Below are 57,671 nucleotides of genomic sequence, written 5' to 3'. Positions count from 1 at the left end.
GGCGGCGTGCCTAACACATGCAAGTCGAGCGATGAAACCTTTCGGGGTGGATTAGCGGCGGACGGGTGAGTAACACGTGGGTAACCTGCCTCAAAGAGGGGAATAGCCTCCCGAAAGGGAGATTAATACCGCATAATATGTTTTGGTCGCATGATCGAAACATCAAAGGATTTTTCTTCGGAAAATTCCACTTTGAGATGGACCCGCGGCGCATTAGCTAGTTGGTGAGGTAACGGCTCACCAAGGCGACGATGCGTAGCCGACCTGAGAGGGTGATCGGCCACATTGGAACTGAGACACGGTCCAGACTCCTACGGGAGGCAGCAGTGGGGAATATTGCGCAATGGGGGAAACCCTGACGCAGCAACGCCGCGTGAATGATGAAGGCCTTCGGGTTGTAAAGTTCTGTCTTCTGGGACGATAATGACGGTACCAGAGGAGGAAGCCACGGCTAACTACGTGCCAGCAGCCGCGGTAATACGTAGGTGGCAAGCGTTGTCCGGATTTACTGGGCGTAAAGGATGCGTAGGCGGACATTTAAGTCAGATGTGAAATACCCGAGCTTAACTTGGGTGCTGCATTTGAAACTGGGTGTCTAGAGTGCAGGAGAGGTAAGTGGAATTCCTAGTGTAGCGGTGAAATGCGTAGAGATTAGGAAGAACACCAGTGGCGAAGGCGACTTACTGGACTGTAACTGACGCTGAGGCATGAAAGCGTGGGGAGCAAACAGGATTAGATACCCTGGTAGTCCACGCCGTAAACGATGAATACTAGGTGTCGGGGGTCGAACCTCGGTGCCGCCGTTAACACATTAAGTATTCCGCCTGGGGAGTACGATCGCAAGATTAAAACTCAAAGGAATTGACGGGGGCCCGCACAAGCAGCGGAGCATGTGGTTTAATTCGAAGCAACGCGAAGAACCTTACCTAGACTTGACATCCCCTGCATAACCCAGAGATGGGCGAAGTCCTTCGGGACAGGGTGACAGGTGGTGCATGGTTGTCGTCAGCTCGTGTCGTGAGATGTTGGGTTAAGTCCCGCAACGAGCGCAACCCTTATCATTAGTTGCTACCATTAAGTTGAGCACTCTAGTGAGACTGCCCGGGTTAACCGGGAGGAAGGTGGGGATGACGTCAAATCATCATGCCCCTTATGTCTAGGGCTACACACGTGCTACAATGGTGAGTACAAAGAGATGCAAGACCGCAAGGTGGAGCCAAACTCAAAAACTCATCCCAGTTCGGATTGTAGGCTGCAACTCGCCTACATGAAGCCGGAGTTGCTAGTAATCGCGAATCAGCATGTCGCGGTGAATACGTTCCCGGGCCTTGTACACACCGCCCGTCACACCATGAGAGTTGGTAACACCCGAAGTCCGTGAGGTAACCGTAAGGAGCCAGCGGCCGAAGGTGGGATTGATGATTGGGGTGAAGTCGTAACAAGGTAGCCGTAGGAGAACCTGCGGCTGGATCACCTCCTTTCTAGGGAGTAGATGTATTGACTTCGGTCGATGCAATAGAAGAATATTAATTTGTTCTTCAAAAATATCTATTGTAATTAATCGTACCTAGTTCTCTGTTTAATTTTGAGAGACTAATTTTATCTAACTCTTAGGAGTTAGATAATGAATAGTTTTTCTTAAAATGTTCTTTGAAAATTGCACAGTGAAAAAAGTTGTTTTAAAAAAATTAAAACTACGCAAGTAGTTTATAAATTAATTTAATACAATTTCGCAAAATTAATATAACCGTCTATGTAAATAGACAGAATCAAGGTCAAGCTACAAAGGGCGCATGGCGAATGCCTTGGCACTAGGAGCCGAAGAAGGACGCGTTAAGCTGCGATAAGCTTTGGGTAGGCGCAAATAGCCTGTGATCCAAAGATTTCCGAATGGGGGAACCCACATAGTAACAACTATGTACTGCATACTGAATAAATAGGTATGCAGAGGTAGACCCGGGGAACTGAAACATCTAAGTACCCGGAGGAAGAGAAAGAAACATCGATTTCCTAAGTAGCGGCGAGCGAAAGGGAAAGAGCCCAAACCCAGGTCTTTGATCTGGGGGTTGAGGATAGATCATAAATACTGCAATTCCTTAATTGAAGATAGCTGGAAAGCTGCTCCGCAGAAGGTAATAGGCCTGTAAATGAAAAGGAAAAACAGTCAGATCTAATCCAGAGTACCACGAGACACGTGAAACCTTGTGGGAAGCTGGGAGGACCACCTCCCAAGGCTAAATACTACCTAGTGACCGATAGTGAAGAAGTACCGTGAGGGAAAGGTGAAAAGAACCCCGGAAGGGGAGTGAAATAGAACCTGAAACCGTGTGCCTACAACCGGTCGAAGCACTTTATATGTGTGACGGCGTGCTTTTTGTAGAACGAGCCAACGAGTTACGATATGTAGCAAGGTTAAGTACTTAAGGTACGGAGCCGAAGGGAAACCAAGTCTGAATAGGGCGCATAGTTGCATGTCGTAGACCCGAAACCGGGTGACCTATCCATGGCCAGGATGAAGCGGAAGTAAAATTCCGTGGAGGTCCGAACCACGTTGGTGTTGAAAAACCATGGGATGAGCTGTGGATAGCGGAGAAATTCCAATCGAACTCGGAGATAGCTGGTTCTCCTCGAAATAGCTTTAGGGCTAGCGTCGATTAATTGAGTAATGGAGGTAGAGCACTGAATGGGCTAGGGGCTGACAACAGTTACTGAACCCTATCAAACTCCGAATGCCATATACTTTTATTTCGGCAGTCAGACTGCGAATGATAAGATCCGTAGTCAAAAGGGAAACAGCCCAGACCATCAGCTAAGGTCCCAAAGTGTAAGTTAAGTGGAAAAGGATGTGGGATTTCTAAGACAACTAGGATGTTGGCTCAGAAGCAGCCACTCATTTAAAGAGTGCGTAATAGCTCACTAGTCAAGAGATCCTGCGCCGAAGATGTCCGGGGCTAAAACTTACCACCGAAGCTATGGGTGTACACAATTGTGTACGCGGTAGAGGAGCTTTCTGTACTGGCTGAAGTCATACCGTAAGGAGTGGTGGACGGTACAGAAGTGAGAATGTTGGCATGAGTAGCGAGAGTTAAGTGAGAATCTTAACGGTCGAAAACCTAAGGTTTCCTGAGGAAGGCTCGTCCTCTCAGGGTTAGTCGGGACCTAAGCCGAGGCCGAAAGGCGTAGGTGATGGACAATCGGTTGATATTCCGATACCACCAATGGACGTTATTAGAAATGGGATGACGCAGGAGGATAAGATGTGCACACTATTGGATGTGTGTCTAAGCATTTAGGCGGAGCAGACAGGCAAATCCGTTTGCTCTTAACGCTGAGATGTGATGGGGAAGGGAATTTATTCCTGAAGTATCTGATTCCACGCTGCCAAGAAAAGTCTCTATCGAGGATATTGGTGCCCGTACCGCAAACCGACACAGGTAGGTGAGGAGAGAATCCTAAGACCATCGGAAGAATTGTTGTTAAGGAACTCGGCAAATTGACCCCGTAACTTCGGGAGAAGGGGTGCCTACGTAAGTAGGTCGCAGAGAATAGGCCCAAGCAACTGTTTAGCAAAAACACAGGTCTCTGCTAAAGCGAAAGCTGATGTATAGGGGCTGACGCCTGCCCGGTGCTGGAAGGTTAAGGGGATTACTTAGCGCAAGCGAAGGTATGAACTTAAGCCCCAGTAAACGGCGGCCGTAACTATAACGGTCCTAAGGTAGCGAAATTCCTTGTCGGGTAAGTTCCGACCCGCACGAATGGCGTAATGATTTGGGCACTGTCTCAACAACACATCCGGCGAAATTGTAGTGCAAGTGAAGATGCTTGCTACCCGCGATTGGACGGAAAGACCCCGTAGAGCTTTACTGTAGCTTAGCATTGAATTTCGGTATTGTCTGTACAGGATAGGTGGGAGACTGAGAAACATGGGCGTCAGCCTGTGTGGAGTCATCCTTGGGATACCACCCTGACAGTACTGAGGTTCTAACTGGAGGCCATGAATCTGGTCACAGGACATTGTTAGGTGGGCAGTTTGACTGGGGCGGTCGCCTCCAAAAAAGTAACGGAGGCGCCCAAAGGTTCCCTCAGCGCGGTTGGAAATCGCGCGAAGAGTGCAAAGGCAGAAGGGAGCCTGACTGCGACACTTACAAGTGGAGCAGGGACGAAAGTCGGGCTTAGTGATCCGGTGGTACCTCGTGGGAGGGCCATCGCTCAACGGATAAAAGCTACCTCGGGGATAACAGGCTGATCTCCCCCAAGAGTCCACATCGACGGGGAGGTTTGGCACCTCGATGTCGGCTCGTCGCATCCTGGGGCTGAAGTAGGTCCCAAGGGTTGGGCTGTTCGCCCATTAAAGCGGCACGCGAGCTGGGTTCAGAACGTCGTGAGACAGTTCGGTCCCTATCCGTCGCGGGCGTAGGAAATTTGAAGGGAGCTGTCCTTAGTACGAGAGGACCGGGATGGACAAACCTCTGGTGCACCAGTTGTCACGCCAGTGGCATCGCTGGGTAGCTATGTTTGGAAGGGATAAACGCTGAAAGCATCTAAGCGTGAAGCCCACCCTGAGATGAGATTTCCCATAACTCGCACGTAAGTGCGGTGTTAGTAAGACTCCTGGAAGACCACCAGGTTGATAGGTTAGAGGTGTAAGCATGGTAACATGTTCAGCTGACTAATACTAATAAGTCGAGGGCTTGACCTAAATATATAATTAAAAGTAATGCGATATACTTCTTTCGTAAGAAAGAAGCGAGGCTTTGAGCGTGAGCGAAAAGACTAATTCACTGTGCAATTTTCAGAGAATATTTATATTCTCAATCTGGTGATTATGGCATGAAGGTAACACCCGTTCCCATACCGAACACGAAGGTTAAGCTTCAATGCGCCGATGGTACTGCAGGGGTGACCTTGTGGAAGAGTAGGTTGTCGCCAGGTAATGTGGCTGGATAGCTCAGTCGGTAGAGCAGAGGACTGAAAATCCTCGTGTCCCTGGTTCGATTCCTGGTCTAGCCACCAAGTTATGGCGCTATAGCCAAGCGGTAAGGTCAAGGTCTGCAAAACCTTTATTCCCCGGTTCAAATCCGGGTGGCGCCTCCAAAACACTTTGTAAATATTACAAAGTGTTTTTTTTGTGGTGTGCCCAGCAGGCTTGTGGAGCCAATAGGCTGAGAAGGGTCTATCTAACCTAACTAACGGAGGGTTGTACAATAAATATTTGAACCTAATTACACGATGTCTACCTACTTCATTATTTGTTATAGTAAATGGTAAAGTTTTGCTTATTTTAGATATGCTCAGTTAATTTTTTAGTGGATATAAATAAATAAAATATCTATAACTTTTATTTAAATTAAGAAATATAGCGAAAAAGCTAGAAATACCTATATTGATACATATGGATTAGTATAAATAACATATATGGGCATATATTATGGTATACGCACTATAGGGAGCTTAGTACAAGTAGATTAATATATGAAATGCTAGTATAATCACATATGTTGGTCACAAAACTATTTATATCTAGTATTTTTAATTGATTTAGGGGGTCTGGCTTTTATGTATAAAGAGATGGTTCAAAGAAAAAAGTTTCCAGCTATAGTATTGTTATTTATTACATTAATTGTATTTATATGCTTATCAGACGTATTCACTAAAGTAAGTATAGGCAGAATAAATATTAAGACGTTTGTAACTATGTTCTTTAATACACTAATGATTGCTCTTTGCTATATGGAGTTTTCAAAATGTAAGGTTAAGTATAAGTATTCAATCGTAGCAGATCAATTCATTATCCATAAGATAAAAGGTGAAGAGGTTAAAATACTAGAAGATATTAAATTAAAGGATATAGATTATATTGGTAAATATAAAAACTACAGTGCAGGTGTTCATATTAGTAGCAGTAAAAAGTATATTTGTTCTACGTTTATTGGGAGTAAGTTTTGTTGTATATATAAAGTAGGAGATAACTTTAAAAAATTTTATTTTGAGCCTAGTGATGGGTTTATGAATAAAATTAAATTACTAAAAGAAAAAGCATATTTTAAAAATAAATAATAGATATATATAAGAAGTATAATTGAGTTATGATTATACTTCTTTTTTATATGTGCCAGGCAGGGAATTAACTAGGTTGTGAAAGTCCACTGTGTGGGTCTGTAGTTGCCGATCACTAGCTGAAGGAGGCCCTAGGTAGGGTTCCAACCTAAGGAATACGAATATTTAATGGATAATACTGTATTATTTGTAGAAAAAGAAACTATTTATTAAAGTAAAGGGTGAGAAAACAAAGGTAGACCGAGTATGGAAATTAAGTTTCTTGAGCTTTCATTTTATAGGTCCAAAGATTAAGTTAGGGTGTAGAATACATCCAAAATCTATTGCCAAGATGAGAAAGGGCTATTGGAGAATCTCCAACAGCCCAATTATGAGTCGCTCATTAACAAATGATACTTTAAAGAAACGTTTTAATTGCATATTATTTTAATTCAAGTCCAATTTCTTTTAATAACTCTTCTTTCTCAATAATATCGAGGCCTGTTAAGGCAAGAGCTTCTGCAGCTTTTATCATATTATTTTTACAAAAATCTGTTTGAGTTTCTAGAGCAAATGCAGGTGAGGGGCAACTCAACGAGGAATCTTCTGTAATAGATATGGATGGATATATGCATGGAGTAATATGACTTATAGAACCTATTCCCAGACCATATAGAGTATTTTTACAACAAGCAATATCGATGATGCCGCATTCTTTTAAGTTGTGTGTAAATATTCTTGATAAAGATTTATTTGTCAAAAGCTCTTGTGAAGGCAATTCAAATATGCTTATTTCTCCGGTTATATTCATTATTTGAGATAGTGATTGAATAAAGGTTACAATAGTTTTTTCTAGAGATTTAGCTTCTTTTAGGCTAGGAGCTTTTAAATAAAATTTGGCCTCTGATTCAGAAAATTCATTAATGCGCGAAGAGGCATTTTCTATAGAAATGCTATCAATAAAATACCTGTTGTGCAATCCTTTTAATAATTGACTTAATGTATTAAGTATAAATAAATAGGAATCCAAAGATGAAAGGTTACTAAGAGCTTCATTGTTATTATTAATAGTTTGGGTACATTTAAGTTTAAGTGGAATTGTAGCCATGGAGGTGCCGCTTTCCGCATTGCTTGTATCACAGTGAGGAGCAATAATAACATCCATATCATCAAAACATTTTTCCTTTGCTAAAGCTAATTCTGCGCCGTTTGTGTACTCGCCTGGGCATCCTAATAGAAGTACACTTCCACCGCTTTTAGATATTACTTTTGATAATCCTAATGCTGCCGCAATAGAAATGCTAGCATTCACGTTATTACCAAAAATGTGACCTACATTTTCAGTAGACGTGTATTTGCATATATAGCATATCTTAGGGTGGCCATTTCCATATTGAGCATAAAAAGAAGTAGGAATATTACAATAATTTTCTTGTATTTCAAAACCATGAGCTTTTAACATATTTATTATGTAAGAATAACCTTTATACTCTTTATAACTCGTTTCTGGATTAGTATAAAGATAATTAGATAAATTGTGGATATCTTCTTTTATACTGCTTATATAACTTATAATTTCTTGTTTCATAGCCTTCGCTCCTTTCAAAATGTTCATACCTATTAACACATTTAGTATAACCAAAGGTACATAAATATATTGATAATAATAAATAATATTTTATAAGTTTAAATAATAATTTTATATAGCTATTTATGGCATAAAATGTAGATAAATATATTTTAAATTATTAAGTGGACAAAATAAGAAACCGTACTTAGTTGAATAAAATATAGTATAAGAGGCTATACTGTAGGTAATTTTTAATTAGCAAGTTTAAGGGGGAAATTATGAAAAAAGAAAAATGTATTATATGTAGAAAGCCTCTAAATGATGGTATAATAATAAATGGAAGAGGGATTTGCAATAATTGCGAAGGAAGAATTATAGAATCAAAGGCTAATACTGATTTTTATGAATATTACAAGAACTGTATAAGAAAGACTTTGGTGCAGTTTATACCAAGAGGAGTGACTAAGGATTGTCAAGATTACCACTTGTAGATGGAGTGTTAAAATATATAAAAGAAAAAAATGTTTCCTTTTGTATGCCAGGGCATAAGGGAGGGCTTGGTTTTTTTAAAACGATAAGAGGCAAGGAGCTTTACGAAAATTTTATAAAGGGAGATATTACTGAGGTCGATGGACTAGATAATCTCCACCATGCAGAAGGAATAATTAAAGAGTCTCAACAGTTATTGAGTGAATACTATGGAAGTATTAAATCTTATTTTCTAGTGAATGGTAGTACTAGTGGGAACTTAGCTATGATTTTTTCATCCTTCAATGAGGGTGACAAAATCATTGTAGAGAGAAATTGTCATCGCTCGATATTTAATGCCATTATTATGAGAAAACTAAAGCCAGTATATATTAAAAATGAAATTCATCCAAAATATGATGTTCCTTTTCCTTTAGATAAGGAGCATTTTTCCACTTTAATTAATGAAAATAAAGATGCTAAAGGGATTATTGTTACCTACCCTAATTATTATGGTATATGCTTTGATTTATCATACATTACTCAAATTGCTAGAAAATATAATATTAAGGTATTAGTAGATGCCGCTCATGGTGCGCATTTTGGTGCCAATAAGTTATTACCCGAAAACCCTTTGAAAATGGGAGTTAATATGGTAGTTATGAGTGCGCATAAAACTCTACCTAGCCTAACGCAAACAGCTTTTTTACATGTAGGAAAAGGCACGGATATCAGTAAGGTAGATTTCTATGCAAGTGCCTTTTTAAGTACAAGTCCATCTTATATGCTTTTATGTTCTATGGATTATGCAAGATTTTATCTTCAAGAGTGTGGTGAAAATGATTATGAAGAGTTAATTAAAATATGTAAATTTAATAGAGAGAGAATCAATAGATTAGGCAAATTTCACATTATAGGTGAGGAAGATTTATTAGTTGTATCAGAGAATTCCACTAAATATGATAATAAGTATACTATGGATTTAACTAGATATATATTAAATGTACCTAAGGGGTATAGTGGACATAAGTTATTAGAATATTTAAGAATAAACAATATTCAAGCTGAAATGAGTGATAGTAGAAATGTAGTTTTAATATTTTCACCCTTTAATAATCAGCAGGATTTTGAAGTGTTATACATAGCCCTGAAAAACTGTGATATGAACAATTTAAAGGGGAAATATGTAGAATTAATAGATTATGGTATGCCAATGCCAATTATGTACCCATATGAAGTAATGGATAGAGAAAAAACTATGGTAGAGTTAAAAAATTCACAGGGGAAAATAAGTGCAGTAGCAATAGTTCCATATCCACCAGGAATACCTATTGTAATGCCTGGAGAAAGACTAGATGAGGATACTATAGCTGTTATAGAATATTACTTGCAATGCAATGTAACAGTACTTGGAATTAATGATGGGAAAGTAGCAACAGTAGAAAAATAGACTATTAATATTGGTGGAGGGGATTGAATGGAAAGAGGGCGTCTAATAGCACTAGAAGGCCCAGATGGTTCAGGGAAAACTACTCAAATACAATTACTAGAAAAGCATCTAAAAGAATTGGGATTTGAAGTAGTAAGAACTAGGGAACCGGGTGGCACAGAAATTAGTGAGAAAATCAGAGAAATAATATTGGATAATGATAATTGTAATATGAGTTATATGTGCGAGGCATTACTCTATGCTGCGTCTAGGGCTCAACTAGTTAGCGAGGTTATAAAGCCAGCCTTAGACATGGGTAAGATAGTTATATGCGACCGTTTTGTATATTCTTCAATGGTGTATCAAGGCATTGGCCGCGGACTCGGATTGGAAAGAATAAAGAGCATGAATGAAGCCGCTTTAGATGGATTAGAAGCAGATTTAATATTTATGATTACTATCCCATATGAAGAAGGATTAAATCGAAAAAAAATGCAAAAGACTTTAGATCGTTTAGAAAATGGCGGGAATGAATTTCATAAAAAAGTTTTTGAAGGTTACTTAGAAATTTGTAGGAAATATGGTAAAATAGAAGTAATAGATGGTAATAGGAATGTAGATGAAATACATAAAGATATAATAAACAGAATAAAAAAAATAAAATTATAAAAAGGGTGGGGTTAAATGAAATTAGTTATTGCAATAGTACAAGATGATGATGCAAATGATTTAATTAAGGAAATAACAGACAAGGGTTTTAGGGTTACAAAATTAGCTACAACCGGAGGGTTTTTGAAATCAGGCAATACAACATTACTAATGGGTGTTGATAAAGAAAAGGTAGATGAAGTTTTAGCCATTATCGAGGAAGTATGTAAGGAAAGAAAGCAAATAATATCATCACCTTCACCTGTAGCTGGTTCTACTGGAGTATATATGCCATTTCCTATTGAAGTGGAGGTAGGTGGAGCAAATGTATTTGTAGTTGACGTAGACAAGTACATAAAGGTATAACTAATTAGAAGCAAGTATATATAAATCTATACTTGCTTCTATGTATGGAGGATCAAAATGAATTTTGAGAGCATAATAGGTCATAATAGTATAAAAAATCAAATAAGTAAATCTATAGAATCGGATAGGTTATCACATGCTCACCTTTTAGTTGGAGAGGATGGAATAGGCAAAAGTATAGTAGCTAAGAATATAGGGTTAAAGGTTTTAGGAAAAAATCAAGATAGACAATATGTTGATTTGGTAGAATGGAGAATAGAAAAAAACAAAAGTACCATAGGGGTTAACTCTATAAGAGCTTTAATTGAAGAAATTAACAAAAAACCTTATGAAGGTGATAGGAAAGTTATTATTATTTACAATGCCCATAAAATGACGGTGCAAGCTCAAAATGCTTTTTTAAAAACAATCGAAGAGCCACCTAAAAACGTGATTATACTTTTATTATGTGAAAATCTTGAAGTTATATTGGACACAATAAAATCAAGATGCCAAATACATAAACTAAAGAATTTAAACGTAGATGAGATGAAAGAGTTTTTAAAAATAAATTATTATGATTTATCTTTAGAGGAGATAAGGGTTGTTATAGCTTTTAGTGATGGAATACCAGGAAAAGCTGAAAAGTTTATTCAAGATAATAATTTCAAGGATATTAGAAATATTACCTTGGAAATATTGCTTAATCTTAATAAAGTTGGAACTGAAGAGCTAATTAAATATGAAAAAAAATTATCTAATCAAAAGGAAAATTTTGAAGAAATATTAACTGCATTTCTTTCGTATATTAGGGATACCATAATATATAAAGAAATTGAAGAAGAAGATTTAATTCTTAACATAGATAAGTTATTAAGTATAAAAGAATTGGCTAATATATTTTCATTTATTAAATTAAATGGTATTATAAGCATAATAAATGATACTAGGGAGAATTTAGTTAGGAACGTTAACCCGGGGTTGACGTTTGAAGTAATGCTATTTAAAATGCAGGAGGTTTAACGACATTTCAGAAGGTAAGGTTCCCACTTATATAAGTGGGAGTTACCTACCTTAGCAAAAATAAAACTTCAGTGGTAGTTAAATCCCCTTCTGAAGTCGTTAATATGCAGCTGCGAAGGAGATGATTTAACATGGTTACAGTAATAGGAGTACGATTTAAAAAAGCTGGTAAAATATATTATTTTAGTCCAAATGGTATAGATATTCAAAAGGAAAATAAGGTTATTGTTGAAACCGTAAGAGGGATAGAATTCGGAGAATGTGTTATTGGCATAAAGGAAATACGAGAAGATGATATAGTATCTCCCCTTAAATGCGTTATCAGAAAGGCTACAGATGGAGATGCAGAAAAAGACTTAGAAAATAAAAGAAAAGAAAAGGAAGCCTATGAAGTATGCTTAGATAAGATACATAAACATGAACTAGATATGAAACTCATAGATGTAGAGTATACTTTTGATAATAATAAAGTTATATTTTACTTTACAGCAGATGGAAGAGTGGATTTTCGTGAATTAGTAAAGGACTTAGCGGCGGTATTTAGAACCAGAATAGAACTTAGACAAATAGGAGTTAGGGATGAAGCAAAAATGATAGGTGGGCTTGGACCGTGTGGTAGACCTATGTGTTGTTCAACTTTTTTGGGCGAATTTGCACCAGTGTCTATAAAAATGGCTAAAGAGCAAAATTTATCATTAAATCCTACAAAAATTTCAGGTATTTGTGGTAGACTTATGTGCTGTTTAAACTATGAGCAGGACACATATGAAAGAATAAGAAAAACTTTACCTACTTTAGGATCCATAGTAGACACACCTTATGGTAGAGCAGAAGTTATTGGGAATAGTGTTGTAAAAGAAACTGTGAAAATTAAGATAAAACTTAATGGGAGCGATGAAGAAATAGTAGAGGTTAAAATCGAAGACTTAACATTAATTTCTGGAAGATATGAAGATTCTGTTATCGTGGAGAATATTAAATTGGAGTTAGATGGAAATGAGGAAGATTCATATGTTGTAAAAGAACTATTTAAAGATAACTAGGGGGGGGGAAGATGAAGTCGGTTATAAAAGTATACAATATGAATACTTCGGAGGATATTAGTAACATTAATGTAGCAATATCTAATAATCAAGGGGTAGTTGCTTGCCAAATAAATAGTGTAAGCAAAGAAATAGAAATAATATATGATGATTATTTTGTTTCATTGGATAATTTAATTGAGGCAATTGAGGTAGTCGGGTATACAGTTATATAAAGAAATCAGAGAAACTTTCTCTGGTTTCTTTTCTTTGTTTTTTGCTATGTTAAAAAGTAAAGTATAAATGGATTCATATGAATACGCATTTTAGAATTGGAGATAATAATTTTGAAGGGAGGCTTAAAATATGAAAAAATTAGCAGTGCAAAAGGGATTAAACCCAATTAAGGATTACTTGAGTGACGAGGGATATACAGTCAAAGAGTTTGATAATAGAAAAAAAAATGCAGGTAATTTTTTTAATAAATATGATGCTGTTATTGTCACGGGCGAGAATCAAGATATTATGGGTATAGAGAATACTATATCAAAAACTTCAATTATTAATGCAACTGGAATGACGGGTGAAGAAGTTAAGATGCAAATAGAAAAAAAATAGTATTTAACAAAAAGTAATATATTGGGATATAGAGGCTGTTAACTTACATTCAAAGGTTAACAGCCTATTTTTCTGTTGAAATACATTTAAAATATACTGATAATTTTTGCAAAAATATAAATTAGTTTTAAACAACAATAAAATAATTTGGAGGTATGAGAATTTTAAATTAAGTCAATAATTTAAATGTAAATCATTGACTAATAAATATGAAAGGGGTTTTAAATATGAGTATGAAAAAAGGAATAATTAGTATATCTACGATTGCTGTAGTAATGTTAGGAGTGTTTTTTTCTATGAAGTTCATTGGAGGAAGAGAAAATGTTGCTAATGTAAAATTACAAGATGATAGTATAGTGCAAAGCAATAAAATAATACCTACAGATAATAATGAGACGGTAACAAATAAAAATACTCAAGGGGAAAGCACTAATGAAATGGATGCTGCTTATATAAATGACAAAACTAACGTTGGAATGTATACTGTTAAAGAAAATGACACAGTGTTTAGTATAGTAAAAACGTATACACCTAGTCAGGACAAAAGCAAAATGGTTGAATTTATTAAAAGTAGGAATGGTATAAATGAATCTTACAAAATTGCAGCGGGTCAGAAAATAGTAATTCCTTATGAAAAAGCAATTAAAGATTCAACTGCTGTAGTTGAAAAAGCTAAAACAGATAAAACAGCTAAAACAGCTAAAACAGCTGTAGTTAAAAAATCTAAAACTGGTGACTACACTGTTAAAAGCAAAGATACATTAACTTCAATCGCCAAAAATAATATGACTTCATATAATGTGAAAAAAGCGATAGAAATGTTAAAAGAAACAAATAAAATTACAAATGAGGATGCTATAAAAGAAGGCACAATTATTAATATTCCAAAATAATAGCTATAAAAAAGAAGTGTAATTTTGAGTCTCTCAAAATACACTTCTTTATTTATAGTGCAAGTAATTGATGCATTAAATCATCTCCTGTGGAGTTACACAGCTTCGAAAAAAATGAATTAACGACTGTAAAGTTGAAACAAATATTAGTTTGTTAAATCCTAAGTATTTGCATTTTACTACTTTCAGCAAAAATAAAGTCACCATCCAAAGTTAGTAAAAAGTCTATATTATTGTACTCCGCAGTAGCTATGTGGAAAGCATCATTTACAGATAATAGGTTTTCACACATGAATTTTTTAACTAGAGATATACACTCTTCAGGAATGTTAAGATATTTTATATTTATAATTTTTTCTAGTTCTGAAATTATTTCTACGGACTTATTGTAATAGATATTCAATAAATCTCTTTTCATAGAATTTTTAGAAATATTATCAAAATACCTTTTATATGGAATATGAATAAGTCTGTCTTTTTTCTTTTCCTTTAATATTTTTGTATCATGACGGCTAAAGCTATTTGCTATAGATCTAATGTTGACGGCTGAGTTATAGGGTCTATTATTGCTTATTTTACATTGGATGTCACTAATGAACAATTTATAAAGTATTTTATTTAAAACTTCTGCAGAGATGATACTGGTAGTGTAAAACTCACAACTTCCTTCAGAAAGTTGCTTTAAGCATGATAAACAATCACTATGCTTAATATCATCATCATATATTAAGCTGAGCAAGAAGGAGGCATCTAATAAAACAGAATTCTTATTGAAAACTATATTTTTAAAAGGATATAATATTAATTGCATTTTTAACCTCATTATAATCGATTATTATATAATTAATGTATATTCAACAATGGTTACTAATAGTAGTTTTATAATAAATTAGATTGGTGATAAATAAAATAAAATATATTTATTATTTTATAATCTGTATTCTCTTGATTTAGCAACAAAAATTGAGGTATACTTCTGTTGTTGTTATGTATAAAGTAAATATAGATTTCATAGAAAGGAGATACATAATGGGGTTTTTAGGAGATGATGAAACTTTAGATGATCTTAATTTAAAGGGAATTCATGTTATTCAAAAAAAACATGCTTTCCGGTTTGGGGTGGATGCAGTATTACTTGCTAATTTTGCTAAAATAAGAAGAAATGCTAAAGTTGTTGATTTATGTACTGGTACAGGAATAATTCCTTTCATATTAGCAGGTAAAACATATGCAAGTAATCTAATTGGTGTGGAAATTCAAAAGGAATTTGTTGATATGGCGAATCGATCTGCACGATATAATAATTTAGAACATAAAATTAAATTTATAAGTGGAGACTTAAAGGATATAGAACTCATTAAAAGCATTCCCAAGGCAGAAATTGTTACAGTTAATCCACCTTATAAACTTCAAAATTCAGGATTAATAAGTTTAGATGATAAGAATGCTATAGCAAGACATGAGATTTGTTGCACATTAGAAGATGTAATTATTGCATGTAGAGCTTTGTTGAAGGATAATGGACGGATGTATATGGTACATAGGCCTGATAGATTAGTTGATATTTTATGCGCTATGAGAAAACATAGAATTGAGCCTAAACGTATAAGAATGGTGCATCCTAGTGTAAATAAGGCGCCTAACATTGTACTCATCGAGGGACAAAGAGATGGAGGAACCTTTTTAAAATGGGAGCCCCCTCTTTATGTTCACACTGAGGATGGTGGGTATACTCAGGAAATTGCTGATATGTATAATTCAAATACAATAGAATATTAAATAATTTAAAGGTAGAGCCAATTAATGCAAATATTAAAGTAAAGGGTGATAAGAATGTCAGGAAAATTATACTTAGTTCCAACCCCTATAGGCAATTTAAAGGATATAACGCTCAGAGCATTAGAAGTGTTACAAAATGTAGATATAATAGCGGCAGAAGATACGAGGCAAAGCTTAAAATTACTAAATCATTTTAATATAAAAAAGCCACTTATAAGCTATCATCAACATAATGAACAAGGAAAAAGTCAAAATATAATTGAGCAGATAAAAGAAGGTAAAAATATAGCTATAATTAGCGACGCGGGATCGCCGGGAATATCAGATCCGGGAAGCGTAATAGTTTTAAAGTGTATAGAACAGAACATAGAATTCGTAGTGCTTCCTGGTGCCACTGCAATTACTACTGCACTTGTATATTCAGGACTTGATACTACAAAATTCATATTTAGAGGATTTTTACCTAGGGAAAATAAAGATAGAAAGCCTATCATTGATGATTTAATAAATAGGAGTGAAACTTTAATTTTCTATGAGGCTCCTCACAGACTCTTAAAAACTTTAGAATTTTTATATGAAAGTATTGGAAACAGAAAAATATCAATGTGCAGGGAACTTACAAAATTATATGAAGAGATAATTAGGTTGAGTTTAGAAGAAGCTGTGGAATATTATAAACAAAACGCCCCAAGAGGAGAATATGTATTAGTAGTTGAAGGTAAGAGTAAGGAAGATATAGACAAAGATGAAAGAGCTAAATGGGATTTACTAACTATAGAAGAACATATACAAAAACATATGGATGAGGGAATAAATAAAAAAGATGCAATGAAAAAAGTTGCAAAAGATAGAAATATGCCTAAATCAGAAGTATACAAGCATTCATTGGAAATTTAACCTATGTTCCCAATGAATACTTGCGCAAAATAGTGTTATAATAAAAATGTCGTTTTAAGAGTGAATAAATTATAAAAGTACATATATATATATATTTTTTGATATGGGGGGATTAAGTTGCGAAAAAAAATAATATCGCTTATAGTAACAATTGGACTGGCTGCTACAATAAATATACAGGTATTGGCAGATCCATTATCGGATAAGCTTAGTAATCAAAAGGGCCGGCTTGAGGAGCAAAAAAACGAGTACAAGAAAATACAAGATAATGTTGCGGATATAGAAATTTCAATTGAAAAATTGGATTCGAGCATAGGAAAAATGGGCATAGAAGTGGATAAAACAAAAGATAAAATAGGTGAGACCCAGAAGCAAATAGAAAAAACAACAAAGGATATACAAGTTGCAGAGGCTAATATTAAAGAAGAAGAGGACTTATTTAATAAGAGAATGCGAAGCATGTATATGAATGGTGCGGATAGCTATTTGGAAGTCTTATTGGATTCAGAGGGAGTAGAAGATCTTATTTCAAGGGTTGACAACATTAAAAAAATTGTGGAATATGATAATAAAATTATTGGACAATTAACAGCTGAAAAGAGTAAAATTGAAAATAAAAAGGTTGTGCTTGAAGCTGAAAAAACTAAGTTATTAGTGTTGAAAACTGATAATGAAAATAAGATAGGCAAGCTTAAAGAAAAGAAGCAAGAACAAGATGCATTAATCAAGGAAGCTGAAAAGAAAAAACAATTATATGCTGGCAAGATTAGTGATGGACAAGCTACCGTAGATGCTACTATGAAGCAAATACAACAAATAAGAGATAATGCAGCTAAGACTGCTCAATCTAATGTTACTCCATCTAGAGGATCAGGATCAGCGTCAGCGTCACTTAGCTCTAATGCGATAGTTGCTTATGCAAGTAATTATTTAGGAACACCATATGTTTGGGGTGCTGCTGGTCCTGAATATTTTGATTGTTCTGGGTTTATGCAACATATATATAACCATTTCGGAGTTTCATTAAGCCGAACTACATATACACAGATAAATGAAGGATCATATGTATCTAGAGAAGCTTTGCAACCAGGAGATTTGATTTTCTTTGGTTCAGCGTCAGATCCACATCATGTGGGAATGTATGTAGGAAATAACTCATATATTCATGCACCTCGTACGGGAGATGTGATTAAAATATCAGAATTGACACGAGGAGATTACCTTACTGCAAGAAGAGTTAAGTAATTTTGAATAAAAAAACAGGCTATTTTAATAGTCTGTTTTTTTATTCACGAGAAAATTGTAAAGTTTGATTTTTATAAAACCGTAAATTGACCACAGAAAATATAACATGGATGATATTTTCTGTGGCTAATTATCGAATACTAATATAAACGAGTTCAAGAAAAATTGCAATATTAATAGCAAAAGAGGGAATAGAAAAGATATGTGGTATTGCTGAGGGGGGGTAATAAGTTTGAGTGTATAAAACATAGCTGACTAAAGCAGGAGTGGATTAGTCAGCTGTTTTTTGGGGAGATTAGATAGTATAGGGAGGGTTAGTTTGCAAGTGATTTCAGATATAGCTAAAATCACTTGCAAACTATAATAATTTATTTAAATAAGATAAAAATCAAATGGCAGAAAAAGATAAAAATTGAAAGTAGAAAAATAATTTAATACTCTTTTCTCCACACAAGGATTAACAGTTTATGAACAGGTGATAATGTATAATGTGGATAAGAAACTTGTCAGAATTACTTTTAATATGTAAATGCTTTTAAACAAGGCTTTCCGTGTAAATTAAATTGTCCACAGCTTCTGTTGATTAAATGTTAAAAACAGTGGATAACTTAATTATAATGGTTAAAATTTAGATGTTTGCAATATTAACTGTGAATTAAATCAAATTGCATAACGAGAATCTTGTAAAAGAGTAGAGTATATTGCGTATTATAAATAATGTTAAAAATTAGTGGGTTTTCAAACTAATAATTTATATTAACCGCTATTTATTATTAAAGTATACAGAGCGAAGAAAAAACAACATTAATATGGTAATATTTTTATATGCGAATCTTAGGTTAGTTATTTTCAAATTTCTACAGAAATAATGCAAATTATAAAAAAAAGAAAATAACTTGTAATAGTATATACATACCCTATAATATAATTATATGATCAAGACTATAAAATATATTTTATTTAGTATATTAATTTTGGAAGGTGACAAATGGTGGATAAGGCTAAATTTACTCTAGATAATATAATTTCATTATCAAAATCGGTATCCGAAAACAGCATAATTCTGTATGAAGAATTACCTCAGTACGATTTGTTTTTATCACAAGTGATTGATTACTTAAATGATAAATTTGATGCTGATAATTACACTAATAATATAGTACAGAATTATATAAAAGGCGGAGTTATATCTAAGCCAGAAGATAGTAAAAAAAGAGGCTATACAAAGTTACACCTTGCCCAATTAGTCTTACTTAGCTACATGAGACCTATACTTACGTCAGAGGAAATTAAAAAAGTCTTTAGACTAGCGTTCAATGAAATTAATGATAGAGATGATGATATTATTTCATGGGAGAAAGCTTATAAAATTTTCTCTGATATGCAAAAGGAAAGCCTTAATCATTTCGTAGAAAATCAGTTTTGTGATAAATCAAAATTACAAAGTATAATTAATGCTTTAGATTTAAAAGAAAGTGACGAGGAAAGAATAACAGTGTTTTTAGTTGTAATGACATTGGTATCACAAGCTAGTGCAATAAAAAAATTAATAAGAAAAATTGTAGATGATTATGAAAATTAAAAAATATAGAAGTGTATATTAACTATTTTAAGCGGGGGGATAACAGAAAATAAAAATTAATATTTATTCAGAAATAGGAATGAAGATCCATTTATAATGGATCCAATGCCAAATCTTAAAAAAATAAATCAAAATTAATAGCATTTTCAGCATAAATAGTAGTACACCATAATATTTATTAACTTATAGTTAATAAATATTAAAGGGGTAGATGAATATGATTGGTAAGGTACCAACATTAATTTATGATCTGTGTGGGGACAAAGTAGAAGTTATGAATTACACGAAAGTTTTTTTTGAAAATCAGAATGAAGAGGGTTATGTGCTTCATGTAGAGCAACATGATAGAGTTACATCTATAAGTGAATTTGATTTAGAGAAAAGAGAAGATAAGTATTATTGCACTAGGAAGTTGTTTAGCTAACTAAATTTTTGAACATAGTTTTAACGACATTTCAGAAGGAAGGTCTCCTACTTCTATAAGTTGGAGTTACATGCCCTAATAAATAGAAAACTTCAGTGGGAGTATAAATCTCCTTCTGAAGTCGTTAATATGCAGCTCCGCAGGAGATGATTTAACGTCATTTATTTAATCACACAAGCTTTATAATTAATAAAGCTTGTGTGATTTTCTGCGTTTATAGTAATATTATATATTTGTAGTATAATCAAATAATGATAAGTATATTTTAGCTTATAAAAAGAAAACACTGTTTATAAATATAAGGGTGAATTAACCGATAAATAGTGTAAATCATATATTATAGTGAAATTAATAGTTTATACACTGTTAACTTAACTCGAAATAGTTTATAATTTATAAAATTAACATATGAAATGCAATAAGTCTGGATAAAGGTATGTTTAGCTATAGTATAATAATAATTGGTGTAGGGGGTAAAATATGCTAAGCCAGAAAGAGAAAACAATGATTTTAGAAAATTTTGCAGAAGAAAATCAACCTATAGAAATAATAAATAAATTAAATGATGGACAATCTGAGGCGGCGGTATATACTGTGGAATTTAGTGAATCGCGTAAATTAGGAGTTCTAAAAATTCAGGAAATGAATGAAAGCGGATTACATAATAAAGCATTCTTACAAGCAATAGAGAATGGAATTGAAGGATATATTCCTGAAATTATTGATGAAGTGGAAATACAATGTGAAAATAATTTAAAGAGATTTGGAGTTTTATATGAATTAGGCGGAGATAATGTACTGGGAATTAAAACATTGAAATATTCAATGGAAAATGAATTAGCATTAGTTAAGCAAACTTCAGAACAAGTAGCTAAATTTTTATATAATTGGAATAAGCCTCATATCTCTGAAATTAAATCTCCTATTGATATAATGAAAACTTCCTTAGGTTATAGATTTATGGATGAGAAATTTATAAAGGGTTTTGAAACATTAATGATCGATGAGGATAAAAAATGGCTAGTCATTGATGGAGTTGATAAATTTTTTCCGAATCCATATAAATTTTTTGCAGATGAAAAGGTATGGTGTGGTCGTAAAATAAAATATTTAGATTCATGCATACATGGTGATTTGCACGGAGGAAATATAATTGTTTCGGTGAAAAAACCGTCTATTATTGATTTTGGAAGTTACCAACTTCATAGTAATATTTTTTATGATACAAGGTATTTAGAAATACATTCTTTAATGGACTATTTAAAATTCGATAACAATAAACAAAGAAAATTTTGGATTAGTTTATGTGACGAATTAACAAAAAATGTTAAATATGTTGATATTCCAGATGGAGAAGGAGCTAGTATATTGAGAGATATAATACCAGAATTAAGACATGGTATAGACTATTTGCTCTCGGATTCTAGAAATAAACTATATGAGCCATCTTTTTATTTAGCTGGAGTTTCTGCAGGATTGAATTTCATTCGTAAAACAAAGGATGAAAATAAAAGGATGGCAGCAATGATATATACAATGTATAACTTAAGAGCAGTTTTAAAGCATGAACTTATAGATTTATATAATCCTAGCTTATTATCGAGCACTAGTGTTCAATGGTTTTTAGATGAAGCTTCAATAAGTGAGTATCTAGATAATGATTCAATATATAAAATTGACGAAAAGGCATATCACATTTCGGGTATAATAAAAAATAAGTCTATAGAGCTTACAGTTGAGCCTATTATAAACTTAAACAGTGGTAGGGTTAAATCATTAGAAATACTAGTTAGGGATTCAAGATTAGAATTTTTCCCGGATGAAATGTTTGAAAAAGCTAGACTTACTGGGGATTTGGAAAACCTTACTATGCTAGCTTGTGACAAATTAAATAACTATCTAAACAAACTTGAACCATTTATTGAAGAAGGATTATTTTTTAAGCTTCAATCGGATACAACTAGGCATACTATAAAAAAAGTTATAAAGAAATTGGAAGGGACAAACTTAGTTTTAGAAATTACACAACGCATACCAAGAAGTGCATTTTGGCGTAATTTTGCTGATGAATTAAAATTCAAATTAGCTATGGATAACTTTGGAGAAGGTAACTCTAATATGGTAGAATTGATAAAAATGAAGCCACATTTTATAAAAATTTCTCAGGAGATAGTAAAAGATGTGCATAAAGATGAAATAAAAGCATTGATGATAGAACATATGGTTAAAATGGGGATAAAAACAGGAATGAAGATTATAGCCGAGGGAATACGAACCTTGGAAGAAAAGGAAAAGCTAATGGAACTAGGTGTTGAATATGGACAAGGTACGTATTTTTCTTCAGCCATGCTTATTGATCATGCAGATTATGGAATTTGGAAACAAGGATTTTAGAATTTTAACGACATGTCAGAAGGAAGTCTCCCACTTCTATAAGTGGGAGTTACAGACCCTAACAAACAGAAAATAAAATTTTATTTTAAAAGACAGATGGCATTAGAAGAGATCCCTTCTAGGCGGCCAGTAAAACCAAGGCCTTCCTCTGTAGTAGCTTTAATGTTAACTTTATCTATAGGTAATTGTAGCGCAGTTGCAATATTTATTACCATAGGGGGTATATGGGGCGCCATTTTAGGGTTTTGTGCAATTATTGTAGCATCAATATTTTCGATTATGTAATTCTTATTTTTTATTAAACTGCCTACATATTTAAGTAGGACAATGCTAGACACGCCTTTATATTTAGCATCAGTATCGGGGAAATGATTTCCAATGTCACCAAGAGCCGCAGCACCTAAAAGAGCATCTATGATAGCGTGAACAAGAACGTCTGCGTCTGAATGCCCTAGTAATCCAGCCTCGTGCGGTATGGTTACTCCACCAAGTATTAAACTTCTACCCTTAACTAATTTATGAACATCATAGCCCATTCCAATTCTCAAGCGAATTACCTCTTTTCAATTTAATTTATAAATATTTTAAATATATAGAAATGTAACAGTAGGAATATATACTTTTCTTTATATAATATAGCATTTCATGAGAAGGTAATCAAGAAAATTTATTCGCGCAACACATTAAAATATGTAGTGAGGCACTCACGGATTTAGTAATAGGAAATATGATGAGAAAATAGCCAATAAGTTATTAACATGTTATCCACAAAACTGTGGATAGTGTGCATAACTTAATAATAAAATTTAGAAATATTTTATTTAAAATGCAAGTATTTACATAAAAAATTCTAAAAACGTCTATAATTAATACTATAAAGTATTCATTAACATCAACCCCACATATTATCCACACAAAAGCTGTGGATAATGTGTATAAGCCTTAAATGTTTTATATAAATTTACAAAAACATACATAATTTTAGTGCATTTGTGGATTAGTAAATCTTAATGTGTACAATCTGTTAGTCTAAATAAAAAATAGTAAAAAATTTCAAATTATTAGTAAATTTATGAAAATAATAGAGTGAAATATAACGTAATATTTATAGAAAAATAAATATTAATTACTTAGAAAGAATTTTAAAAGGTTGAGAAAAAGTTGTCAAGTTTTTTAGTGATAACTATAACAAATTGTTTAGTAGCGTGCCTAAGCACCAGAAATGTAATTAAAATGTAATAGCTATAAAACAGTAAAAAATTAAAAAGATCTCAAATTGTAGGGAGTCCCATAGAAGAAATTACCTTTGAGTCAGTAAAAAAATATTGGATAATATCTCATAGAAAAAGACAAAAGAAATATTTGAATTCAAGGGTAATAAAGAGATAATTACTAATAAATTTAAAGATATATTTACAAAAAAAAGCAGAAGTTAAATAAGATAGTTATTATTAACTAAGACTAACAAGTTATCCACAATTTCTGTGTGAATAATGTTGATAACCTTTATATAAGCCAAAAAGCACACAAATTTGTGTGCTTTTTAACTACATTTAAGCATAGAAGATGATGTTTAAGCATTTTCAGTTTTAATAGAATCAGAAATTAACTTATTAATACCGACTAGTTCTTTTGGCGTTAGATATCTCCATTTCCCAAGGGGTAAGTTGTCTATAGAAACATTCATAATTCTAAGCCTTTCAAGTTTCACAACAGCATACCCTAAATGCTCACACATTCTTCGTATTTGACGGTTAAGTCCTTCTGTTAAAATTATTTTAAAAACATATTTGCCTTCTTTTTTTACAAAACATTTTTTAGTTATAGTATTTAGTATAGGAATACCATTTGCCATACTCTTTATGAAATTAGGGGATATAGGTTTATCTACAGTAACAATATACTCTTTTTCGTGGTTATTACCTGAACGTAAAATTTTATTCACAATGTCTCCATCGTTAGTTAGAAATATAAGACCTTGAGAAGGTTTATCAAGGCGACCAATGGGGAAAATTCTTTTTTTAAAATTTATAAAATCTATGATATTTCCATTAACTTTATGCTCAGTAGTGCAGGTTATTCCAACGGGTTTATTGAAAGCTAAGTAGACAAATTCTACTTTATGTTTTAATGGTTTACCATTTATTTCAATGTGATCAGCTGCAGATACTTGAGTGCCCATTTCAGGGATTTTGCCATTTAAGGTGACATTGCCTTTGTCAATCAGTTTATCTGCTTCACGCCTAGAGCAAAAACCCGTTTCACTTATAAATTTATTTAATCTAATTTTTAAAGCACTATTTTCATAGGGCTGAATAATGTTTTTCTCTTTTTCATTAGGTGTGGTTTTCATTTTGCACCGTCCTTTGGAATTATAAAATAAGATTAAGGTATACAACTCATATTATATGGTTAAATCATCTCCTGCGGAGATTAAATGTCGTTAAATAATCATACAAATAGTTGTAAGGGTATCTTAAGCGGGATACCCTTAGTCAATTACAGCTTGACCATTATTATTTAGTGATACCTTGAAATTATGTGTACCAGCATACCTATTAAACTCAGTTAAGTTAATTGGAGTTTTATTTTTATTTTCAGAAACAAATATATAAATTTTTAAACCGTCGTCCGCATGTGCTTTAGTTAGGTATTTTTGTTTAAGCGATTCATCTAAAATTAAATGAAGTGCTTCATCCAAGGATTTATTTTCTAAATTTACAAGTTGTTTTATTTTATAGCCTCCAGGACTTCTGCCTTCTACTTTTGTAATTTTATTTGAACCGTTTACCTCCATTTTTAGAGAACAATTCATGTCGACTATAACAGAAAAATTATATCTATTATCCAAATATAATTTTCTTATTGAAAATAAAAGTAATAGGATGCAAGAAATAGCCAATAAGTACTTCCAAACGGAAATGCTTCGAAATTCTTTACCTACATATAGTTCGCCTATTTTAGGATGAGCCGTATGCTTTTCAAGGGTTACAAATTCATTATTTTGAGTTATGATATAGACCTTATTTTTTTCAATGTTAATTATTTTACCGGATTTTTGCATAGTGGCACCCCTTTTATATGCTGTAAGTGTATTTAAAAATGATAATGGATTGGAACTTATGCCTGCCACGGTTATGGCGAGGAGATAAACCTAAGTAACTATTTAAAGGAGAATAAATGTAATAAATTGATTTTATAATTATAGAGGCTGATAAGCATTATATTCAGGATTTAAGGAAACTAGAATATACAAAGTATGCACTGAGTTTCAATTATTATTATATCACATGAGAAGCTTATTAATAATTCCATTAGTTCATAAAGATAAGAAATATGGATTAGTAATAATTCTAAATCATAAAATGGGAGCATACGATGAAATTAAGAGGGCTAATGATTTCCCTTTTGTTATTTAGTATATATTTTAGGGTCAAAATAAATTAGGCATATTATAATAAAAAACCTCACAAACATTAAAAAAGTTTGTGAGAGTTTTTATTACAATATAGGCGAAAGTAATCTTGAAATAGATTCCTTAAATTTAACAATAAAACTTCTATTAACATATTTTTCGAGAGTTAATTCATCGCAAAATTTTAAATCGTCCATAAAAAAATGTTCTAAGTCGGAAGTTATTTCTTTATCATATATAAAAGCATTAATTTCGAAGTTTAAAGTAAAGCTTCTAATATCTAAATTAGCGGTGCCTATGGAGCTTATAGACTTATCAATAGAAAGAAATTTACTATGAAGAAAGCCCTTAGTGTAGGTATAACATTTTACGCCTGATTCTAGTAGCTCTCCCATATAAGATGTAGAAGCCCAATACACAAAGGGATGATCTGGTTTACTAGGTATCATTATGCGAACATCGACTCCGGATAAGGATGCTATTTTTAAAGCTTCTAATATACTGTCATCTGGAATGAAATAAGGAGTTTCTATAAAAATATTGGTTTCAGCTTTGCTAATCATTTTTAAATATCCATTTCTAATAGACTTCCAAGTTGAATCAGGACCGCTTGAAACTATTTGTAGACCTGTATTCCCAAGGTGAGCTCTGTGAGGGAAATACTTGTTATCAAAAATTGAATTTTCATTGGCGGCAAATCTCCAATCCATTAGGAAGTGCAATTCCAATGCATCTATTGCATCGCCCTGTATGAATAAATGGGTATCTCTCCAAAACCCAAATTTTTTAGAAAGACCTAAATATTCATCACCAATATTAAAACCACCTATAAAGCCATATTGACCATCGATAGTACAGATCTTACGATGATTTCTAAAATTTACTCTTAGATTTATATAAGGAACAAAGGGTGGGAAGAAACAAACAACTTTTCCGCCAGCCTCAATTAGTGGGGCGAAAAAGCGCTTAGGCACTTTAAGGCATCCCATACCATCATAGAGTAATTCTACCTCCACCCCTTCTTTAGCTTTTTGGGATAAAATTTCAAGAATAGTTCTTCCTAGATTATCATTTTGAAATATATAATACTCCATATGGATATATATTTTTGCATTTTTAAGGTTTTCTTTAAGTTGATCAAATTTTGATTTGCCATCAGTAAATATGGTTACCTTGTTATTATTAGTGTAAAAAGAATTATCACTGCAAAGATTAAGTGTCATAATGTCAGAGTATTTACTTAAAAAAGGATTAGTTTTAATTAAATCTTCATTATTTAAGAACTCCTTTTGTTTATCAATAATTGAGGTAAGATTCTCTTTTTCTTCTTTTTTTAGAGAAAATAATTTTTTTCTTTTCAAATTTTGACCAAGAAATAAGTATAGAATAAATCCTATGGTAGGTAAAAATAGTAATACCATAAGCCAAGTCCAAGTACTTGCAGGATTTTTGCGTTCAAGAAATACAACTGCCAAGGCGAAGAGGATATTGATAATAAATAATAAATTTAAAAAATGTAACAATAGTTCATTTGTAAACATATGTGCCTCCAAAAATTCATTTTATCTTATAATGATAGTATACATATAAAAGCGTATAAAAAAACATTAAAAATACGTATAAATAGAATATCTATTTTTTTATTAAATGTTTTTTGAGTAAAATAGAAATATTTCAGTATTATAATTTATATTATTAAAGGAATAGTAAGTTTTATGGTATAATAAAATTAAATTGCTGAAATCAACTTATGTGAAGAAGTATGTTTTGAATTGAATTTATGAATATATTAATAATATGTATTGTTTTTTTATTTGTGCATGAAGGTTTATACTAGATTGCTACTTTAAAAATGAGAATGGAATCGGGGATAAGGATATGGGGTTAGTTCATAGAATAGTTGATGAGGAAATAAACAAATCCTTAGAGCTTATAAAAGAATTAGAACTTGTGATGAATGAGATTCAAAGTAGCGAAAGTCTATTTAGTTCTAATATTCAAAATATGTCTTTAACTAACAAACAAAGTATATTAGACAAGTGGGTTAGTTATGTAGGATGTTATAATGAATTGAATGAAACACGGGAAAAATATAAAAATAAACTTATATTAAAACATACAGAAGATTCACACACTAAATATAAAAATATATTATTAATTTATGCCTCTACCATAGCGATACGTAAAAATGCTGTATTGTTAGCTAACATTATAGAAAAAAATAAATATTTGGAGTCAATGTTAAATGAGGCTAGGCCCGAATATAATATTAATAAAAAACAATATTATTATATTACACAAGAAATTACAGAAATTTATTATATGATATCTTTGTTTAGGAATAAGCATTACTTTGATTTTATGGTAAATCACTATGAAGTTTATGGATATGAAAGAGATGAAAACGAAGAAGAATTATTAAATTATGCAAGTTATAATTATTTAAATGTTATAAAACTTGTTAAAAATCATAGAAATATTGTTAAAAATAATATGATTAATTTTTTTGGAAAAAATATTTTTGATTTTTGGTTCCCATTTCAAAAATGGATCGCTATAAGTATTACTGGAGTTGATTACTCTAGTAGAAAAGAGAAATATGTTAGTAATGAAGATATTAATATTATAAAAGAAGAATTGCTACCAGGGGATATACTTTTAAAGAGGAACAATTATCAACTAACCAACCTGGGATTACCAGGATTTTGGACTCACACTGGGATTTATATAGGCTGTTTAGAAAAATTGGACAAGTATTTTAACGACATCCCACTGGGGGATTGTTTGTGTGTTTCAGAGTATGTAAAAGTAATTTATCCTAAAGTATATGATAGTTTATGCAATGAAAATAATGGAGAATATATTATAGAAGTTATTGCCCCTGGTGTGGTAATAAATCCTCTAGATGCTATTGCAAAAGTTGACTATTTTTCTGCATTACGTCCTAAATTACCTAAAGAGGATAAATTAAAAGCATTGTTTACAGCGTTTGAATCTTTAGGGAAGGCATATGATTATAATTTTGACATTATGACAGATAATGCTTTGTTTTGTAGTGAATTAATTTATAAATCGTATTTATGTTCAAGGAATAAGAAAGGGCTTACATTTAACTTAGAAGCAAAAGCTGGCAGGCTATTACTTTCACCTAATAATATTATTAAAAAATTTGATTCAGAATTTGATAGTGAAAATGCAGAATTTGATTTTGTAATATTTTATGATGGTAGTGAAAGAGAAAGAAAAGCTATAAGGAAAAACGAAAATGATTTAAAAATAACTTGGAAGCTATCTAAGTGGAGAATGTTAAGGAGAAGGGTTATTTTAAAAACAGAAATAAGGTATCCTATAGTAATATTAAATTCAGCATTGTCAAAATTAAAAATTATTTTATATGGTGTGTTTTATTAATTATGATATATGTATATAATATAAGCATTGTATTAAAAATATGGTTAAGTATTAAAAAATATAGTTAAAATATTAGATTAAATTCTAAAACAGAAAGTAGGATAAATAATAAATATGAGAAATATAAAAATTGTAATAGAATATGATGGTACTAGGTATAAAGGATGGCAAAGACTTGGAGATAGCGATAATACGATTCAGCACAAAGTAGAAGCCGTTTTAAGTAAGATGGCAGAAGAAAATATTGAAATTATTGGGTCTGGAAGAACAGATGCAGGAGTACATGCAACAAACCAAGTAGCAAATTTTAGAACAGAATGCACAATGCCAGATCATAAAATGCGTAGTTATTGCTATGAATATTTACCAGAAGACATTGTAGTGAAGACGGTCGAAGAAGTGGATCTCAATTTCCATGCTAGATATAATGCTAAAGTTAAAAAATATGTATATAATATTTGTAATAACAAAGCACACAATGTTTTTACTAGAAAATATGATTATCATGTGCCACAACCTCTAAATATTGAAAATATGAGAAGAGCAGCAGAAATTTTAATAGGAGAACATGATTTCCAAAGTTTCACAACACTTAAAACAAAGAAAAAGTCTACTATAAGAAATATTTATACAATAAATATCGTAAATGATGATGGAAATATAGAAATTAGTGTTCAAGGAAATGGATTCATGAAGAATATGGTGAGATTAATAGTTGGGACACTTGTTGAAGTGGGCCTGGGTGAAAAATCTGTAAATGAAATTAGTGATATTTTAGATAAAAAAGAAAGAAAATATGCTGGACATATTGCACCAGCAAAAGGCTTATTTTTAGAAGAAGTTAATTATTAAAAACCAATAAAATGGTTAATATTACAGCACCAAAGGTGATGATTTAAAAGAGGCACATAAGTATTAACTTATGTGCCTCTTTTTAGTTTTATGTTTAGTTAAAACATCTCCTGTATAGCTGAGCATCTTATTTGAATATACCTTATGTAGCTATATATGCCAAACTACAGTATTCCTTCATTCTTTAATATATCTTCAATTTCATCAACTTTTCTAGAGAGAATATAAAAACTATCTTTTAATATATTTTTTGGAAGAGGAGTTTCTTTTATAGTTTTTTCTAACACGTCTATAGTGTCGAGTGCATCATCAATGCCCTTTTGTGCTAGTTTTAGATTAGCTTCTTTCATTTTTTAATCTCCTTTAACTTATGTTATTTCATTAAATATACTTAAACCCTAACATTAGTAATTACTAATTTCAAGTTAAGAATGACTTTTATTTTATGTAAAACTGAAAAAATTAACTTTTCTTATTCTTAAGAATTTTATTTTTAACATCTTTCAAAATAGAATCGAAACCTTTGAATTTTACGTCAGGAAAGGCTTTTATAAGTCTTGAATAATCGGGGGATTTTTTGAAAACCAAAGAATCATATTTTACTTTCAATTCTTTTATGATAGTCTCAACGTCAGATTTTTTCTTACTCATCTTAATTTCGGCACTTTCTATTAACTGGTCCAATTTAATTTTTAATTCAGACATATCCTTAGTATTCCCTAAATTTAATTTAAAATCTGGAAGTTTATCGATTAAATCTGAATATACTGTATTTAATTGGGTTAATAGGGACCTTAATTTAAATATTGTATTCACAGTAATTATAAAATCAATGAAGAAATATAGGAATAGAATATAAAAAAGTGTTATGCCTGGGATAGGTGGTATTAAATTTACTATGTAAATAATATAGGGGTGAATTACCTTCAAAATAAATATGGAAACAAAGCCCCATATTATAGAAAAGGATAAGCAAATTCTACCCTTAAGATTGTATGGCTCATCACTGTAATCCCACCAAGTACTATTAAATGCAGTTTCTAGAATATAACCTGTCATATACTCTAGAGCAGAGGTTAAAAATACTGAACCTAAAAAAAGGAAAATATAATTAGTTTCAATATGCTTTAGCAAAACAATTATTGCCAAAGTACCAAAACCATAAATAGGACAAAAGGGACCGTGGAGGAAGCCGCGGTTAATGAATTCTTTTTTCTTAACTGTAGCATATACTGTTTCAAGACACCATCCCATAAAGGAATAGATAATAAAATAATAAAAAAGCGTAAATACGCTAGAATTTAACAAAGTCATATTAATCATAGATTAACTCCCTTTTTTTTAGCCCATTGTACATTGAATAAGAAAATGATAACACAAAAAGCGTTTTTTTTATAGTATATGGGATGAATAAATATTATTATATGCAATTTTATAGAAATAACTACATATATATTAATTAAGCAATGATAATTTAATTTGAATTCTAGGAGGAAAATACATGATAAATATTATTTGGTTTTTAATTTTATCATTTGGGACAATTATTGGTATTGTTACAGGAAAAGGAGAGATTTTATCAAAAGTTATTGTTTCATCAACAACTAGTGCTGTGGAATTAGTAATGGGACTCGTTGGAATGATGTGTCTTTGGTGTGGGATAATGAGAATTGCTGAAAAAAGTGGATTAACTGATAAATTGGCAAGGCTGCTTAGGCCAATATTAAAAATAATATTTAAAGAAGCTGGAAAAAACCAGAAGGCGATGGCTAGTATTACCATGAATTTAACAGCCAATATGATGGGACTTTCTAATGCAGCCACACCCTTGGGCATAAAGGCTATGGAAGAGATGCAGAAAATTAATAATGAAAAAGATATAGCTAGTGATGACATGGCTTTATTTTTAGTTTTAAATGCTGCATGCATTCAGCTTCTGCCTACAACGGTGATATCTATTAGGGCTGCGTATAACTCTCAAAATCCAGCAATTATTATAATACCTGCAATAATTGCAACAGGTACTGCTGCAGTCTTAGGCGTGGTTTATTGTAAAATTCTACAAAGGTATTTTTAAATATATAGAAATATTAATGTTTAAATTTAGATGGGGTAGGTGAAATAGGATGATTATAGCTAATTTAGTATCGTATATTTTAAAGGGAATAATTCCAATTATCATAACGCTTGTGGTAATATATGGAGTTATTAAGAAGGTGAAGGTATATGAGTGTTTTGTTGAAGGCGCAAAGGACGGAATAACTATTTGCCTGAAAATTTTTCCGTATCTTTTGGCTATGATTATAGCTGTTAATGTATTTAGGGCTTCCGGGGCTTTAGACTTTTTTATTTATTTAGTAAAACCAGTTGTTGTGTTTATTGGACTCCCCCCTGAAGTTGTTCCTTTAGTTTTAATAAAACCACTTTCAGGAAGTGGAGCTTTAGGAGTATTCACTGATATTATAAAGCAATATGGAGCAGATAGTTACATAGGACGCGTGGCATCCATAATAATGGGATCAACAGAAACCATTTTTTATACCTTGACAGTATATTTTGGAGCGGTAAATATAAAAAAAATAAGGCATACACTAGTAGCAGCAATATTAGCAGATATTACAGCAATTATAATGGCAGTTAACCTGGCTAAGTTCTTCTTTTAAGGACATTTTAAAAGGGAAGTTCCCCATTTATATAAGTGGAGATACATAATATAAGAAAGAGAAAACTTCAGTGGGGTATAAATCTCCTTCTGAAGTTATTAATGTTGCAGCTTCGAAGAAGATTAAACTTATAACACAAATTGTAAAAGAAAGAAAAAGTATGATATTATAAATATACTGGAGTAAAATAAGGTAGATAACAGATATAATTGTTATTTATATTAGAAGAATGTAAGGGGGATATAATATGATTGAAATTACTGGCGTAAATAAGAGCTATAATGGTAAGAATAAAGCTGTAGACAACATAAGTCTAACTATAAGGGACGGAGAGATATTTGGATTTTTAGGCCCAAATGGAGCAGGTAAAACTACTACCATAAAAATGATTACTGGAATATTAAGTGCTGATAGCGGAAGAATCAATATCAATGGAATTGATATTGAAAAAAATGATTTAGAGGCTAAAAAATTATTTGGCTTTGTACCAGACAATCCGGACATGTTCTTAAGACTTAAGGGTATTGAGTATTTAAACTTTATGGCAGATATTTATGATGTGCCAAGTATTATTAGAAAAGATAGGGTCGAAGCTTTAGCAAATAGATTTGAAATGAGCAATGCGCTAACGGACCAAATTCAAAGTTATTCTCATGGTATGAGACAAAAGATAATTATTATGGGAGCACTTCTTCATGAACCAGAAGTTTGGATTTTAGATGAGCCAATGACGGGCCTTGATCCTAAATCTTCATATGTTTTGAAGGAAATGATGAAAGAGCATGCAAATAACGGGAAAACCGTATTTTTCTCAACTCACGTTCTAGAAGTAGCTGAAAAAATATGCGATAGGGTTGCTGTAATAAATAAGGGGAAAATATTATTCTGTGGAACCCTTGAAGAACTAAGGGAACATTTTAAAGCCAGTGGGTCACTTGAAAAAATCTTCTTGGAGATGACTGAAAATGTATAAATTTATAGCGCTAACTAAGGTATTATTAAAAACAGGAACTGGATCCCCTAGTAGTAAGAAAGATAAAAAAAAGATAAAAGGAATATTGCTTGGATTACTTTTAGTACTAGCATTCACACCTATGGCTATAGGGTTTGGAGAGTTTATATTTACGGCCTATGATGGATTACATCAAATTGGTCAAGAAGCAGTTATATTGGGATTTGGATTATCTATTGTTAGCGTTGTAATTTTCTTTTTTGGTATTTTTTATGCTATGAGTATATTTTATTTTTCTATGGATGTAGAAAATTTATTACCACTACCTTTTAAGCCATGGCACATTATGGGAGCTAAATTTGCTGTAGTATTAATTTATGAATACTTCACAGAAATAATATTTTTTTTGCCTACAATAGTTGCATACGGTATAAAGAGTAATGCAGGGGTGTTGTATTATGGCTATGGAGTTATTATATTTTTACTCTTGCCTATAGTTCCTTTAGTAATTGCATCTGTAATTAATATGATTATAATGAGATTTACTAATATAGCTAAAAACAAGGATAGGTTTAGATTAGTGGGTGGACTTATGGCTATGTGTTTTGGTGTAGGAATAAACATATATATCCAAAGGTTTTCACAAAATCTAAGCCAATCAGAAGTTACTAAAATGTTTGCACAGGGAAATAATTCCTTAGTTGGTTTGGCAACAAAGCTATTTCCTAGTACTAAGATAGCTGTAAATAGTTTAATTAATACTACTAATGTTCAGGGGTTTATCAATTTGATTTTATTTATAGTAATAACATTAGCTGCATTAATGATATTTATAATGTTGGGTGAAGCATTGTATTTTAAAGGTGTTATGGGGATATCTGAAACAACCTCAAAAAGGAAAACTCTTAGTAGCATTGAGCTTATAAAAAATACGGCACAAAATTCCTCACTAAAGGTATATATAATAAAAGAGTTAAAGCTTTTATTTAGGACACCGATTTATTTTATGAATTGTGTACTTATGAATTTTTTATGGCCAGTATTTTTGCTTATACCAATTTTTGCACAAAAAGGTGCTAGTTCTCAACTTAATATGTTAGCTAAGTTTTTACAAAACAACAAAAGTTCAGGCGTAGCATTAGGCGGCTTCTTTGCATTTATGATTTTTGCATCTTGCAGTAATGCAATTGCAACTACAGCAATATCAAGAGAAGGTAAAAATGTATTTATATTAAAATACATACCTATGAAATATAAAGATCAGCTTATGGCAAAGGTATTATCTGCAGTAGTTTTAGGAATAGCTGGTATGCTTATGGTAACTATAATTGGTTTAATATTTCTTAAGATACCGATAGATTTAGTTTTATTAATGATTATAGTTGGTTTTTTTGGAATAGTATTTACATCTTTTATAGGGATATTTATTGATTTGAATTTCCCTAAACTTCAGTGGAGTACAGAGCAAGAGGCAATTAAACGGAATCTTAATGTTATGATTAGTATAATTATTTGCATAGCTTTAGGTGGGCTTACAGTATTTATGGTTATCAAATTTGAACTAACTAAATGGACTACATTTGCTATAATAGCATCTTCATATGCGATTATAGATGTAGTGCTGTATTACCTGTTAGGTACAAAAGGGGTAGAAATATTAAGAAAAATAGAGTCGTAAAATATAAAATAATGTTGACCTAAGTATAATTTATTGATTTTAGGATAAAAATATTGACATAGTGATTTATTTGCAATATGATTATTATTAAACAAATGCAATGATGAGAAGAGTAATAAGCCTAATTGTTAAAAGAGAGCTGAGAAGGGTGAAAATCAGTAGCAAGGTAGCTTATGAAGATGGCCTTTAAGCATATTATCTAAGTGAAAAATTTAAAGTTTATTGTGAAAATATACTTTTAAATTTAATTGTTAGGATAATACGGGAGCAACCGTTATATTGACAGGTGATGATGGTCACCCATTGAGGTCTTTATAGTGATGTAAAGATAAATTAGAGTGGTAAAACGTTAAATACGTCTCTAAACAGAATTTTTTTCTGTTTAGAGACTTTTTTATTTTCCGGGAAATTATAATCTTTAGGGATTATTAAAGCTAGTTAATATATTTATATTCATGGGATTGAGAACTATAAATAATTTCAATACGAGAGGTAGGATAAAACTATGACTAAAAAAACTTTTTACATTACTACACCAATTTATTATCCATCAGCAAAACTACACATCGGTAATACCTATACAACTGTTGCGGCGGATGCAATTGCTAGATTTAAGAGACTTACAGGCTATGATGTAATGTTTTTAACGGGAACAGATGAGCATGGTCAAAAGATTCAAAGAATAGCCGCGGAAAAAGGGGTCACTCCAAAACAGTATGTAGATAAAGTAGTAGCGGGCATACAAGAATTGTGGGAGCTTATGGACATAAGCTATGATAAGTTTATAAGGACTACAGATGAGTATCATAAGAAGTCTGTTCAAAAGTTATTTAAGCAGCTATATGATCAAGGTGACATATATAAAAGTGCATATGAAGGATGGTACTGCACTCCCTGTGAATCTTTCTGGACAGAAACTCAGGCAGTAGATGGGAAATGCCCTGATTGTGGGAGGCCTGTGGAGAAAGCAAAGGAGGAAGCGTATTTTTTCAAAATGTCAAAATATGCTGACAGACTTATAGAATATATAGAGACCCATCCAGGGTTTATTCAACCAGAATCAAGAAAAAATGAAATGTTAAATAACTTCTTAAGACCAGGGCTTCAAGATTTATGTGTTTCAAGAACAACCTTTGACTGGGGAATACCGGTAGAATTTGATCCAGGCCACGTTATATATGTATGGGTAGATGCTTTATCAAACTATATAACAGCCCTTGGATATAATGGCGAAGATACATCTTTTTATGAGAAATTCTGGCCGGCGGATGTACACTTAATAGGTAAAGATATATTAAGGTTCCATACAATTTATTGGCCAATTATGCTAATGGCATTAGACCTACCGCTTCCAAAACAAGTATTTGGCCATGGCTGGCTTCTTGTTGACGGTGGAGTAAGAATGGCTAAATCCAGAGGAAATGTAGTGGATCCGGTAACACTAGTGAATCATTTTGGAGTGGATGCAGTAAGATATTATCTACTTCATGAAATACCATTTGGTTCAGATGGAATATTTACTAGTGAAATATTCATAAGGAAAACAAATTCAGACTTAGCTAATGATTTAGGAAACTTATTATCAAGAACAGTAACAATGGTAGAAAAGTATTTTGACGGCGTTATTCCAGCACCATCAGAAAAAGCTGATGTTGATAATGAACTAATAGAACTAGCGCTTGCAGTTCCAGGTAAGGTAGAGAAAGCGATAGGAGATTTGAAAATTTCTGAAGCATTGGACCATGCTTGGACACTTATTAGACGGACTAATAAATATATAGATGAAACAACCCCATGGATACTTGGAAAAGATGAATCGCAAAAGGGAAGACTGGGTACAGTATTGTACAATTTAGTAGAATCATTAAGAATGACATCAGTATTGATATCGGCGTTTTTACCAACTACAAGTAAGAAAATAAATGCTCAAATAAATGCAGAAATAACTACATGGGACAGCTTGGCATCCTTCGATGGAACAAGTGCAGGAACAAAAGTTAATAAAAGTGATATAATGTTCCCAAGAATAGATGTAGAAGCTAAAATAGAGGAGCTTGATGCACTTGTAGAAGCACAAAGAAAAGCGGCGCAAAAGCCTACTATGGAGAAATTAAAAGAAGAAATTACTATAGAAGATTTCGACAAGATAGATATGAGAGTGGTTAAAGTATTAGAGTGCGAGCCAATGAAAAAAGCTAAAAAGCTTCTTAAGCTAAAAGTAGATTTAGGTGGAGAAGTAAGACAAGTAATTTCAGGAATAGCTCAGCACTATAAGCCAGAAGAACTAATTGGAAAGTACGTAGTATTAGTAGCTAATTTAAAGCCTGTTACTTTAAGGGGAGAATTATCACAGGGGATGATAATTTCAGCAGCTACAGAAGACGATAGCAAGCTATTTGCAATATCGGTGCCGGGTGAATTACCTACTGGAAGTACAGTAAGGTAATTTGAGTTTAGAAAGCATGAAGTGCTAGTAAATTAGACTTCATGCTTTTGCATTTGAATGTGCCTTATTTAGGGTACATCGACCTATTGAACTTTAATAAGGATAGATTTATAATTAGTTGTTATAAATACTACTAAGAATTACAAGGAGGTAAATAATATGAAATTTATTATAGGTTCTTTAATCGGAGCTGTTATCGGGTATATAACCAATTGGTTAGCTATAAAGATGTTGTTTAGACCTCACAATGAGATTAGACTTTTTAAATTTAAAGTTCCATTTACTCCAGGTCTTATACCAAAAGAAAAATCTAGAATTGCTAAAAGTGTGGGTGAGTCTATAGGCCAACATCTTTTGACAAAGGAAACAATTATGGAGTCTTTATGCAGTGAAGATATGAATCAGCAATTGGATTCTTGGGTGAAAAGTAAGGTGTCTGCTATGGGGAATAGCGAGAATGTAGTAGAAGATGAGATAAAATCCCTATTAGGCGATGAATATTGTGCTTTTTTGCAGAATACTAATACTAATCTTTCTAAATTACTTATAGAGTATATAAATGAAGAAGATGTTAAACAAGGTATTGCTAAATATGCATATGCACAAATAATGCTAGAACTAAAGGTTAAACCACAAACCATTTGTGAAAGTGAATTATATAATTCAATAAAAAATAAAGCGTTAAACATGGTTATTGAGTATAAAAATTCGGAAGAATTTTATAAGGAAATTCAAAAAATATTAAAAGATAAGGTAGCTCAGTTAGTGGTTTTAGACAAGAATTTTGAGGAAGTTATACCTAGTAAGATGATAAGCAATTTAAAAGTGTATGTTTATGGGAAAAGATATAATATTGCCATGGAAATAAAAAAAACAATGAAAGAAGAAAAAAACAGTCAGAAATTAAGAAAAATTGTAGGGGAAACAATAAGTACTAAACTAAGCCCCATGATAGCAATGTTTATGAATGTGGATAGTGTTTATGAAAAAGTTGCAATTGGGATAGACGAATTCTTAGATGATACGAAAAATCATAATGATATTGCCTTAATTATTAATGATATAATAGACAAGTTGCTCAAAAATTCAATATCTACTGTGCTTTCTGAATTACCAGGAGAAGGGATAGACGACGGTATAGAGCCTTTGATTAATTTATTTACAACAAAGGTTATAGATGAAAAATTTATTAGTGACACTTTTGATAAGTTAGAGGGTAAATTTAATAAGTACATGTCTATTGAGGAGTTGCTCGAAAAAATAGGCATAGATTATAAAAATGAAATAGAAAAATTTATAAAAAGTCGAATAGAAGCTATGGCAAAAAGCAATTCTGCAAAAATAAAAATTACAGAAATAGTATCTGTAATGATTAATAGATTCTTACATATGGGAACTAAATCAATATTTAATGGAAAGGGGGATAAAATACCCCAATCTGTTTCCAAAGTAGCTCTTGGGCTATACAATAAATTCGTAGAGAATAAGTCTGCTGACGTAATTGAAGTGTTGAATGTAGCTAAGATAGTTGAAGACAAAATCAATGAATTTGATGTAGCTTTTTCAGAGAAAATTATATTAGACATTGCTAGTAAAGAGTTAAGAGCTATAACTTGGCTCGGAGCACTGCTAGGCGCAATTATGGGGTTATTATCACCTGTATTAGGGTCGCTTTAGTACATTACTAATTAATAGGTAAAAGTCACTTTCGTCGTAAAGTGGCTTTTATTTATTTTAACTAAATTGTCGATTATACAATTTTGCAAATAGTTGAATATTAGTGATATAATATCAAACAGACATTTGAATTATATTAAAGAATTTATTATTACATAGAAAGGATGGTGAAAACTGTAATTAAACTTTTGAAATTAACGGGTTTAACGACAGTATAGATTATGATATTTGATTCACATGCACATTATGATGATGAGGCCTTTAATGGAGATAGAGAAGAAGTAATAAAGGGGTTAAACGATAAAGGAGTAATAGGGGTTTTAAACTGCGGTGCATCACTTGACGGTGCAAGAATGTCAGTAGAGTTATCGAATAAATATGATTTTATATACTCGGCGGTAGGAATACATCCTGAATATGCAAATATTGTTAATGAGGAAATTATTGAAGAATTAAGGAATTTAACACATTATCCAAAGGTTAGAGCTATAGGAGAAATAGGATTAGATTATTATTACGACGAAAACCCGGATAGAGAAATTCAAAAAGCGGCTTTTAAACTTCAAATGGAGCTTGCAAAAGAACTTGGATTACCAGTGGTTATTCATGATAGGGACGCCCATAAAGATACGTTAGATATATTAAAGAAATTTCCGGAAGTAGTAGGGGTAGTTCACTGTTTTTCAGGAAGTGTTGAATTTGCTAAGGAGTGTTTAAAATTAGGGTATTATATAGGCTTCACTGGTGTTATAACCTTTAAAAATGCAAAGAAAACGGCAGAGATTGCAAGGATCGTACCAATGGACAGGATACTAGTGGAAACGGATTGTCCATACATGGCGCCTGTACCACATAGAGGGAAAAGAAACCAATCGGATTATATTCAGTACATAATAGAAAAAATATCAGAAGTTAAGGGTAAAACCATAGGAGAAATTGAAAATGCAACAATATATAATATAAAACAATTGCTAAAAATTTACAAATAGTGTAGAATGGTTATTAATACAATTAGTGTGATAATTTTACACAGAATTGTTGGTAATTAAAATTAAATTTCCAACATATGATTTTAATGGTGAATATTAATTTGCCGGGTTACCCTCAAGAATGGGCTAGTTGAGATGGTTTAAGAATATAATTATATGCAAAAAGATGCATTAAAAGTCGAAACTAAGAATAATTGGGTCGAAATTTGACATATTTAATGCTTCAAGGTATAATACCCAAGTATTCTTGACTAAGGGAGGGAATTTATATGATAAAAAACGCGAAAAATAATTTTAAGAACTATTTTTCAAATGGTCCCAAGACATTTTTTGTAGTAATGCTATTATTAACATGCATTTCAGTTACTATGTTTAACATGAAAAAAGCTATATCTGTTATTGTAGATGGAAAGTCTATAGAAGTTATAACTTTAAAAAGTAATGTTACTCAAATACTAAAAAGTAACAATATAGCATTAGGGTCAAAAGACCAAATAACAGTTAGTTTAGACAGTAAAGTAAAAGACGGAGATAAAATATATATAAAAAAAGCTGTAAATGTCAAAGTAACAGTTGATGGGAAAGAGTTAAATATACAAACTGCTGAAAAAACGGTAGAAGATATGCTAAAAGCAGAAAAAATTGTATTAGGTGATGAAGACAAGATTACCCCATTAAAAAGTGATTCGCTAAAATCAGGTCTCGCAGTAAGGGTAACAAGAGTAAACACTGAGAATGTGAAGGAAACTAAAGCAGTTAAATTTGCAACCGAAATTAAAAGCAGCGATGAACTAAATAAAGGTGTAAAGAAAGTTATTCAAAAAGGCATAACTGGTCAGAAGGTTATAACTTCAGCTGTTGTTTATGAAAATGGCAAAGAAGTATCTAGAAAATTAGTTAATGAAGAATTTAAAGCACAGCCCGTTAAGGAAATAATTGCATTAGGTACTACTAGTGTATATACACCATCCCGTGGAGGCGATATTAGTTATACTAGGAAACTGAAGGTTAGGGCAACAGCATATACTGCTGATTATAGTTGCACTGGTAAGAGTGCGGGCGACCCTGACTTTGGTATAACTAGCACAGGGGTGAGGGCGAAAAGAAACTCAGAGGGATATAGTACTATAGCCGTTGATCCTAGCGTTATTCCATTAGGAAGCAAGATTTACGTAGAAGGGTACGGATATGGTATTGCAGAAGATATAGGTGGAGCTATAAAGGGTAATCATATAGATTTGTATTACGACTCCAGTGATGAAATGTGGGGTTGGGGAGCACGAAATGTAAGTATTTATATTGTTAAATAGGAGCGCAAGCTCCTTTTTTTGTTTTATAGTTCACTATTAATAAGTAAAATGGTATTATAGATACAGCAATAAAAAGAAATACTAAGGGATGTTTTTATTTTTTATGATTATATAATAAGGAAAATGCCTTAGTTTATCATAGCAGGTCGATAACCACATAATAAGTGGTGCCCTGCGGTATGAAGAATTAGGAGGACAATATGATTAAAGAAGTGATAGTAGTTGAGGGAAGAGATGATATCACAGCAGTTAAAAGAGCGGTAGACGCTGAACTAATTTCTGTAGGAGGCTTTGGAATCAACGAAAAGGTAATTAGTAAAATAAGGGAAGCGCAAAAGCGAAAAGGGGTAATAGTATTTACAGACCCAGACTTTGCTGGAGAAAAAATAAGAAAGATTATTACCAAAAGAGTAGCAAATGTAAAACATGCGTACATATCTCAAAAGGAAGGTACTAAGGACGGAGATATAGGTGTTGAAAATGCATCACCTGAAACAATATTAAGGGCTCTCGAAACTGCAAAATTTGAAGTCCAAGAGAAAAGAAAAGAGTTTGACGTGCAAGATATGATATTTTTCAAGTTAACAGCAGATATTAGAGCTAAGGAAAGACGCCATGCGCTCGGAAACGAATTAGGTATAGGATACGGTAATTCGGCGCAATTTATAACTAGGTTAAACAATTATGGAATTATAAAAGAAGAATTTATAAATGCTGTACAAAAAATAAACAAGGAGATGAATTATGGCAGATTTGACGATTAGTGAGGTTAGTAAAAAATATGAATTTAGATTCAAAAAAGGTTTAGGCCAAAACTTTTTAATAGATGACTCTGTGCTAGACGATGTTGTAGAGGGGGCAGAAGTTAATGAAGAAGATTTTATAATCGAAATAGGACCAGGATTTGGTACATTAACTAGAGCACTTTTAAGGAGAGCTAAAAGAGTTTGTGCTATAGAGCTAGACGAAAAACTTTTACCGATTTTGCAAGATGAATTAAAAGAGTTCGATAATTTTGAGCTTATACATAATGATGCTTTAAAAGTGGATTTTAATGAACTAATTAAGGATGAAAAATCTGTAAAATTAGTTGCTAATTTACCATATTACTTAACAACACCAATAATTGTTAACTTACTTACTGGGGGTTATAATTTTAAATCTTTAACTATAATGATACAAAAGGAAGTTGCGCAGAGGATAGATTCAGAGCCAAATTGCAAAGCTTACGGAGCCTTTTCAATATTAGTTCAGTACTACTGTGACACGAAAATACTTCGGCTCGTGCCGCCTTCAGCATTTTTGCCGCAGCCTAAAGTAGAATCTATGGTTATAAGATTAGATAGATTAAAAGAGCCTAAAGTTAAGGTGAAGGATGAAGAATTATTCTTCTCTATAGTCAGAAAATCTTTTAATATGAGAAGGAAAATCTTATGGAATTCTGTTAAAGATATAGGAATTCCTAAAGAAGATTTACTAAAATGTTTTGAAAGAGCAAACATTGATCCTAAGAGGAGAGGCGAGACTTTATCACTGCAAGAGTTTGCAACGCTTTCGGATGAAATAGGACTTGTAAAATAAATTTCTATATAGTGTTCATTTTTTATAATATGGTTCATATATTATAATGAATAAGTTTTATATGGAGGTAAATGCAGGTGACACCTAAAAAAAATTATAGTAGGTACTTTATTATATTACAAGAAGATGAAAAAGGCTATTCATTAGAAGCTGACAAGATTCCATCTGGATATGCAAAGCTTGAGATGAAAAACAGTAAATGTAAGGTTTCATACTACGTGCAAAACCTAAGGAAGGAAAAACAACCTTATTACATGATTTTAATATGCGGCAAAAAAGATGTAAACAAAATTATAAAAGTTGGTAAATTGAACATAGACGATCACGGTAGGGTAGACATTTCCCATGAATATGATATGGACAATATAGCGGATACCGGCATTTCTGCTGAAAAAATTATTGGAGCTGCAATTGTAAAATTCTTAGATGTTAATGTGATTTCAATAATGAGTGGATTTTCAACAACAGATAAACCAAATGAGTGGAAAAACTATAAACTAGCGGATTGTAATAAGGATAAGAAGGAAACTAGAGCAGATGATATAAGTAATGAATTTGATGAATATGAACAAAGCATTGAATTAATTAAAGTGAAAAATGCTGACGTAGTCGAACATTTAGAAGCTCAGGAGAAGGTAGATGGAGCAGCGGACACAAAAGTAGACACAAAGAAAAGAGGCAATGCCGAAGATATTGGACCTCTAGACGCTCAAAATAAAGTAGCTGATGAAGTAGTCGAACATTTAGAGACTCATGAGAAGGTGGATGAAGCAGCGGATACAAAAGTAGACACAAAGAAAAGAGGTAATATCGAAGATCTTGGATCTTTAGAAGCTCAAGATAAAGTAGCTGATGAAGTAGTCGAACATTTAGAGACTCATGAGAAGGTGGATGAAGCAGCGGATACAAAAGTAGAAACAATGAAAAGAGGTAATACCGAAGATCTTGGACCTTTAGAAGCTCAAGATAAAGTCGATAAAGTAGACAAGGTAGATACTACGCAAAGAATTAATATTGAAGATGTTGAGATTTCAGACAAACTAAAGGGAAAAAATGAAGTTAAGAAACTTGAAGATGATTTTGATGTAAATAGAGATAAGGATAAAAAGCAACATAAAGAAGATAAAAAAGATGAGTGTAATTATAAGGAGAAAAAGTCTTCAAAAGAGGAATATCCTAAAGGCGCTATGGGAGAATTCTTCAAGGTAGTAGCGCAAGATTTTGATGAAGTACCTGATTTTTCTAATGAAATTAAATGGTGCAAATGGTATAAAGTACCGGTTAGTAATTTAGAGAATATGTATGATTTGAGTGACTATAACAAATATACAATAGCATATTATCCTATGATTTCGTATTATCCGTATATTAGAAACTATAAATCTTTTATGTTAGGATATAAATGTGACTCAAGTGGGAAAATGAAATATATTGTTTATGGAATACCGGGAAGTAGAGCTAAAACTCATCAACCTTATGGAGGGAAAACTGGTTTTGTAAGTTGGATTTCAGATAAGGAGAATAATGAAATGGGATATTGGCTGATGTTTTATGATTTTAAAAATTCTACAATTGTTGTACCTTTAAAAAAATAATATATGTAGAATTAAATGTGTGGCTAAATAATTTAGTCGCACATTTAATTTTTTAATATTCTTTTAATGTATATCATATAGTATATTAACATTAATATGTGGAGGGGTACAGTGAAGGTTATACTTATAAACAGAAAAAAAGTTGGAATTATAGTAATAATCCTCGGACTGATGATCACGCTTTTGGGGATATCAAAACAATTTGATGACAAGCTAAAAGCTACTATTCTTGTGGAGAATGATATTAAATTACTTAATGATTATACAGCTATAGACGGAAAGGTAAGTTACAAATTGCCGGTTGGATGGACGACTAAAGAAAAAAAATTTTCTGGTGGTGAGATTATGTATCATAACGATTTTCAATCAAATGATGCAGTTATTCATGGCTTTGTAGAAGTTTGGAAAAATAAACAGGACTTAAAAGCATTTTTAGATAGTAGCAAGGAGATATCACAGAAGCAAAATGCGATTAGAAATTATAAAATAGATGACACTATTATAAATGGGAAAAAGACATACTTAGTGAAATACTTAATTAATGTAAGCGATAATAATTGGTACAAGGCCTATGAATATTTTATTGATGATGGAAAAGAGTTTTATAGAATTTCTTTTTTTACAAGAAATGTTAATTTTAAAGAGACTTATGGAGCTATTTTTGAAAGTATAGTTGAGACTTTGAAAGTTCGATAGGATGGATTAGACATCTCTCCGAATGTCGTATGAAATTAATTAGAGTTGCTTAAAACTTTTTAAAGTATTATAATTTATTTAATGATATCTAAAAGACCGTCCATTACCATATTGTGAGTCATTAAGTCATCACCTGCGGAGCTGTTGCAGCACTGAAGGTGATGATTTAACAAGTCATGAGCTAAGAGGATCAATTATGATTCTCTTAGTATTTTATTGTGCTAAGCAGCTTAAATAAAGGGAATAAAAAGGAGATGAATTTTAAAATAACAAAAGAAACTTTGTGGAAATAATATTTGAGAGTTAGGATAACAATATATAATTGTTATTTCCTGCAGAGATTAGCTAGGGGGATAACAAATGATTAAAAATAAAAGCAAACTAATTATATTTTGTTTTATAATTATAACTTCATTTATATTTACTGGATGTAAAAGCTTTGATGTAATTAAAGTAAAGCTTGGAGTGAAAAATGTTGATTTTGATTATATTGAGCAGGGGAGAATTAAAAAAATAATAATACAAAGTACTAGAGATAAAAGCTTTAGATTTGTGGTTACGGATGAAATAGCTATAAAAGATTTACATAAAATTTTATCGTCAGCTAAGGAAGTTAATGAAAAATCAACACTAGAGGCTGATTATATTTTTGAAATGTATGAAGGTGTCGATAAAGTCCATAAATTTAGTTATATAGCGGGACTTGATAAAAAAGATGGAGCTAATTTATATAGTGCAGATAAAAGTTATATTGTATCTAAAAGGATTGACAATGATATCATCAAAAACTTTTGGAATATTAGAAAGCCTATAGATTTTGAAACTGTATATTATGATTCTATTTTAAAGGTATTAGATAAGTATATAAAGGATGATGATAAAAGCAAAAAAATATTTGTCGATATAAGTGAAGATAATGAAGTGGCTAAATTTATATTATCAACTGATTTAGAATCATTTAAAAGTAAGCTATTAAATGATTTTAATGCACTATTGGTAAAAGATAAAAATACAGGATATGATGAGTTAGTAAGTGTTAAAACGGAAGGATACAAATCCACTATATACAAATCTTCTGTGACGATTAAGAATAAAGCGAATGAGAAGGAAAAGAAGTATTACGTAGTAGCGAAATATGATAAAGGATGGAATATTGAAATTTTTGAAGATGAAAAACCTAATGGATTTTAATAATTTGCAAAAAATAATAAAAAACTGTATTTAAAAATAAATGCAGTTTTTATTATTAAACTTAATTAGAGAAAATTTATCATTGTATCGTTAAGCATATTAGTAGGAGCATCAATATTTAAATCAATAGTATCTCCTATTTTTGAATTTTTAGGTAAGCGGGAAACACTTACGTTTATACTAGTTCCATTTAAAAAATTTATAAAAGCATCAGTATTGCTCATATCTATTATTTTACCAAACATTATAAAACCATCCTTTCATAATATATAAACTATATTTATTATAGTTTTAGCAAAGAACACTATTATATTCATGAAAGTGATAATGTTTTTATGTATAATATGAACAAATGGACTTGCGTGCGAGAGAGTATGATTTATATTATCCATAAACTAAGAAACACCTATCACAAAGTGATAGGTGTTTTTTCTATAATTAATTTATATTATAGATTAGATTTTGAATTATAATCTAGTAACGTTTGAAGCTTGAGGGCCTCTAGCGCCAGTAGTTATTTCGAATTGAACTTGTTGTCCTTCTTCTAAAGATTTATATCCGTCTCCTTGAATAGCTGAAAAATGTACGAATACATCCTCTTCTCCTTCTACGGATAAGAAACCAAACCCTTTTTCTGAATTAAACCATTTAACTGTACCTGTTTTCATATAACTTTCCTCCTGAATAAAAAAATTTGTAACATTTGTAACATAACTATTATGATACTACACTTTGGTGAATTTTTAAATAGTTTTTTGAAAATAATAATATTATCTATGTATTTATACTATTTTTTTACTAAAATGTATCTAAACACAACTTATATTATAATATCATAGCTATTTATAAAAATATATTCACCTACAACACTTTATTATTTATAATAGGTTTTAATCTAAATTGTATATATAGTTTGGCTTTTAATATGTTTTTTATACTATTTTATTTTTAAAGTTTTTATCAGGATGATATTATCAAAATTGAGCGGGTAGGTTAACTAATTATGTTAATAAGGCGATAACTATAAAAAATCAAAGGATATCGAGGTAACTAAAAATTAATTGGCTGTATTATATGATAGAAGTTAATTTAGAAATTGATATAAATTTTTTACTAGAGTATAATAAGCAAAGTAAAAGATACTGTGTTCGGAGGGGTCAAAATATGCTACATGTTGTCAAAAGAGATGGACGAGAGGTTCAATTCAATTCAATTAAAATTACAAATGCCATAAAGGGAGCGATGGATGAAATCGCTTTTAATTTAAAAGAAAGTGAAGTTATAGAGCTAACTCAAAAGGTCATAGAAAAAATTGAGGATTTGGAGAAACAGCAACTAACTGTTGAAGAAATACAGAATATTGTTGAAGGTACGCTTTTAGAAAATGGTCATAAGGTTATCGGAGTAGCTTTTTCTAATTACAGACGTGAACGTAACAAGATTAGAGAAATAAAATCAGACCTTATGAAAGCTATAGAAAAAATAGGAGTAGAGACAGATAGAGATAATGCTAATGTTGGTAATAACTTTAGTTCTAAGTTACTTAGAATTGCTAGCGAATCAAACAAATGGCATAATTTATCTATGATGCCTAAGCATTTATCAAAAGCACATGAAAATGGTGACGTATATTACCATGATCTAGATAGCTATAATTTAACTGTAAATTGTTTGCATATACCAACAAGAGAAGTATTAGAAAGAGGGTTTAATACAGGATACGGATATATAAGAAAAGCAAAAAGGATAGAGTCTGCAGCAGAACTTTCATGCATTTTACTTCAATCAACGCAGAATGATATGTTTGGAGGTCAATCACATCCCGATTTTGACAATGACATGGCGGCATTCATAGAATATACAAGGCAAGAAATTAGACAAGAAATTAGAGAACTTGGTGTAGATGAGCACAAAATTTGCGAATTTGCGGAACGTAAATTAAGAAGAGCTGTAGAACAATCTATGCAGGGCATAGTATATAACCTAAACACAATGCATAGCAGAGCTGGATCACAAGTGCCTTTTAGTTCGATGAATATTGGAGTGCCGGAATCTAAAGACGCAGCACTCGTATGTGAAATATTTTTAATTGAATACGAAAAAGGACTTGGAAAAGGGGAACAACCTGTATTTCCAAACATAATTTTTAGGGTTAAAAAAGGGGTCAATAGAGAAAAGACTGACCCATATCACTACTTATATAAGCTTGCTTGTCGCGTTGCTAGTAGGAGAATGAATCCTACCTTTATGAACTTGGATGCTGATTTTAATAAATTCTACTATGATCAAGGGATTACTCCGGCTACCATGGGATGCCGTACTTATATTTGCTCTAATGCAAATGGAGAGGCAGGAACAAAAGGGAGAGGAAATATTGCTCCAGTAACTTTAAATCTTCCTAGACTTGGTATATTAGCGAAGGGAGAGGTAGATAAGTTTTACAAATTACTTGACAGTAAATTAGAACTTTCTAGAGAAGCACTTATGCATAGATATGATGTTTTAAAAAAATTAAGAGTTAAGGATCTACCTTTTGTAGCAGGGCAAGGTCTTATGGTAGGTAGTGAAGGGTTATTACCTGAGGATTCCATAGAACCTATTTTAAAAAATGGATCATGGGGTATTGGTTTTATAGGGCTTGCAGAAACGGTAGCGTCGCTAACTGGAAAACATCATGGAGAATGTGCAGACTCCAGAAAATTAGGGGTTGAAATAATATCTTATATAAGGAATTATACTGACAAGCTGATAGATGAAACTAAGCTTAATTGGAGTGCTTATGCTACGCCGGCTGAAGGATTAAGTGGTAGATTTATACTTCAAGACAAGGCTGTATTTGGTGAAATACCAGGGGTTACTGATAAAGAATATTATACAAATAGTTATCATATTCCAGTAGGGTATCCAATATCAATTAAGGAAAAAATAGATATCGAGGCGCCTTATCATAAATTATGTAATGGTGGACATATTAGTTATATAGAACTTGACGATTATCCAACAGAAGAAATTATAATGGACATATTAGATTATGCATATAAGCAAACGAACATTAGTTATATGGGCATAAATTTCCATATAAGATATTGTAAAGACTGTGGAACATATCTCCAAAGTGGAGCACATAAATGTAGCAAATGTGGAAGTAGTAATATACAAGGGATTTCAAGAGTAACAGGTTACTTAAGTTTGGATGAGAGATTTGGTAACGGGAAGACAGCAGAGAGAGCAGATAGAATATCTCATACTGCGGGTCATGTATCTACATATTAAAAATCGACTAAGTACGATGAAAATGATGGGCAATTGTATTAAACAATTGCCCATCATTTTCATATGATTATTTTATAAAAGGTGGTGGATTGAATGAAACTTCAAATAGGCGGATTTCTAGATAATTCATTAGTTAATGGAGATGGACTTAGGTCTGTAATTTTTGTGTCTGGATGCATGCATAACTGTAAAAGTTGCCAAAATGAATTTATGCAAGATTTTAATTATGGGGATTCTATTTCAATAGATGATATTGCACAAAAAATAGAGAATAATATGCCTATAATAAAAGGGGTTACCTTTTCAGGAGGAGAACCTTTTGAGAGTGCGATAGCTTTAACGAAACTATCAGAGAAATTAAAGGGCCAGGGATTAAATATTTGGTGTTATAGTGGATACACTTTCGAAGAACTAATGCATAGCGGAGATAGTGACAAACTAGGGCTATTAAGTTGTATTGATGTACTTATTGATGGCAAATTTGATAAAGAATTAAAGGAAGGCGCTAGTAAGTATACTGGATCATCTAATCAGAGAATCATTGATGTTAAAAAAAGTATTTTAGAAAATCAAATTGTATAATGGAATAAGCGAATATAAAATTCATTATTAATATTTTGATCCAATGTGAAATAAAAAAGGAAAGCCCACCACTTATTTAAAAATGGTAGGCTTTTCTTCTAAATATAGTTTAATATTTTGACAGACATGGATTCTTTTATTTCATCGTTAACCACTAAAGTATTGCTATCTATCTTTGAGGCGTTTTTCATATGCATAAGATATGTTTCTACTCCCTCTAATGGAAGAGATAGTTGTGAAGTTTTATAGTGCATAGGTATAACTATTTTGGGGTTTATTTTTTTAGTAACTTCCGACGCTTCCTTGCCATCAATTGTATAATTACCCCCTACTGGGATAAACAATATATCTACATCTCCAAGGGAGGATATATCATCATTTGAAAGAGTGTGGCCTAGATCTCCTAAATGACATAAGGAATACCCATCCATTCTAAAGGTGAATATTATGTTATCGCCCCGTTTTGCACCTTTATTTTTGTCGTGATAAGAAGGGGTACCTTTTATAGATATATCATGTAAAGTGGAAATACCAATTTTATCTATGATTTTATAATTGCCAGTTAGCTCTTTGATATAATTATGATCAAAATGTTGATGACTTATAGTTACAATATCTGGACTACCTTTATAAATATCATACCCTAGAGTATTGTCAAATGGATCTGTTAAAAGCTTCACACCTTTTGAATCTTCCAAAAGAAAGCATGAATGACCTAACCAAGTTATTTTCATGTAAATTCTCCTTTTGTTAAATGGTTTCTCTTTGTTATGGTATGTGACTCCCACTTATAGAAGTGGGAGTCTTTCCTTCTGAAATGCCTTTAAAATTAATATATTGTGTAGTAAAAGAACATTTTATACGGTCATTTCATGACTCACAATATATAATTTTGATTTTTATTAAATATCTAATAAATTCTTTTTATAGTTAGAATAATAATGTCTAAGCTCTTCCATTTGTGCATCTAATTGTATTTGTAATGATGAAAGTTCTTCATAGTTTTCAAGTTTAGAGGCTTCTTTTATTTTAGTAAATAGGCTTTTCTTAGAATAAGTATCCTTCATAAGAGAATGTCTAAGGTCATTAATTTTTTGCCAATTTGCTAAATCTAAATCTAAAGCTTTTTCAGCAGTGTGAATCATTTCAGATTTTCGAATCTCTTCTGCATAATTATTTAATAACCTATTATTTATTTCAGTAACCCATCTACTGGTTATTGCCATTTTAAAGCTATTTATTATGCTAGTAGTAAATACATTGGAAGTCGTAAGAACCTTAAGCTTTTCAGGATATTCTTCTAATGTACGAACATTTTCATAAACAGTTTTTGGTGCTTTTCCAAAATATTTTGCGCGCTCTTCTTCTGTATAGAATTCGAATACATCTTCTTCACTTCTGTAAGCTCTATCTTTTTCTAAATAATCGCTGTCGTCTCCTGGTGCTTTAGATAATTCTTTCAAAAGGTCATCTTCAGATTTATTGTTTTCGATGGCATATACAATCCCATCGAGCATTGTCATATATAGGGTAGATAAAGCTAAATAGGCATTAGTATGTGGACATGGAGATCTAAGCTCAAATCTTGTAGCAAGTGGATTATCAAGGTCTCTTATTAAGGCTAAAAGTATAGATCTGTTTCTCGATGGAATATCTACACTGTGACCAAGTGAAGTTACTATGCAAATAGGAGCTTCAAAACCAACTTTTAATCTTCTTAAAGAATCATTTGTTGAAGAAACAAATGGATTTATTACTTCATAATTTTTAAGTACGCCCATCACGGAAGCATAACCTAAAGTGCTTAAAAAATGTTTTTTATTTGAATTGAATAAGTTAACTCTCTTTCCATTTTTTAATCTTACAGCGACTCCAACATGAATATGTTCACCGCTTCCAGCCACATCATGTACAGGTTTTGCTAAAAAATTAACATCTAGACCGTTAAGTCTGAAGGTTTCCTTTACTAAATTTCTGATAAATAGCTCATTATCTGCACATTGTAGAGCATTTGAAAACTTCCAATCTATTTCAAGTTGTTCCATAATATGTGTTAGAGTACCAGCTTCACCTATTTGAGCTTTTACCCCACCAACTTCTTTATGGCCCATTTCAGGTTCGAAACCATACTCTTCCATTAAAAGAAGTGTTTGCTCGAGAGCTGTTCGAACATTTCCTTTAGTTTTACTCCAATATTGCTCTTTTAGTACTTGCGAAGTAGATAGTTCTTCTATATCGGCCTTATCATTAGGTGTTTTTACCCAAAATTCTAACTCAGTAGCAGAAGTGAGCATTAGCTCATCAATATCTTTATATTCAAAATTAAAAGAAGTTAAAGATGATGGATTTTCTTTGAATAAATTAAGAAGGGTTGTTTTAAAGCATTCAACGGATCTTTTTAAGATTGATCTTGAATCTACTGGGAGATTATCATGTAATAATATACATGGAATTTTTAATGTACCTATAGGTAATGTTGTTTCAGGGTCAATGTTTTCATAATTGTAGTCGACGTACCAATTACAGTCAAAATCTGCTAGCATGTCTAATTTAGCATTGTTTAGAGTTGCAATACCTGGCAATACTACAGATGAACCATCAGTTTGAATAGCACCGTCCGCGAAGCCACTAATATCATTTAAGAATATTTTCATTGGAATTCTCTCGTCAGTGTCATTACCTGATAAGTCAATACCAACTAGTGAGACGAATTTCACCTCAGGGTGAGCAAGTAAAGTTTCTTTAATTTCTTTTTCAGAATGCTTTTCTTTAGGAATTACATAAATTAATTTTTTCAAAATAATATTCCTCCTTTAAAGTATATAAATTGCTTAAAAGCCACTAAAGTGACTTGATTAACCTTTTTAGAAATAGAATCATGATCTTAGCAGAATACTTGAATTGCCTGTAACAAGGCTACCACATATAGAAGTAGAGAGCTTTTCTTAGAAATACAACAAAATTTTATTTGTAAATAAAATGATTTTATTATGAAAATGCAAGTATGTCAATAAGAAAACATCACAAAACACAATAAATTATAAATCGATGGCGCTGATTTGCAAGTTATTACAAATGAAAAATCATTTATAAATTCAAATCATAACAAAGTTTATTTTTAACTAGTATTATATCACATACATCTATGAAAAGGTGATATTTAAATAATCAAGGTGTTATTGAAGGTTTGTAGAATAGTATTTCCAAAATATCAAGATATAGGATTTATAACACAAATTTTAAATTTTAGATATAGACCTCTTTTTTTTAAATACAATAGAATTTAAAAAGAATTTGACAATGAAAATTCATTATAATATAATGATAAGAAGTTCATAGTAATTATTGATTATGACTAATAAAAAGCTTTGATTAGGAAAAGTATTTAAGCAAGTAACTTACAGAGAATGGGGCAGGTTGAGAACCCATAGTGAAGGTTTAGAGAAAATCACCTAGGAGCTGAGAGCTGAATGTTTAGTAAGCTTATCCGTATTTCTGCGTTAAAGAATAAGGTATTATTGTACTTGAATTTATATGTATTATATAGGTGGTATAACGAATTTAACTTCGTCCTATTTAGGGTGGGGTTTTTTTATATTTAAAAATATTGTAGTACCACAGGTGATGATTTAACGATATTTCAGAAGGAAAGTTCCCCACATACAAATAGTAATTATTAAATAAAATAGGGAAAGGAGTTTTATTATGTATAAGAAAAATGATGCTTCAAAAAGTTTTATGGATATAGAAAAAGATGTGCTTAAGCTTTGGAAAGAAAAAGATATTATTCAAAAGAATTTTGATTTAAATGAGGAAGGAGAGTCCTTTACTTTTTATGATGGTCCACCAACGGCTAATGGAAAACCACATATCGGGCATGTTTTAACAAGAGTTATGAAGGATTTAATTCCAAGATATAAGGTAATGAAGGGATATAATGTTCTTAGAAAAGCTGGGTGGGATACCCACGGATTACCGGTAGAACTTGAAATAGAAAAAAAACTTGGAATTAATGGTAAGCCTGGAATAGAAACTTATGGTGTGGAAAAGTTTGTGAAAGAATGTAAGGACAGTGTTTTTAATTATGTAAATATGTGGGAAGAAATGTCGGATAGGGTAGGATACTGGGTAGATATGGAGAAGCCATATGTAACTTATCACAATGATTATATTGAATCGGTTTGGTGGGCATTAAAGCAAATGTGGGATAAGGATCTATTATACAAAGGTCATAAAGTAATGCCTTATTGTCCAAGATGTGGAACATCTTTATCATCTCATGAAGTGGCTCAAGGATATAAAGATGTAAAAGAAATGTCAGCATATGTGAAATTTAAAGTGAAGGGTGAAGAAAAATTTATACTTGTTTGGACTACAACTCCTTGGACACTTCCAAGTAATGTAGCACTTGCAGTAAACAAAAAATATGATTATGTTGAGGTAATCCAAGAAGGTGAGACTTTAATACTTTCGAGAGATTTATTAAGTAAACTCGTGGGAGAGTATGAGGTAGTACGTGAATTTAAAGGAGAAGCTCTAATAGGCCTTGAATATGAGCAAATGTTTAATTTCTATACTCCAAAAGAAAAAGCTTTCTATGTAGTACACGGAGATTTCGTAACACTCTCAGATGGTACAGGGATAGTCCATATTGCTCCGGCTTATGGTGAAGATGATAATTTGCTTGGTAAAAAATATGATTTACCACTTATTAATTTAGTTGATGTAGAAGGAAAATTTGTAGATTGCGTTGCTCCATGGAAGGGCATTTTTGTTAAAGAGGCTGATGCTAAAATATTAGAATACTTAAAAGAAAACAATATTTTATATAAAGCAGAGAAATTTGAACACTCATACCCACACTGTTGGAGATGTGATACACCACTTTTATATTATCCAAGAGAAAGTTGGTTTGTAAGAATGTCTTCAGTAAGGGACAAACTTATAGATAATAATAATAAAATTAATTGGATGCCAGATAACGTGCGAACAGGTAGAATGGGTAAATTCCTTGAAGGCGTTATAGATTGGAGTATAAGTAGATCTAGATATTGGGGGACTCCACTTCCAATTTGGGAATGTGAATGCGGTCATCGCGAACTTATAGGAAGTATAGCAGAACTTAATGAAAAGGGAATAGATGTGCCAGGAGGAATAGAGCTTCATAAACCATTTATAGATAAGGTAAATTTAAAATGTCCAAAATGTAGCAAATCTATGACTAGAGTAGAAGAAGTTATAGATTGTTGGTTTGACTCAGGATCAATGCCATTTGCGCAACATCACTATCCATTTGAAAATAAAGAAATATTTGAAGCTAATTTCCCAGCTCAATTTATTTCAGAAGCAGTAGATCAAACAAGAGGATGGTTCTATACGTTACTTGCGGTATCTACAGCTGTATTTGATACAAACCCATTTGAAAACTGTATTGTACTAGGGCATGTATTAGATAAAAACGGAATTAAAATGTCTAAGCATAAAGGGAATGTGCTAAGTCCATTTACAGTGCTAGAAAATCAAGGAGCAGATGCTCTAAGATGGTACTTTTATACTGCTAGTGCGCCATGGTTACCTTCAAGATTTTATGAAGGCGCGGTAATTGAAGCACAAAGGAAGTTCATAGGAACTCTTTGGAATGTATATTCATTCTATATTCTATATGCTGAAATAGATAATTTTGACCCAACTAAATATGATAGCTTTGAATCTGAGAATATTATGGACAAATGGATGATGTCAAAATTAAACACATTAGTTAAGAATATAGATGACCATTTGACAAATTATAGAATAACTCAAGGTGCTCTTGAACTCGAAGGTTTTGTAGATGAGCTTTCTAATTGGTATGTAAGGCGCAATAGAGCAAGATACTGGGTAGAGTCACTTACAGATGATAAGATAGGCGCTTATATGACATTATATAGAGTTATCACAACTTTTGCCAAAATATCTGCTCCATTTATACCGTTTATAACAGAAGAGTTATATCAAAACTTAGTAGTTGCATTTGACAAAAGTGCACCAGAAAGTATTCACTTATGTGCATGGCCTGAATATAGAGAGGATCAAGTGGATAAAGTATTAGAAGAAGAAATGGATATGGCTTATAAGACTGTTAAATTAGGAAGAAGTGCACGAAATGCTGCTAATATAAAGAATAGACAGCCGCTTTCTAAAATGCTAGTTAGTTCTAAATCTCTTCCGGGATATTATGGAGATATAGTAAAAGAAGAACTTAATATTAAAGAAGTAGAGCTAGGAGCTGATATTTCTAAATATGTTAAATTTGAAATTAAACCAAATTTACCTGTGCTAGGTAAGCCATATGGTAAGCTAATACCAGGAATTAAGAAAGCAATAGGAGCTATGAACCAAATGGAGCTTGCTCAAACTATAAATAACGGGAGCATAGTTACTATAAATGTAGCGGGAACAGAAATAGAACTCAATAGCGAGAAATTACTTGTTACAATGCAAGGGCTTGAAGGTTATGCATTTGCTGGGGAAGGTGAAATGGGAGTAGTCTTAATGACTAACATCACCGAAGAACTTAAAGAAGAAGGAAACGTACGTGAGATCTTAAGCAAGATTCAAAACATGAGAAAAGAAAGTGGTTTTGAAGTTGCTGATAAGATTAGAATTTACGTATCTGGAAATGAAATGCTTCAAAATGTAATTTCGAGATTTGAGGAACAAATCAAACGGGATACTTTATCTGTAGAAGTTGTATATAATGGTGAAAGAGAATATACGACGGTTAAGATAAATGGTGAAGATTTAAAACTAGATTTAGAAAAATTGTAATTAATGATTTAGAAAGTATGTGATATTAAGCACATACTTTCTTTTTTAGTAATAATAATGTGCGGGTACACTTTATGAGATATATTTATAAATATCATTGTAAACTTGATTTAATGGGAACACTATAACTATACTAATAGTAGCAAGTTCATATATAACTTGAAATGACAGGCTTTTATC

General features: G+C 31.9%; 47 protein-coding genes, 2 tRNA genes, 3 rRNA genes and 1 other annotated feature (1 of these 53 only partly in view). Of the genes, 40 read left to right on the top strand and 12 right to left on the bottom strand.

Translation table 11 applies throughout. The features are described from left to right. The 6 genes from KTC92_RS11955 to KTC92_RS11930 form a co-directional block, all read left to right on the top strand. Window positions 1–1,481: ribosomal RNA gene (locus KTC92_RS11955) — 16S ribosomal RNA — on the top strand (it extends 37 nt beyond the left edge of the window). Window positions 1,482–1,773: 292 nt separating this feature from the next. Then, window positions 1,774–4,699: ribosomal RNA gene (locus KTC92_RS11950) — 23S ribosomal RNA — on the top strand. A gap of 116 nt (window positions 4,700–4,815) precedes the next feature. Beyond that, window positions 4,816–4,932, top strand: a 5S ribosomal RNA gene (gene rrf / locus KTC92_RS11945). Together the 16S, 23S and 5S rRNA genes with 2 tRNA genes alongside form the textbook arrangement of a ribosomal RNA operon. Before the next feature lie 5 nt (window positions 4,933–4,937). Then, a tRNA-Phe gene (locus tag KTC92_RS11940) sits at window positions 4,938–5,013 on the top strand. A gap of 6 nt (window positions 5,014–5,019) precedes the next feature. Continuing rightward, a tRNA-Cys gene (locus KTC92_RS11935) sits at window positions 5,020–5,094 on the top strand. Between the two features lie 462 nt (window positions 5,095–5,556). Beyond that, window positions 5,557–6,057: a hypothetical protein gene (locus tag KTC92_RS11930; RefSeq protein ID WP_165414588.1), complete on the top strand. Its 501-nt coding sequence runs from the start codon at window positions 5,557–5,559 to the stop codon at window positions 6,055–6,057. 421 nt (window positions 6,058–6,478) lie between these two features. On the opposite strand, the gene KTC92_RS11925 is transcribed toward KTC92_RS11930, so the two are convergent. Continuing rightward, window positions 6,479–7,624 (bottom strand): M20 family peptidase, encoded by a 1,146-nt coding sequence (locus KTC92_RS11925; protein ID WP_216304504.1) that lies wholly within the window; start codon window positions 7,622–7,624, stop codon window positions 6,479–6,481. Window positions 7,625–7,884: 260 nt separating this feature from the next. Between KTC92_RS11925 and KTC92_RS11920 the strand changes: the two genes are divergently transcribed. The 9 genes from KTC92_RS11920 to KTC92_RS11880 all read left to right on the top strand — a co-directional run bounded on the left by KTC92_RS11920 (window position 7,885) and on the right by KTC92_RS11880 (window position 14,052). Further along, window positions 7,885–8,097 carry a sigma factor G inhibitor Gin gene (locus KTC92_RS11920; RefSeq protein ID WP_165414586.1) on the top strand — a complete coding sequence of 71 codons (213 nt, stop codon included), beginning with the start codon at window positions 7,885–7,887 and terminating at the stop codon, window positions 8,095–8,097. After that, window positions 8,076–9,524, top strand: a complete 1,449-nt coding sequence (locus tag KTC92_RS11915; RefSeq protein WP_220286929.1) for an aminotransferase class I/II-fold pyridoxal phosphate-dependent enzyme — start codon at window positions 8,076–8,078, stop codon at window positions 9,522–9,524. The genes KTC92_RS11920 and KTC92_RS11915 overlap by 22 nt, the downstream gene beginning before the upstream one ends. 27 nt (window positions 9,525–9,551) lie before the next feature. Next, the gene (tmk, locus tag KTC92_RS11910) at window positions 9,552–10,172 is read left to right on the top strand and encodes a dTMP kinase (protein ID WP_165414584.1); all 621 of its coding nucleotides are present in this window, start codon (window positions 9,552–9,554) and stop codon (window positions 10,170–10,172) included. Window positions 10,173–10,187: 15 nt separating this feature from the next. Then, entirely contained in the window at window positions 10,188–10,517 is a 330-nt protein-coding gene (locus tag KTC92_RS11905) for a cyclic-di-AMP receptor (protein ID WP_165414583.1), read from the top strand. 57 nt (window positions 10,518–10,574) lie between these two features. Beyond that, on the top strand, window positions 10,575–11,519 hold the full coding sequence (locus KTC92_RS11900) for a DNA polymerase III subunit delta' (RefSeq protein ID WP_220286928.1): 945 nt from the start codon (window positions 10,575–10,577) through the stop codon (window positions 11,517–11,519). 131 nt (window positions 11,520–11,650) lie between these two features. After that, the gene (locus KTC92_RS11895) at window positions 11,651–12,562 is read left to right on the top strand and encodes a stage 0 sporulation family protein (RefSeq protein ID WP_165414581.1); all 912 of its coding nucleotides are present in this window, start codon (window positions 11,651–11,653) and stop codon (window positions 12,560–12,562) included. Window positions 12,563–12,573: 11 nt separating this feature from the next. Further along, the gene (locus tag KTC92_RS11890; protein ID WP_165414580.1) at window positions 12,574–12,777 is read left to right on the top strand and encodes a heavy-metal-associated domain-containing protein; all 204 of its coding nucleotides are present in this window, start codon (window positions 12,574–12,576) and stop codon (window positions 12,775–12,777) included. A 130-nt stretch (window positions 12,778–12,907) separates the two neighbouring features. Then, entirely contained in the window at window positions 12,908–13,159 is a 252-nt protein-coding gene (locus tag KTC92_RS11885; RefSeq protein ID WP_165414579.1) for a YkuS family protein, read from the top strand. Between the two features lie 227 nt (window positions 13,160–13,386). Then, window positions 13,387–14,052, top strand: coding sequence for a LysM peptidoglycan-binding domain-containing protein (locus KTC92_RS11880; RefSeq protein ID WP_220286927.1), 666 nt, complete (start codon window positions 13,387–13,389; stop codon window positions 14,050–14,052). A 154-nt stretch (window positions 14,053–14,206) separates the two neighbouring features. On the opposite strand, the gene KTC92_RS11875 is transcribed toward KTC92_RS11880, so the two are convergent. Continuing rightward, window positions 14,207–14,863 (bottom strand): PIN domain-containing protein, encoded by a 657-nt coding sequence (locus KTC92_RS11875; RefSeq protein ID WP_216304498.1) that lies wholly within the window; start codon window positions 14,861–14,863, stop codon window positions 14,207–14,209. 218 nt (window positions 14,864–15,081) lie between these two features. Here KTC92_RS11875 and KTC92_RS11870 point away from each other — a divergent pair, with 218 nt between their 5' ends. The 6 genes from KTC92_RS11870 to KTC92_RS11845 all read left to right on the top strand — a co-directional run bounded on the left by KTC92_RS11870 (window position 15,082) and on the right by KTC92_RS11845 (window position 22,373). Continuing rightward, the gene (locus tag KTC92_RS11870; protein WP_220286926.1) at window positions 15,082–15,831 is read left to right on the top strand and encodes a tRNA1(Val) (adenine(37)-N6)-methyltransferase; all 750 of its coding nucleotides are present in this window, start codon (window positions 15,082–15,084) and stop codon (window positions 15,829–15,831) included. A 54-nt stretch (window positions 15,832–15,885) separates the two neighbouring features. Next, window positions 15,886–16,728 carry a 16S rRNA (cytidine(1402)-2'-O)-methyltransferase gene (gene rsmI / locus KTC92_RS11865; RefSeq protein WP_165414575.1) on the top strand — a complete coding sequence of 281 codons (843 nt, stop codon included), beginning with the start codon at window positions 15,886–15,888 and terminating at the stop codon, window positions 16,726–16,728. Window positions 16,729–16,845: 117 nt separating this feature from the next. Next, window positions 16,846–17,973 (top strand): NlpC/P60 family protein, encoded by a 1,128-nt coding sequence (locus KTC92_RS11860; protein ID WP_216304495.1) that lies wholly within the window; start codon window positions 16,846–16,848, stop codon window positions 17,971–17,973. Window positions 17,974–18,961: 988 nt separating this feature from the next. After that, entirely contained in the window at window positions 18,962–19,555 is a 594-nt protein-coding gene (locus tag KTC92_RS11855; protein ID WP_216303293.1) for a DUF1836 domain-containing protein, read from the top strand. Window positions 19,556–19,772: 217 nt separating this feature from the next. Next, window positions 19,773–19,979 carry a hypothetical protein gene (locus KTC92_RS11850; protein WP_216303294.1) on the top strand — a complete coding sequence of 69 codons (207 nt, stop codon included), beginning with the start codon at window positions 19,773–19,775 and terminating at the stop codon, window positions 19,977–19,979. A 480-nt stretch (window positions 19,980–20,459) separates the two neighbouring features. Then, window positions 20,460–22,373 (top strand): EAL domain-containing protein, encoded by a 1,914-nt coding sequence (locus tag KTC92_RS11845; RefSeq protein WP_216303295.1) that lies wholly within the window; start codon window positions 20,460–20,462, stop codon window positions 22,371–22,373. 80 nt (window positions 22,374–22,453) lie between these two features. On the opposite strand, the gene ispF is transcribed toward KTC92_RS11845, so the two are convergent. The 3 genes from ispF to KTC92_RS11830 form a co-directional block, all read right to left on the bottom strand. After that, entirely contained in the window at window positions 22,454–22,921 is a 468-nt protein-coding gene (gene ispF / locus KTC92_RS11840; RefSeq protein ID WP_220286925.1) for a 2-C-methyl-D-erythritol 2,4-cyclodiphosphate synthase, read from the bottom strand. A 1,025-nt stretch (window positions 22,922–23,946) separates the two neighbouring features. Then, window positions 23,947–24,726: a 23S rRNA pseudouridine(2604) synthase RluF gene (rluF, locus tag KTC92_RS11835; protein ID WP_216303297.1), complete on the bottom strand. Its 780-nt coding sequence runs from the start codon at window positions 24,724–24,726 to the stop codon at window positions 23,947–23,949. 138 nt (window positions 24,727–24,864) lie between these two features. Continuing rightward, window positions 24,865–25,437: a hypothetical protein gene (locus KTC92_RS11830; RefSeq protein WP_220286924.1), complete on the bottom strand. Its 573-nt coding sequence runs from the start codon at window positions 25,435–25,437 to the stop codon at window positions 24,865–24,867. A gap of 226 nt (window positions 25,438–25,663) precedes the next feature. Between KTC92_RS11830 and KTC92_RS11825 the strand changes: the two genes are divergently transcribed. After that, window positions 25,664–25,792, top strand: a complete 129-nt coding sequence (locus KTC92_RS11825; RefSeq protein WP_258280594.1) for a hypothetical protein — start codon at window positions 25,664–25,666, stop codon at window positions 25,790–25,792. Between the two features lie 82 nt (window positions 25,793–25,874). Here KTC92_RS11825 and cls read toward each other — a convergent pair whose 3' ends face one another. Then, window positions 25,875–27,329, bottom strand: a complete 1,455-nt coding sequence (cls, locus tag KTC92_RS11820) for a cardiolipin synthase (RefSeq protein ID WP_216303299.1) — start codon at window positions 27,327–27,329, stop codon at window positions 25,875–25,877. Between the two features lie 337 nt (window positions 27,330–27,666). Here cls and KTC92_RS11815 point away from each other — a divergent pair, with 337 nt between their 5' ends. Beyond that, a complete protein-coding gene (locus KTC92_RS11815) occupies window positions 27,667–29,199 on the top strand; it encodes a YiiX/YebB-like N1pC/P60 family cysteine hydrolase (protein WP_220286923.1) in 1,533 nt (510 codons plus the stop codon). Between the two features lie 114 nt (window positions 29,200–29,313). After that, window positions 29,314–30,051 carry a tRNA pseudouridine(38-40) synthase TruA gene (truA, locus tag KTC92_RS11810; RefSeq protein ID WP_216303301.1) on the top strand — a complete coding sequence of 246 codons (738 nt, stop codon included), beginning with the start codon at window positions 29,314–29,316 and terminating at the stop codon, window positions 30,049–30,051. A gap of 164 nt (window positions 30,052–30,215) precedes the next feature. Here the strand turns inward: truA and KTC92_RS11805 are convergent, their stop codons facing one another. Both KTC92_RS11805 and KTC92_RS11800 read right to left on the bottom strand, forming a co-directional pair. Continuing rightward, window positions 30,216–30,401, bottom strand: coding sequence for a hypothetical protein (locus tag KTC92_RS11805; protein WP_216303302.1), 186 nt, complete (start codon window positions 30,399–30,401; stop codon window positions 30,216–30,218). A gap of 112 nt (window positions 30,402–30,513) precedes the next feature. Further along, window positions 30,514–31,365 (bottom strand): hypothetical protein, encoded by an 852-nt coding sequence (locus KTC92_RS11800; RefSeq protein ID WP_258280775.1) that lies wholly within the window; start codon window positions 31,363–31,365, stop codon window positions 30,514–30,516. 187 nt (window positions 31,366–31,552) lie between these two features. Between KTC92_RS11800 and KTC92_RS11795 the strand changes: the two genes are divergently transcribed. The 13 genes from KTC92_RS11795 to KTC92_RS11735 all read left to right on the top strand — a co-directional run bounded on the left by KTC92_RS11795 (window position 31,553) and on the right by KTC92_RS11735 (window position 46,829). Further along, the gene (locus tag KTC92_RS11795; protein WP_220286922.1) at window positions 31,553–32,128 is read left to right on the top strand and encodes a nucleoside recognition domain-containing protein; all 576 of its coding nucleotides are present in this window, start codon (window positions 31,553–31,555) and stop codon (window positions 32,126–32,128) included. A gap of 49 nt (window positions 32,129–32,177) precedes the next feature. Then, window positions 32,178–32,714 (top strand): spore maturation protein, encoded by a 537-nt coding sequence (locus KTC92_RS11790; RefSeq protein ID WP_165414495.1) that lies wholly within the window; start codon window positions 32,178–32,180, stop codon window positions 32,712–32,714. 247 nt (window positions 32,715–32,961) lie between these two features. Next, complete coding sequence (locus KTC92_RS11785; protein ID WP_216303305.1) at window positions 32,962–33,687, top strand: ABC transporter ATP-binding protein; 726 nt, start codon at window positions 32,962–32,964, stop codon at window positions 33,685–33,687. Continuing rightward, window positions 33,680–35,344, top strand: a complete 1,665-nt coding sequence (locus KTC92_RS11780) for a hypothetical protein (RefSeq protein WP_216303306.1) — start codon at window positions 33,680–33,682, stop codon at window positions 35,342–35,344. Before KTC92_RS11785 ends, KTC92_RS11780 begins: the two co-directional genes overlap by 8 nt. Before the next feature lie 505 nt (window positions 35,345–35,849). Beyond that, window positions 35,850–37,790 (top strand): methionine--tRNA ligase, encoded by a 1,941-nt coding sequence (metG, locus tag KTC92_RS11775; RefSeq protein ID WP_220286921.1) that lies wholly within the window; start codon window positions 35,850–35,852, stop codon window positions 37,788–37,790. Between the two features lie 159 nt (window positions 37,791–37,949). Further along, a complete protein-coding gene (locus tag KTC92_RS11770; RefSeq protein WP_220286920.1) occupies window positions 37,950–39,467 on the top strand; it encodes a DUF445 family protein in 1,518 nt (505 codons plus the stop codon). 221 nt (window positions 39,468–39,688) lie between these two features. Then, window positions 39,689–40,456, top strand: coding sequence for a TatD family hydrolase (locus tag KTC92_RS11765; RefSeq protein WP_220286919.1), 768 nt, complete (start codon window positions 39,689–39,691; stop codon window positions 40,454–40,456). A gap of 269 nt (window positions 40,457–40,725) precedes the next feature. Then, complete coding sequence (locus KTC92_RS11760; RefSeq protein WP_216303310.1) at window positions 40,726–41,766, top strand: 3D domain-containing protein; 1,041 nt, start codon at window positions 40,726–40,728, stop codon at window positions 41,764–41,766. A 200-nt stretch (window positions 41,767–41,966) separates the two neighbouring features. After that, the gene (gene rnmV, locus KTC92_RS11755) at window positions 41,967–42,530 is read left to right on the top strand and encodes a ribonuclease M5 (RefSeq protein WP_165412902.1); all 564 of its coding nucleotides are present in this window, start codon (window positions 41,967–41,969) and stop codon (window positions 42,528–42,530) included. After that, the gene (gene rsmA, locus KTC92_RS11750; protein WP_220286918.1) at window positions 42,511–43,347 is read left to right on the top strand and encodes a 16S rRNA (adenine(1518)-N(6)/adenine(1519)-N(6))-dimethyltransferase RsmA; all 837 of its coding nucleotides are present in this window, start codon (window positions 42,511–42,513) and stop codon (window positions 43,345–43,347) included. The genes rnmV and rsmA overlap by 20 nt, the downstream gene beginning before the upstream one ends. A 77-nt stretch (window positions 43,348–43,424) precedes the next feature. Beyond that, window positions 43,425–44,942: a hypothetical protein gene (locus KTC92_RS11745; protein ID WP_220286917.1), complete on the top strand. Its 1,518-nt coding sequence runs from the start codon at window positions 43,425–43,427 to the stop codon at window positions 44,940–44,942. A gap of 111 nt (window positions 44,943–45,053) precedes the next feature. Beyond that, window positions 45,054–45,638: a hypothetical protein gene (locus KTC92_RS11740; RefSeq protein ID WP_216303313.1), complete on the top strand. Its 585-nt coding sequence runs from the start codon at window positions 45,054–45,056 to the stop codon at window positions 45,636–45,638. A gap of 360 nt (window positions 45,639–45,998) precedes the next feature. Continuing rightward, complete coding sequence (locus tag KTC92_RS11735) at window positions 45,999–46,829, top strand: hypothetical protein (protein WP_220286916.1); 831 nt, start codon at window positions 45,999–46,001, stop codon at window positions 46,827–46,829. A gap of 65 nt (window positions 46,830–46,894) precedes the next feature. On the opposite strand, the gene KTC92_RS11730 is transcribed toward KTC92_RS11735, so the two are convergent. Continuing rightward, the gene (locus tag KTC92_RS11730) at window positions 46,895–47,074 is read right to left on the bottom strand and encodes a hypothetical protein (RefSeq protein WP_165412906.1); all 180 of its coding nucleotides are present in this window, start codon (window positions 47,072–47,074) and stop codon (window positions 46,895–46,897) included. A gap of 222 nt (window positions 47,075–47,296) precedes the next feature. Next, window positions 47,297–47,497: a cold-shock protein gene (locus KTC92_RS11725; RefSeq protein ID WP_071611001.1), complete on the bottom strand. Its 201-nt coding sequence runs from the start codon at window positions 47,495–47,497 to the stop codon at window positions 47,297–47,299. Between the two features lie 496 nt (window positions 47,498–47,993). Here KTC92_RS11725 and nrdD point away from each other — a divergent pair, with 496 nt between their 5' ends. Both nrdD and nrdG read left to right on the top strand, forming a co-directional pair. Then, window positions 47,994–50,102, top strand: coding sequence for an anaerobic ribonucleoside-triphosphate reductase (gene nrdD / locus KTC92_RS11720; protein ID WP_220286915.1), 2,109 nt, complete (start codon window positions 47,994–47,996; stop codon window positions 50,100–50,102). A 93-nt stretch (window positions 50,103–50,195) separates the two neighbouring features. Next, on the top strand, window positions 50,196–50,684 hold the full coding sequence (gene nrdG, locus KTC92_RS11715) for an anaerobic ribonucleoside-triphosphate reductase activating protein (RefSeq protein ID WP_220286914.1): 489 nt from the start codon (window positions 50,196–50,198) through the stop codon (window positions 50,682–50,684). A 98-nt stretch (window positions 50,685–50,782) separates the two neighbouring features. Here the strand turns inward: nrdG and KTC92_RS11710 are convergent, their stop codons facing one another. Both KTC92_RS11710 and KTC92_RS11705 read right to left on the bottom strand, forming a co-directional pair. Then, a complete protein-coding gene (locus KTC92_RS11710; RefSeq protein ID WP_220286913.1) occupies window positions 50,783–51,418 on the bottom strand; it encodes an MBL fold metallo-hydrolase in 636 nt (211 codons plus the stop codon). A 168-nt stretch (window positions 51,419–51,586) separates the two neighbouring features. Beyond that, window positions 51,587–53,485 (bottom strand): glutamine synthetase, encoded by a 1,899-nt coding sequence (locus tag KTC92_RS11705; protein ID WP_216303341.1) that lies wholly within the window; start codon window positions 53,483–53,485, stop codon window positions 51,587–51,589. Between the two features lie 558 nt (window positions 53,486–54,043). Further along, window positions 54,044–54,262 (top strand) — a binding site (T-box leader). Window positions 54,263–54,389: 127 nt separating this feature from the next. Between KTC92_RS11705 and ileS the strand changes: the two genes are divergently transcribed. Then, window positions 54,390–57,491 carry an isoleucine--tRNA ligase gene (ileS, locus tag KTC92_RS11700; RefSeq protein WP_220286912.1) on the top strand — a complete coding sequence of 1,034 codons (3,102 nt, stop codon included), beginning with the start codon at window positions 54,390–54,392 and terminating at the stop codon, window positions 57,489–57,491. Window positions 57,492–57,671 lie beyond the last annotated feature (180 nt).

Origin of the sequence: Clostridium sp. CM027, from assembly GCF_024730565.1 — a bacterium.
In the GTDB taxonomy this organism is placed as follows: domain Bacteria; phylum Bacillota; class Clostridia; order Clostridiales; family Clostridiaceae; genus Clostridium_AD; species Clostridium_AD estertheticum_B.
The sequence above is the reverse complement of the archived record's forward strand: the minus strand, read 5'-3'. Positions and strand labels throughout refer to the sequence as shown.

Bases quoted from the DNA above. Each gene is read 5' to 3' on its own strand.
- KTC92_RS11765 (WP_220286919.1), top strand. From the start codon at position 39,689: ATGATATTTGATTCACATGCACATTATGATGATGAGGCCTTTAATGGA.
- KTC92_RS11845 (WP_216303295.1), top strand. From the start codon at position 20,460: ATGCTAAGCCAGAAAGAGAAAACAATGATTTTAGAAAATTTTGCAGAA.
- KTC92_RS11930 (WP_165414588.1), top strand. From the start codon at position 5,557: ATGTATAAAGAGATGGTTCAAAGAAAAAAGTTTCCAGCTATAGTATTG.
- KTC92_RS11885 (WP_165414579.1), top strand. From the start codon at position 12,908: ATGAAAAAATTAGCAGTGCAAAAGGGATTAAACCCAATTAAGGATTAC.
- KTC92_RS11890 (WP_165414580.1), top strand. From the start codon at position 12,574: ATGAAGTCGGTTATAAAAGTATACAATATGAATACTTCGGAGGATATT.
- KTC92_RS11900 (WP_220286928.1), top strand. From the start codon at position 10,575: ATGAATTTTGAGAGCATAATAGGTCATAATAGTATAAAAAATCAAATA.
- ileS (WP_220286912.1), top strand. From the start codon at position 54,390: ATGTATAAGAAAAATGATGCTTCAAAAAGTTTTATGGATATAGAAAAA.
- KTC92_RS11730 (WP_165412906.1), bottom strand. From the start codon at position 47,074: ATGTTTGGTAAAATAATAGATATGAGCAATACTGATGCTTTTATAAAT.
- KTC92_RS11785 (WP_216303305.1), top strand. From the start codon at position 32,962: ATGATTGAAATTACTGGCGTAAATAAGAGCTATAATGGTAAGAATAAA.
- KTC92_RS11830 (WP_220286924.1), bottom strand. From the start codon at position 25,437: ATGCAAAAATCCGGTAAAATAATTAACATTGAAAAAAATAAGGTCTAT.
- KTC92_RS11880 (WP_220286927.1), top strand. From the start codon at position 13,387: ATGAGTATGAAAAAAGGAATAATTAGTATATCTACGATTGCTGTAGTA.
- nrdD (WP_220286915.1), top strand. From the start codon at position 47,994: ATGCTACATGTTGTCAAAAGAGATGGACGAGAGGTTCAATTCAATTCA.
- KTC92_RS11795 (WP_220286922.1), top strand. From the start codon at position 31,553: ATGATAAATATTATTTGGTTTTTAATTTTATCATTTGGGACAATTATT.
- KTC92_RS11735 (WP_220286916.1), top strand. From the start codon at position 45,999: ATGATTAAAAATAAAAGCAAACTAATTATATTTTGTTTTATAATTATA.
- KTC92_RS11770 (WP_220286920.1), top strand. From the start codon at position 37,950: ATGAAATTTATTATAGGTTCTTTAATCGGAGCTGTTATCGGGTATATA.
- metG (WP_220286921.1), top strand. From the start codon at position 35,850: ATGACTAAAAAAACTTTTTACATTACTACACCAATTTATTATCCATCA.
- KTC92_RS11780 (WP_216303306.1), top strand. From the start codon at position 33,680: ATGTATAAATTTATAGCGCTAACTAAGGTATTATTAAAAACAGGAACT.
- KTC92_RS11760 (WP_216303310.1), top strand. From the start codon at position 40,726: ATGATAAAAAACGCGAAAAATAATTTTAAGAACTATTTTTCAAATGGT.
- KTC92_RS11920 (WP_165414586.1), top strand. From the start codon at position 7,885: ATGAAAAAAGAAAAATGTATTATATGTAGAAAGCCTCTAAATGATGGT.
- rsmI (WP_165414575.1), top strand. From the start codon at position 15,886: ATGTCAGGAAAATTATACTTAGTTCCAACCCCTATAGGCAATTTAAAG.
- KTC92_RS11725 (WP_071611001.1), bottom strand. From the start codon at position 47,497: ATGAAAACAGGTACAGTTAAATGGTTTAATTCAGAAAAAGGGTTTGGT.
- KTC92_RS11905 (WP_165414583.1), top strand. From the start codon at position 10,188: ATGAAATTAGTTATTGCAATAGTACAAGATGATGATGCAAATGATTTA.
- KTC92_RS11800 (WP_258280775.1), bottom strand. From the start codon at position 31,365: ATGACTTTGTTAAATTCTAGCGTATTTACGCTTTTTTATTATTTTATT.
- KTC92_RS11815 (WP_220286923.1), top strand. From the start codon at position 27,667: ATGGGGTTAGTTCATAGAATAGTTGATGAGGAAATAAACAAATCCTTA.
- KTC92_RS11790 (WP_165414495.1), top strand. From the start codon at position 32,178: ATGATTATAGCTAATTTAGTATCGTATATTTTAAAGGGAATAATTCCA.
- truA (WP_216303301.1), top strand. From the start codon at position 29,314: ATGAGAAATATAAAAATTGTAATAGAATATGATGGTACTAGGTATAAA.
- rsmA (WP_220286918.1), top strand. From the start codon at position 42,511: ATGGCAGATTTGACGATTAGTGAGGTTAGTAAAAAATATGAATTTAGA.
- KTC92_RS11825 (WP_258280594.1), top strand. From the start codon at position 25,664: ATGAGAAGCTTATTAATAATTCCATTAGTTCATAAAGATAAGAAATAT.
- KTC92_RS11710 (WP_220286913.1), bottom strand. From the start codon at position 51,418: ATGAAAATAACTTGGTTAGGTCATTCATGCTTTCTTTTGGAAGATTCA.
- rluF (WP_216303297.1), bottom strand. From the start codon at position 24,726: ATGAAAACCACACCTAATGAAAAAGAGAAAAACATTATTCAGCCCTAT.
- KTC92_RS11855 (WP_216303293.1), top strand. From the start codon at position 18,962: ATGGTGGATAAGGCTAAATTTACTCTAGATAATATAATTTCATTATCA.
- KTC92_RS11895 (WP_165414581.1), top strand. From the start codon at position 11,651: ATGGTTACAGTAATAGGAGTACGATTTAAAAAAGCTGGTAAAATATAT.
- KTC92_RS11875 (WP_216304498.1), bottom strand. From the start codon at position 14,863: ATGCAATTAATATTATATCCTTTTAAAAATATAGTTTTCAATAAGAAT.
- KTC92_RS11925 (WP_216304504.1), bottom strand. From the start codon at position 7,624: ATGAAACAAGAAATTATAAGTTATATAAGCAGTATAAAAGAAGATATC.
- tmk (WP_165414584.1), top strand. From the start codon at position 9,552: ATGGAAAGAGGGCGTCTAATAGCACTAGAAGGCCCAGATGGTTCAGGG.
- rnmV (WP_165412902.1), top strand. From the start codon at position 41,967: ATGATTAAAGAAGTGATAGTAGTTGAGGGAAGAGATGATATCACAGCA.
- KTC92_RS11850 (WP_216303294.1), top strand. From the start codon at position 19,773: ATGATTGGTAAGGTACCAACATTAATTTATGATCTGTGTGGGGACAAA.
- KTC92_RS11870 (WP_220286926.1), top strand. From the start codon at position 15,082: ATGGGGTTTTTAGGAGATGATGAAACTTTAGATGATCTTAATTTAAAG.
- cls (WP_216303299.1), bottom strand. From the start codon at position 27,329: ATGTTTACAAATGAACTATTGTTACATTTTTTAAATTTATTATTTATT.
- KTC92_RS11805 (WP_216303302.1), bottom strand. From the start codon at position 30,401: ATGAAAGAAGCTAATCTAAAACTAGCACAAAAGGGCATTGATGATGCA.
- nrdG (WP_220286914.1), top strand. From the start codon at position 50,196: ATGAAACTTCAAATAGGCGGATTTCTAGATAATTCATTAGTTAATGGA.